Below are 56763 nucleotides of genomic sequence, written 5' to 3' on the forward strand. Positions count from 1 at the left end.
TAGCGTCTGCCGTTGAAATAGCATCACCATGATGGTGACGCGCTCCTCGGTACTCAGGTGACTGTATTGGGTAGACATGACAACACCTTACATCAGGTGTTGCACTTGCTCCTTGAGGCCGCCCATTCACACTAGAAGGACCAGTGCAGGTTATATACATATGAGTCCATGCTTCATTCCCTTCAACATTGGCATCACTTATATCACCATGATTTATTATTGGATTCCCCTGTATATCGCAAACCAACGCTGGCAATATTACAGGAGCGCATGGTCCCGTAGGCACTACAAAAGATATACCTCCCGGTTGAAATTTTGACTCGGCAAAAGTAATACAGAAACTTTTGGAGATCTTCCTATCTTTCGGAACAAATAGGCTCCCTTGAAGTGGAATTGAAAAACCGCCCATTGCTTCCAACTGCTTACGGACCTCTGCCATCGAAGCATTTGGCTTGAGATGCTGCCAGCTGTAATCAGAACTGTACACTACATCTTGCCAATTTCCCGAACCCTTATATTGCGCTCCCACTATACTAACGCCACATGTACTAAATGTTAAATCGTTACATATCTTATCACCACCCTCCCAAGCAGTAACCGTAAAAAAAAATCGCCTCCCCCCAACTTCGTATTGGCTCCCAGTCGACACAATCGAGATAGCACAAGTGATATTCGACATAAACCCGAGCACAATAAAAACTAGAACCTTATGGAAGAATTTATCTTTCAAAATATTAGACCTGCAAGGATGATCAGGAATGGTAGTCGCCCTGTCCGCACCAATATCTAGGATCTTTCCGAACGATCTGTAGGAATTTTCCCAGAGGCCACCAACGCGCCTTCCAAAGCGGTCCCAAGCGATAGCTCATCGCTCCATCGGGCTAAGTGACCTTGATACATCATTAACCATGGCATTGAGTTTCGAATAGATTCATGTAGGGTGCGCCCTAACTTGGTGCGGTAGGCTCCAACCAATTATCTGCAATGCCTTCAACAAGATTGATGGCTGTTAAGCAGAGGGCATGATCACACTGCTTGCAAAAAGAGGCCCGACAGAGTCCAAGCACGATAACCGGCTGTTGAAAGGCGTTTATAGGAAACTTCTTACGAGCCTTAGGAGATTTCCTAGGGTGATTTGCTGCACTCGCCCATACACTAGTTCTAACTTACCCACAGCCAGGTGGCAATGAGCCCTTACTCAAGGTAAAAGCACACTATGCAAAACGTTCTGATAGCTGACGATCATCCGGTCACTCGACTAGCTCTCAGGGTATTGCTGGAAAAGCACGGAACTTAGTCTGCGACGCTGTTCGGTTTGTGTGCGAACTGAATCCCCATGTGTTCATCATAGATGGTCAGCATCACCTTCAGCGGTAACGAAAGCAGCGGTCCATCGGAGCTTCTGGTGCTCTAAAGCGCCACAGTACAGCGCATGTTTGTAGCCCTGAAAACAACGAGCGGCACCGCCCTACCTTTAAACAAAAGCCCGCCGCATGAGCGTTCTGAATAGCGGTGACAACCTGCTCAGCTTCAATGCTTACCTGCAAGTGCAGCCGGAAACTATTGCTAAGCACGCGATGGAATTAGCTGATTTTGACGCGCCTCACACCTTCGCTTTAAGTTACGAGTACTCACAATGAACAATTCTTTCGTATCTGCGCTAGGCACCATCGTAGCATCGCTGCTGTTGGTTGGAGCAGCGCCCCTAGCACAGGCCTACAGTATCACCACAACAAATAGCAAATATGAATCAGGCGGGGTACGTTATTATTTCGAAGTAAGAAATTGGACAACTGGCGACACTGGCTATAGCCCTTGCGTATCGAGCGATCTACAATTGACTACTTGCCACATTTTCTTAGGTTTGAGGCTACCTGGATCGATTCTTTCTGTAGGAAAGGATTACGAATGGCGTTTCCCCATCCGCCGAGGCTCGTCTAATTTGGGCCAACTTCTTTCAGACCTCCAAGGTCAAGGTTTCAGTATACCCTTTAGCGGATCTATTCTAGTTCCTAGTGAATCCGCCAGCAATGACCTTTGCGTCGGATTTGGTTCTGCCCGTACCGGCGTCAACATCGCAGGCGGCATTAGCTATTTCGGCCCATGCATTTCAGTTGCCACCGCGACGGTTGACTGCAAGATTACAGGAAATACTACCATCGACCATAAAAGTCTAGCAGACAACGCATTGGACGGAGCGAAGGCGTCAACCCAACTCTATTTGCATTGTCAGGGTGTGACAACCGTGACCGTTTCAACATCAAGATCGAATTATAATGGCGTGATGCTAAGAAAGGACGGAAGTTTATATTCGAAGTTAACCATAAACGGCAAAGATGCGTTTACGGGAATAAATGTGCAAGTTTCGGGCGGCCAGTTCAGCCCACTTTCTATCACTTCAACATTGAAAAGTAACGGAACTGTCGCGCCTGGAGGTTTCTCAGCTTCCTCCGTGATCACCGTATCCCCCCTCTGACTTAGGCGTAGACAAAAACGCATGAGGCCTTCTGCGCTGAATCGTCACGGAGCACGGAACGTCAGCTTTAGAACCGCCACGTGGCACCGGCGCCGAGAATGTGCAGGGTGCGATAAGTGCCAGACAACGTGGTACCTGAGCGCGCCTTGGTTTGCTCCACGTCCATGTCGCCAAGCCAGACCCGTGTGTACTCGGCGTGCACGTCAAGGCCCTGGTCAACTTGATAGTTGACCCCGGTAGCCAACCGCCAGGCTTCGCCCATGGGGTTGTCGACCGTGCGGTGTTTGTCGTCCACCGCAGAACTGTCGTAACCCAGGCCTAAGTTCAAGCGCAGGCGCGGATTGATCTGGTGCTGCGTACCGACAGAGGCATGCCCGGTGTCTTTATATTCGCGATCGGCAGTACGACTGACGCCTAGGGCATCGGCATCCACTCCAACGCCGATGTTGCCGAACTCACTCCAGTCCTGCCAGCCGAGACTGCCCAATAGCTTCCATTGCGCATTGAGTTCGTGGGCAATACTGAACAGCGGTTTGTGGCACCGCCATCCCCAGCTCCAGCGACTCTGTACCCAAGCGGCTCAGTGCGCCATTGATGATAAGGTTGTCGACCCTGTCCACATCAGGCTTGTCCTTAAACTTCAGGTCGATCTTGCTGACTCATCTCAGAAGTAGACGAGGTGGGATGTGGCCTCTTTTTCAAAAGAGCCGCATTCACTCGCGGCGGATGGCCGTGCTATCACTTTCCACTCGTCACTCTGGTCCACAATCGGGTATTCAAGCGCATACCGGCCGGCGACAAAGTCTTTATCGGGAATAGCGAATCAAGGATTGATTCCGGCGGGTAGATCGCTGGATTGTCCCGCAACTCAGGCTTGATGTATTCCAGCGACGCCGCGTTTCCATTCGGGTAATTCACTGCATTGCTGATATTAGCGATCACCTGAGGCTCCAACAGGTAGTTCAAGTATGCATACCCATTCTGCCGATGCGGAGCCCCCTTCGGCATCACTACCATGTCCACCGCCACGGTCGAACCTTCATGGGGAATGCTGTAGCCCACATCCACTCCGTTCCCGGCCTGTTTGGCACTGCCCATGGCCTGCAACACGTCGCCACTGAAACCGATGGCCACGCAGATATTGCCGTTGGCCAGGTCGCTCACGTACTTAGATTGGTGGAAGTAACTGATGTAAGGCCGCACCGCCAGCAACGTCGCCTCAGCCTTCTTCAGGTCTTCAGGGTTCTCGCTATGCGGATCCAGGCCCAATGCCTTAAGGGTGATGGAAACGATCTGCGTTGGGTTGTCGAGGAACGCCACGCCACACCGGCTGAGCTTCTGGATGTTTTCTGGCTTGAGCAGCAGGTCCCAAGATTGGGTCACCTCGGTGCTGCCGAAGATCGCCTTGATCTTCTCCACGTTGTAGCCAATGCCGGTGGTCACCCACATGTACGGAATCGCGTATCGGTTGCCCGGGTCGCTGGCCTCCAGGATCTTCATCAGCTTCGGATCAAGGTTATGCCAGTTGGGCAGTTGGCTACGGTCCAGCTCCTCAATGGCCCCCGCCTTGATCAGGCGCGGCAGGAAGTGGTTCGAGGGGCTCACCAGGTCGTAACCGCTGTTGCCGGTCATCAGCTTGGCTTCTGTGGTCTCGTTGCTGTCGATCAGGTCGTAGGTGGTCTGGATGCCAGTGCGCCGGCTGAACTCGGCCAGGGTGTCATCGGCAATATAGCCGCTCCAGTTGGCGATATTGACCCGTTCTTCGGCGTGCGTTGCTGTAGCCAGCAGCGCTGAGGACAACAGGGCCGCGCAAGTGTGCTTGATCATGGATTCGCTCTCTTGTTCTTGTTTGTAACGTAATTGGAAAATCAGCGTTCGCCCTGGGCGCGGCGCACTTCCCAGGCCATGCGTACGCTGGCACCTAGGTCGAAAAAAGGCCGTGGCGGCAGGTAGCCCGGGCGAGCCTGGCCCAGCACATCACCCAGTAGGGGCGAGTCAGCTCCAATGGCCATATCCACCAGCAAGCGCCCCCACAAGGTGCCGCGGGCGACACCGGAGCCATTGCACCCCGCCACGGCATGCAGCCCGTCCTCGACCCGAGCGAAATACGGCTCGCCGGAACGGGTGCCGCTGAGGTGTCCAGTCCAGGTGTATTCGAGGTCTTGCTCCGTGATGCCCGGGAAGCGCTTCTGCAGGCCCAGTAGGTGTTCGCGCTGGCGCACGGCCAGGCCGGCGGCATCGATGTCGCGGTGGCGATATTCCACGGTGTTGCGGATCAACAGCCGGCGCTCCGGCAGCAGGCGCAAGGTGCAGCCACCAGGCAAGGTGGACAGCACGCCCCAACCCTGCGCGTCGAACAACTGCTGCCAATGCCCTTCGGTAAGCGGACGGGTGATGCTGGCGCTCAGTTCTAGTGGGAAGGTGCCGCTGCGCTTGAGGCCAACCCTTCGCAGGAATGCGCCCACACACAGCAGCACCTGCCGGGCCTGCACTTCGCCAGTTTCGGTTTTCGCGGTCCAGCCTTTGTCGGGGCGACGGCGCAGGTCGGTGACGGCGCTGTGCTCGAAGATTTCCACCTGTTCCGGCAGGCTGTCGGCCAAACCTTTGACGTAGCGGGCCGGCTGCATCAGCCCGTTGCCACCCGCGCAGTGGATGGCGCGGGCATAAAACGACGTGCCCAGGCGCTGCTGCAGAGGCGCGCCTTCGAAGAACTGCACCTGGGCGCCCACAGACGCCAGGGTTTCCAGCGCCTTCTCGACTTGCTGCAGGTGCGCCGGTTCGTGCACCGCGAAGTGGTAGCCGTTGTCACTGAGTTCGCAGTCCAGCTTCAGCTCGGCGATGCGTCGACGCACTTCCTCCCCAGCCGCGACGCCAATGCGCGACGCAACCTGATATCCGGCGAAGCCGGCCGTGCCGATCAGTTCGCCAGCGCCAGGCAGCTCGTGGCTGACCACAAACCCGGAATTGCGCGCCGACGCGCCTTGGGCGACGCGCTGGCGGTCCAGCAGCACCACCCGTTGCGACGGAAATCGCCGCGCCAGGGTATGGGCCGCCGAGAGGCCGGTGATGCCACCGCCGATGATCAGCCAGTCGACCTGTTGCGTGCCTTCAAGGCGCGGCTTTACCGGCGACTCTCCAGCCAGAGCGATCCAGCCACAGTGGTTGTTCATTGTCAGTCACTCCTTCACAATCGATGCGCAGGCGTGATTGACAAGGTACTCGGTAGCCCGCTGCATTCCTCTAATCTACGGGCATAATGCCGAGCTTTCTAACGCTAATAAATCATCCATCTATTCGGAATTTGCATGGATAGAAACCTTCGCACGCCCTCGCTGCAAGCGCTGCAGGCGCTGGTCCAGGTGGCGGTCACCCGCAACTTCACTGAAGCCGCCCGCCAACTGCACTTGACTCAGAGCGCGATCAGCCGCCAGATACAGCAGTTGGAGGAGCACTACCAGACAGTGCTGTTCGACCGCACCAGCCGCAAGGTAGCGCTGACCGAGCACGGTCGCGAGGTATACGAGGTGGCGCGGGACCTGCTCAAGTCCCTGCGCATGCTGGAACAGCGCCTGGCCCCAGCCCCCTTGGACCGTCCTTTTCGCATCCGGATATTTGTATCCCTTGCGGTACGCTGGCTATTGCCACGGCTGAGTTCGTTCTATGCGGTGAACCCCGGACTGACCCTGTCCATCGAGACCGTCAGCGGGGAACTGGTGGATGAAGGCGGCGATTGCGATGCCTATGTCTTGTACTTGCCTGGCGGCCTAGACGATCGTCGACTGACGCCCCTGTTCGACGAATACTTAATCCCGGTGTGCGCTGCGCAGCTAAACGACGGACGCGCCCCACCCTGCTCGGCCGAGGCACTGGGCGGGCACTCACTGATCCATGGTTCCACTTCACGCGGCGAATGGAACCTGTGGCTCAAGGCGCAGAAGAACTTGCCGGCGCACAGCTACCAGCACCTGCTTTTCAACCTCGACGATCTGGCGCTGGACGCCGCTGCCCGTGGCCTGGGCATCGCCATGACCGACCGCATGTTGGCCCACGACGCTCTCGTGCGCGGTGATCTAGTGGTGCCCTTCGGCGAAGCACTGAAGACCGGCGGTGTGTATGCCCTGTGGCTACGGGACAGCGGTGTTGCTCATCCCGCGTGCCAAGCAGTGTTGAATTGGTTTGAGGAGCAGGTGGAGCAGACCGTGCAGCCGCGAAAGGGTCTACGGTAATTGTTCAGACCAACGCAGAGTTGGCGCATTAGCGCCCGCCTCACCCCATGGTTTGGAGTAAGCAATTGACTATCCGCTATAGGTCGTAGCAGGACGCTTTTATCGAGCTACTTTCGACCCATCTCGACCCTGCTCCTAGACGCTCGCAACCTTCCCCAACCCGCTTGAAAAAATCTCAAGGCTTATTTCAGAACACCCCCTAGTGCATCGGGGGTCCAGTTCAGAATCACCAACTCACCAGTGAGCTCTGCCTTGCCTTGCCGCTGGTTGGTCGTTGTGTATCCAACGCTTCGGTCAAGGTCGTGCTTTCCGCCTCGCGCATATCGACGAATCTTGCCCGCGACATATCACCCTCGATCTCGGCCGCCTATCGCTGGGCCTCTGCCTTGGTGTCGAAGGTACCGGAAAGTTGAGGGTATTCTTTGCGGCGGATCTTTGCCCGCCATGCGCCGCCTGGACGCTGTTCATAAATGGCCATGCTGCGGAATTTGCCGGGGACATGTGGGACACGCAATTTCCTTTGGTGTCCCAAATTTGTCCCAAACCCAGATGGCTGTGACAATCCGCAGGCATGAAAAAAGCCCCGCAGACGTTAATCTGCGGGGCTTTCAATAATGGAGGCCGAGGTCGGAATCGAACCGGCGTAGACGGATTTGCAATCCGGAGCATAACCACTTTGCTACTCGGCCTCAAATGCCCGAAACCCTTGAACAAGCGATCTCAAACATATACAACTCTTTAAGGAAATAACTCATTACAACTGCTATCCCCTTGAAAACGCTGAGCTTTTCAGCTGCCTCGTTTTCGATGGACGCAATTATGTACTCATTCGTTTGAGCTGGCAAGCCCTTGAATTCAAAAAGTTTATTTTTTTCCTCAACACGGCACGACGAGCCTGGATACACGGCCCATGCCCCTGAAACCAAGGTCACGCACCACTGCAAAAGGGTCTTATCATAGTGCCTCCCCCGCTGCCTGCCTGATCAACTGTCGTCGACCATGCAAACCGAACTGGATCTTTTCGACCCCGAAAGCCCGCTGCCGCCCCAGTGGGTTGCCGCGCAGGCTGTTGTTTTGCCCGGGTTTGCCTTGCCCCAGGTTGAGGTGATGCTCCCTCTGTTGCGTCACGTGGTCGCTCAGGCTCCGTTTCGCCACATGCTGACACCAGGTGGCCTGAAAATGGCGGTTGGGCTAACGAACTGTGGCGCGTTGGGATGGGTCAGTGACCGCCAGGGCTACCGCTACAGCCCGGTCGATCCGCTGAGCAATCGTCCGTGGCCGGAATTGCCTGGTGTACTGCTAGAACTGGCCAGTCGTGCAGCGCTGGTGGCCGGGTTCACTGACTTCCAGCCTGATGCCTGTCTGGTCAACTGCTATCGCCCCGGCAATCGCTTGAGCCTGCATCAAGACCGCGACGAGCGCGACTTCACCCAACCCATCGTGTCGGTGTCGCTGGGGTTGCCCGCAGTGTTCCTCTTGGGTGGGCATAGCCGTAGTGAACCCACTCAGCGTATTGGTCTACGCCACGGCGATGTACTGGTCTGGGGTGGTGATGATCGGCTGCGCTTTCATGGGGTATTGCCGCTCAAAGCCGGCGCACATCCCCAGTTGGGCAGCCTGCGGATCAACCTGACCCTGCGCAAGGCTGGGTGACGGCAACCGTCTTGCACCTCTCTTCCTTTACCTCTACAGTCCTGTGCGCTCACACAATCAATAATGAGAATTGCTACTAGCACCTGACAGGAGTCGCGGTGGAGATGCAACGGATTAAGGAACTCGCAGTCGTGCTGGCTCTCTCGCTGCCTCTCACCGCTGCTGCATCAATGAAAGAAACAGCGATCCAGATTTCAGGCCCTCAAGGGCCGCTTGCGGGCAGCTTGCTCTCCAGCGAGCGCAATGCTGCGGTAGTGATCATTGTTGCGGGCTCCGGCCCCACCGATCGCAACGGCAACAGTCGTGAAACTGGCCTCACCCCCTGGACCTACAAGATGCTGGCTCAAGGCTTGGCTACACAGGGAATTGCCAGTTTGCGTTTCGACAAGCGCGCGGTGCGTGCCAGCGCCGGAGCGATTGTCGATATTGGTCAAATCATTATTGAAGATTACGCCAGCGACGTGCGAGCCTGGGCAGACCTGTTGCGCCAGCGCTTGCCTGGCACCCCGATCTGGATATTGGGCCATAGCCAAGGTGGCTTGATCGCCCTGCTGGCGGCACAGGACAACCCAACTATCCACGGCGTGGTCCTCGTCGCCACTGCGGGGCGCAGCCTCGATCAAGTAATTGTCGAGCAACTGCAAAGACACCCTGAATACACCGCGCTCGTCGCGCCTGCATCGACGATACTGCGCAGCCTGAAAGCCGGCGAGCCGGTGGAAGATCAACACATAGTGCCGGTGCTGCAACCAATCATGCGTCGGGAGGTACAAAGCCTCCTCATCAGTGAGCTGGCTCGCGACCCGGCACAGCTGATTGCCCAGACCACCCAACCGGTCCTGATTGTGCAGGGTGGCCAGGATTTGCAGATAACGCAAACCGACGCAAATTTGCTCAAGGCAGCGAAGCAAGATGCTCATCTGGTGATCCTTGAGCACGCTAACCATGTGCTCAAGGATGTGCCTGTTGATGATCGGCAGGCCAATTTTGCCGCCTATAGCAACCCGCAACTACCATTGGCCAAAGGCCTTATGCAGGCATTAAGCAGTTTCATTCTCGCCAAACAGCCTGCGCATGACCCGGAACCCCATCAACGATGAACGACGAAATCTCAAGCCAAGCCAACTACCACCTCGCCGCTCAAAAAATCCCTGTGTATGCCCACCTGAGGCAGGCTGTTGAACAGTGCCGCTGGGCCGCCGGAAGCACGGCAATTGACGTTGGTTGCGGTGCAGGTCGAGATAGCCGTTACCTGCTTGAGCAAGGCTTCGTTGTTCATGCCTTCGATCAGGATGCCAATGCACTGGCCCACCTGCAGGACCTCAATGCGCATCCTCGACTAAAGGTGCACCAAAGCAGCTTCGACGCCTTCGATTATCCGCAAGCCGATCTGATCACCGCGTGCTCCAGCCTGTTCTTCTGCCCTCCTCAGGTTTTCCCCGCGGTCTGGCAGAAGATAGTCCACGCCTTGCGGCCCAATGGCGTGTTCTGTGGACATTTCATGGGCCCCCAAGACAGCTGGGCACAACTACAGCGTAATGATTTGAGCATTCATGAATATGAGCAGATCGAGCAGCTAATGCGTGGCTTTGAGGTGCTCGATGTATACGAGCACAATCAACCAGGACAAACCCTGCTTGGTAAACGCAAACACTGGCATAGCTGGTCGGTTCTGGCGCGCAAGACCGACCGCTGTGGGTGAACATCTTTTGCAGAAACACTTGACTGTATATACATACAGATAAAGCTTGCCAGCCCTGTCAATCCTGCGCATTCTATGCCTCACTCCAGCCATAGAATGACTTCCCACCGGCATGCGTCTGTTTCTTTGCGAAAAGCCCTCCCAGGCCAAGGACATTGCCAAGGTTCTCGGCGCCAACCGCCGCGGCGATGGCTGCTGGGTTGGCACTGACGTCACCGTCACCTGGTGCATCGGTCACCTGCTGGAAACTGCGCCACCCGACAGCTATGACGCGCGCTACAAACGTTGGGTACTGGCTGACCTGCCCATCATTCCAAGCCAGTGGAAGATGCTGGTCAAACCCAGAACCGCCAGTCAGTTCAAGGCTGTCAAACGCCTGCTGGGAGAGGCCCGAGAACTGGTGATCGCTACCGATGCCGACCGCGAGGGAGAAATGATTGCCCGGGAGCTGGTTGAGCATTGCCGTTACCGTGGGCCGATTCGCCGCCTGTGGTTGTCGGCACTCGATGATGCATCGATCCGCAAGGCCTTGGCTGCGCTCAAGCCAGGTAACGAGACATTCAGCCTTTACCATTCGGCATTGGGCCGCTCACGCGCGGACTGGCTGATTGGTATGAACATGAGCCGCTTGTTCACTCTGCTCGGCCGTCAATCTGGCTACCAAGGTGTTCTGCCCGTAGGTCGGGTGCAAACGCCAACATTACGTCTGGTAGTAGACCGTGACCGCAGCATCGCCGACTTCGTGCCGGTAGCATTCTGGGCCATTGATGTGGTGCTCGACAGTGCCGGCACGCGCTTCACGGCACAATGGCGCGCCAGCGAAGACACCTGTGACGACCAGGGCCGCTGTCTGAACCACTCACTGGCGCAGCAGGCTGCCTCCGCGATCAGCAATGCCGACTGCGCACGGGTGGTCAACGTTGCTACCGAACGCGTGCGCGAAGCTGCCCCCCTGCCCTTCGACCTCGGCACCTTGCAGGAGCTGTGCTCAAAAAAGCTCGGGCTTGGCGCCCAGGAAACCCTCGACATTGCCCAGGCGCTTTACGAAACCCACAAGCTGATCACCTACCCGCGCAGTGACTGCGGCTATCTGCCATTGAGCCAACACGCCGAAGCCTCAAGCATCCTCGGTGCCTTGCTGCGCGCCGACTCAAGCCTGGCGCCGCTGCAACAGCACCTGCAGGCCCAACGCCGCTCAAGGGCCTGGAACGATGCCAAGGTCAGCGCCCACCACGGTATTATTCCTACCGCAGCAGCGAGCGATCCTTCGCGCTTGCCACCCAAGTACAAGGCGGTCTACACCTTGATTCGCGCCCGCTACCTGGCGCAGTTCCTGCCTAATCACGAGTACGACCGCACCCAGGCCGACTTTGATTGCGCAGGCCAGGCCTTGCGCGCAGTGGGCAAGCAGATTGTCGAGCCGGGCTGGCGCCGCGCCTTGCCTGAAGCCTTGACCCCGGCCAAGGGCCGCGAAGCGCCCGTTGCCCAGGTGTTGCCCGCCTTGCATCAAGGTCAGGACTGCGCCGTAGCCGAGGTCAACCTCAAGGACTTGTGGACCCAACCGCCGAAACCCTTCACCGAAGGCGACTTGATCAAGGCCATGAAAAACGTCGCCAAGCTAGTAGATGACCCACGCCTCAAGCAAAAGCTCAAGGACACCACCGGCATCGGTACCGAAGCCACCCGCGCAGGCATTATCCAGGGCCTGCTTGACCGTGGTTACCTGGTCAAACAGGGCAAGGCGCTGAGTGCTACACCCGCTGCGTTCAGTCTGATCGACGCGGTACCCCGGGCGATTGCCGACCCTGGTACCACGGCCATCTGGGAACAAGCGCTGGACATGGTCCAGAGCGGAGAGATGAGCCTGGAAGAGTTTGTCGCCAAACAGTCCGCCTGGATGAGCAAGCAAGTGGAGCGTTGCGCCGGATTGAGCCTGACCATCAGTGGCCCGGCGGTGCCGAAAACACCCTGGAAGAAAAAGCGTAAACGCAGCACCGCAACAGGTAAAACTGCGGCGAAAGCGCCACGCAAACCGCGGGTAAAAGCGCAGTAAAGCTGTGCGCTGATCAGCCCGCCTTTATCGCCTGCAGGGTATAGCTCAGGGGTAGACGCCAGGGGTCTTTATCCAGCGACCATTCTCCAGCCGAGTTCTTGCTCATCTGTCCCGGTAAGGCCTCCCAGGGAATACTGTCGTGTTCCACCAGCGCGGTGATCTGCATGCCTTGGCGCAACAATGCAGTAACCACTTCACCCAGGCCATGACTCCACTCATGGGTGACCGTTTCGCTAAGCGCTGTGTCGGTTTCGACATAGGTCTGGTCGCTGTTCCAGACCATCGGCGCTTGTCGCTCGAAATAGGGATACTCGATCACCAACCGATCCTGGTAGTCCTCATTGACTGTCAGCAGCATTGGATGACCTTCACGCAAGAACAAGCGCCCTCCCGGCTTGAGCAACGTCGCGACCGTTTGCGCCCAACGCTCGATGCTGGGTAACCAGATCAAGGCGCCGATGCCGGTGTAGACCAGGTCGAAAGCACCCGGGGTCAACACCGTATCGGCCGCGTAGACATCCGACTCGACGTATTCGATTGGCTGGTCGCAACGCTGGGCCAGGGCACGGGCCTGTGCCAGCGATTGCGTGGAAAAATCCAGCCCACTCATCTGCGCCCCCAAGCGCGCCAGCGACAAGGTATCCGTGCCGATATGACACTGCAGATGCACGGCACGCAAACCGCGGATATCGCCAAGGCGTGGCAGGTCGAAACGTACCACTTGCGACAAGTGCCGAGGGTCGGCAATGAACGTGTCGACTTCATACTCTTCAGAGGCTGCGTGCACAGACGCTCGTTCATCCCAACTGCGGCGATTCAGGTCGATCGAGTCGCTCATGGCCGGCCTTCCTTTGGCAAGATGTTCAAGCGCTCGACTATAGCCCCCTCAAAGCGCCAGGCTCAAGCTGACCATCAAATTGCGCGGTTCTCCAGGCAGGTTCCAGACAGCGTTGTATCCACGCTCGTAGTATTTGCGGTCGAACACATTATTCAAGTTCAGGCCCACGGTTGCGTTGTCGTTAAGCTTGTAATGCGCCAGCAGATCGAGCGTGCTGTAGCTGGGCAAGCGAAAGCTGCTACCTGCCTGACTGGAACGGTCTCCTACGTAATTGGCCGCAGCCCCCACATCGGAGCCCTGCAACAGGCCGTGCTGAAACGCGTACACCGCCATCAGGCTACCGCTGTGCCGAGGGATGCCCAGCAGGTCGCTACCCTTCGGCAGGTTGGCATCGCCTTTGGTGACTTCGGCATCGATATAGGCGTAAGCACCGATCAATCGCACGGCATCACTCAGCTGCCCACTGAACTGCACGTCTACGCCCTGGCTACGCGCCTTACCGGCTGCGATGCTGTCGCCAAAGGCGTCAGTGGTAATGACGTTTTCCTTATCGATCTGGAACAGTGCCAGGGTTGCGCCCAAGCGGCTGTCGAACAAGTCCAGTTTGAGCCCGGTTTCATAACCCAGTCCCTTCTCCGGTTTGTACACCTGCCCCTGGGTGCCAATGCTGTTGGGCTTGAACGAAGTCGAGGCATTGGCAAACACACCGACCTCAGGCGTGAGTTGATACAGCAACCCTACACGCGGCGTGGCGACGTCTTTTTCCTGGGTATTGCTCACACGGCTGCTACGGTTTTGCGCCGTCTGCTCAATGTGTTCCAGGCGCACCCCGATCAGGCCGCGCAAGCGATCGGTGAAGGTGATCTGATCTTGCAGGTTGAGCGCGTAGCTCTGCGTGCTCTCGAAAAAGTCATTGGCTCGGGTAAGAGGTGGCTTGGGTTTGCCATACACAGGGTTATAGATGTCCAGCCCATACGCCAGTGACGTGGCGCTCTGCGGATACTTCTGGCTGTTGCGGTAGTTTTCGTACTCCACCCCAATCAGGCTCTGGTGCTGCCACCCGGCAAAATCGAACTGGCCATGCAGTTCCGCCTGGGTGATGGAGTCATTCCATTCAAAATCACGCTCTCGATAAAAGCGGCTCAACGTAGTACCCACCAGCAGCTGGGGCTCGGAGCTGTTGCCCTTGAGTCGACCCTGCGTATAGTGATTGGCCAGACGCAACTTCCAGCTGTCGTTGAGGTAGTGCTCCAACGTCAGGTCCAATGTCTGGTTGTCGTTGCGGATGCGCCCGTCGTTGGGCTCGCCGAAAAAGGCCGAGCGACTGACAGCGCCAAGCGCGTTGTTGACTGCCGGAACACCACGGTCGAACACCGACTCGGTGCGCGAAAATTCGCTGTCGATCGACAGCAACGTGTCCGGACTCAACTGCCAGCTCAGCGACGGGCTGACGATGCGTCGCTCACTGCCAACGTAATCACGAAAACTGCCGTTGTCCTCCACCGCAAGATTAACCCGCGACAACACGCGGCCGTCGTCGCTCAATGGCGTATTCACATCCAGGCTGCTGCGGTAGCGGTCCCAGCTTCCGGCGCTGACCTTGAAGTGAGTGAACGCATCGAACTGAGGGCGCTTGGTGACAATGTTCACCAGGCCACCCGGATCGCCACGTCCGTACAAACTGGCCGCCGGCCCCTTGAGCACTTCAATGCGTTCGATATTGGAGGTGTCCGGGGCACTGTAGCTGCCACGGTTAACCGCAAAGCCGTTCTTGTACAGCTCGCTGGTGGTAAAGCCTCGCACGCTGTAGTTGAGGAAGGTCAGGCCGCCAAAGTTATTTTGTCGGCTCACGCCACCGGCAAAATCCAGCGCGCGATCAATGCGGGTAGTGTTGAGGTCTTCAAGCACCTGGCGCGGTACCACGGCAATACTTTGGGGGGTGTCGCGAATGTCGGTATCGGTCCTGGTTGCCGTGCTCGAGCGGTTGGCGCGATAGCCCTGTACGGGACCATTGGCGGACTCTTGAAATTGACGCTCACTCACCGTCAAGGTGTCGAGCAAAACAGGTTCGGCCGCAGCAGCTGGCAGCGCGAGCAACGAGGCAGACAGGCCGAGCGGCAGCCTTCCTGGGAAGTAGTTCATGGAAGCTCCTTATAAATTATGTAATAACATAACAATTAAGGCAGCCATTGGAAATCGAATAATCGAACCAAACGCGGGGTAAGCCCGCCCTTGAGGCGCCAAACCATCGCGCCCAAGGTGAACTTGCCCCGCTATCAATCACACATCGCCTACCGCTCAGGCATGAACCCAGCGCCGGTGCAGGCCGCGGGCCAGGGCATCAAGCATGAACCCCAGCACCCCGATAAGCAGCACCATGGCCATCAACTCCGAGTACGCCAGGCGATCCCGGGTATCAAGAATGAAGTAGCCCAGGCCGGCACTCACCCCAAGCATTTCGCATGGCACCAGCACGATCCACAGAATACCGATCGCCAGGCGCACCCCGGTGAGCACATGGCCGATAACGCCCGGGATAATCACCTTGCACAACGTCTCCCAGCGGGTAGCACTGAGGCTACGGCTCAGTTGCAGCCAGCGCGGATCGAGTTGGCGCACACCGGCGGCAGTATTGAGTAGGATCGGCCATAACGCAGCAAAGGCCAGGAGGAAGTAGATCGGCTGATCGCCTACCCCCATCAACATCACCACCACAGGCATCCACGACAGCGGCGAGATCATGCGCAGGAACTGGAACGCGGGTGTAGTGGCCGACTCAAGGTGGCGATAACTGCCCACCAGCAAACCCAGCGGCACACCGATCAGCAACGCCAACGCCAAGCCCACCAGAATACGCTTGAGGCTGACCCACGCATGCTCGTAGACCTCGCCCTGCCCCAGCAGCTCCACCAGGCTGGCGAGTGTGGCCTGGGGCGAGAACCGCGCCGACAGGCCATCGACTTCGCCAAACAGGTGCACACCCAACCACCACAGCAGCAATAACCCGAGCAAACCGCCCGCACCCAGCGCACCATGCAATAGATGCTTACCCATCAGATTGCGAACTCCTCGTTACGCTCGAAGCTGTCCGGTAAACCGAAAGCCTTCAGTCCACCGACCGCCTCGATGCTGTTGCGCACGAAGCGGTCATCCACCAGGTCGCGGGCAGTCTGCTGCGGATCAAGACCGGCGAGAAAGCCCTTGTCACCTTCAATCAAAGTGTTTTGCAAGCGTCGCACCAATTCCTCGGTATAACTGGGGAAGGGATAGGGCTGGAAGTCGATGCGTTTTTCGTCCCACTGCGCATGTTCAATTGCACCACTGGCGATATAGCGGGCCCGCGCTTCGGCAGACGGTGCCAACACCTGGCTGAGCACCTGCGGCGTGTGTGGGGTATAGCGGTTGGGACCCGCCTTGGACAACAGCGCCGCTGCTTCGGCGCGATGATCCCGCGTCCACAGCTGGGCTTTGACAATGGCGTTGACGACCTTCTGCGACCACTCCGGGCGGTTGTTGAGGTCATGCTCGTGCATGAACACAACGCAACAGGCGTGATTGCGCCAGATGTCACCGGTAAAGCGCTGCACCCGACCCACCTTGAGGTCTTCGGCCAGGGCGTTGAAGGGCTCGGCGACGATGTAGCCGGCAATACGCTTGCTGGCCAATGCCGGCGGCATATCCGACGGCGGCAGCACCACCAGGTTCACCTCGTTGGCCGCAAGCTCGGCGCTGGTCGGTTTCGACACCGGGGTCAGGCCGTGATCACGGAACAGCTGCTGCACCACAACGTTGTGAATCGAATACCAGAACGGAATCGCTACGGTTTGCCCGCCGAGTTGCTTGACCTCGGTAATATTCGGGGCCACGGTCAGACCCGAGCCACCGACATGGTTCCAGGCCACCACCTTGGCCGGCACCTTACTGCCATAGCGCGCCCATACGGTCATCGGCGACAGCAGGTGAATCACGTTGACCTGACCGGAAATGAATGCCTCGATCACCTGCGCCCAACTGCGCAACAGCACCGGCCGCTCGGCCTTGATGCCCTCGGCCTCGAACAGGCCGTTGTTGTGCGCCACCAGCAAAGGGGTGGCATCGGTGATGGGCAAGTAGCCAATACGCACTGGCGCATCCGGATCGCTGGCCGCCCGTGCCTGCAGGCTGCTCAGCAGCGGCATGGCACCGCCAGCAGTCAGCAAGGCGCTGAGTTTGATGAAGTCACGACGAGTGTGGGTGAAGTCGTCCAGGCACATGGGCAGTCTCCGACGGCAGCGGCAAAGGTTCAGGAGTAGGTTCAGGTGTGCGGCTGGCCCGCCGAAGGGTTTTGAGGATGTCGATACGCAACGCGCCCAGTTCCTCGACCCGCTGCGCGCGGGGTTGCGGCAGGTCGATGTGCCATTGGCCGAGAGTGCGCGCCGGGTGGTTGCCCAGTAGCAGCACGCGATCGGACAGCAGCAAGGCTTCGTCGATATCGTGGGTAATCAGGATCGCCGCGGTATTGTGCTGGGCGATCAGTTGCAGCAGCAGTTGTTGCATGTCGGCGCGCGTCACTTCATCGAGGGCACCGAAAGGTTCATCGAGCAGCAGTACTTGCGGTTGTCGCGCCAGGCAACGGGCCAGCGCGGTGCGCTGGGCCATGCCACCGGAAAGCTGCGCCGGATACTGTTCGCGGGCATGCTGCAAACCCACTGCTTCAATAGCGTGGTCGATCCGCGTGCGCCGCTCGCTGGCAGTAACCTTCGGTTGCCGGGCGAAATCCAGGCCGAAGGCGACATTCTTTTCCAGGCTCAGCCAAGGCAACAGGCTGGGGTCCTGAAAGGCTACGGCCAACCGTGGGTGCGGCCCGTGCAGCGGCTCACCCAACAGGCTGACACTGCCACTGCGCGCCTGCTGCAGCCCAGCCAGCACCCGCAGCAGGCTCGACTTACCAACACCACTGGGGCCGAGAAGGGTGATCACTTCACCCGGTGCCAGTTGCAGGTCGAAGTCCTCCAGCACACTTTGCCAGCCTTGCTCACGCGGGTAACCTAGACTGATTGCGCGGGCTTCGAGCAATACTTGGGTCATACCGCCGACGCCTGGCGCTGCAGTTCGGTACGCAGTTGCACAAGGCTTGGGGTAACGATCGGCACGAATGCCGACTCACGCCAACGCCGCGCGAAACCTGCACCATACGCACTCAAGTAAGCCTTGCCACCGCTGGCCTGCAACTCAAGCTGTACGGCATCGGCGGCTGTTTCAGCCAGGGTGATGCGCACCTTGAACAATGCCGCTGGCTGGCCCTGGAAGCGCCCATCGAGCAAGCCATTTTTCAACTCGACAACGGTGTTTTCCAGGCGCTCCTGCAGCACACTCAAGGTCTCGCCGAGAAGCGAACACGTGCCCTGCAGATGCGCCTCAACTTCACGTAACGACCGCCGTGCCAAGCCGACGGCCATGCCACATTGCAGGCCCAGGAACGAAGGGCGAACCGCCGGTAGAAACTGCCTGGCATTCTCATGCAACAGCCAGTCGCTGCTGATGGCTACCTGTTCGAAGTTCAAGGCCGCGGTATTGCTCGATTGCAGCCCCATCAATTGCAGGTCATCCGAGCGCGAAAGCCCAGCTGCGGTGTCGGGGATGGCCAATACGAAGGGGGAAGCGCCCTCTTGTTCAATCGCCGCAGCCACTACAAAGCCGCCCTTGCGCAGGTTGGTAACCCAATGCAAGCGGCCGTCCAGGGTCCAGCCCTGCTCACCGGCAAGCCCCCTGACCTGTAATGCTTCGATACCGGATAGATACTTCATGGCGTTGGACAGTCCGGTAGCGCCGGCCAGTTCGCCGCTGAGCAGGCCAGGCAGCAGACGCTCGCGCAAGGCACTGTTGGGGCTGTGCAACAGGTATTCGATGAAGGCACGCTGACCCCAGAACACAAAGGCTGCAGCCAATGAATGGCTAGCCACGTTGGCGACGGTTTCCACCGCGTCGGCCACCGAGCCACCGCTGCCGCCCTGGGCTGGATCAATGCCAACACGCAACACCTGTGCTGCCGCCAGTTGTCCCAGCACTTCCTGCGGATCGCAGTGCCCCAGATCGAGGGCTTCGGCCTGTGCATCCAGCCACGTGACCAATGCAGGATCGAGCATGTCGTTTACTCCTTTAAAAAAAGCGCCAGCCTGCGCCGGCGCCCAGGGATCGTTATGCCGAAGGCTGCCAGCGGTACTTGCTCAGCTCATCATTGAGCGGCGTCTGGGCAAACACATTAGCAAAGTTGCACAGGGTGGCGAGGCTCACGCCGAGAATCACCTCCAGAGCGTGGCCTTCACCATAACCAGCGTCGCGAAAAGCGCTGTACGCGGCATCACTCACATTGCCGCGGGTAGCGATAACTTCACGGGTGAACGCGGCCAGGGCTTCGAGTTTTTCCTGCGGCAGTTCTCCACGGGCGCGCAGAGCATCGACCACCTCTTGCGGCAGCTTGGCCTTGTTCAGGGCCACGGCCGTATGGCCGGCCACACAGAAGTCGCAACCGTGATTGGTGGCCGCCACCAGTTGCACCACTTCGCGCTCGGCCAGATTCAGTTCAGCCTTGCCGTTGAGGGCCGAAACGGTAACGTAGGTTTCCAGCGCGGCCGGGGCATTGGCCAACACGCCCAGCAGGTTGGGAATGAAGCCGGAATTTTTCTGGGCGTTTTCCAGAAAAGGGCGAGCAGCTTCAGGGGCGCTTTGCAGCGTGTGTAGAGTAATGCGCGACATGGTGTGGTCTCCTGCATACTAGGGTGTCGCACAAGTCTGTTGGTTATAAGAAATACCTTCCATATTCTAGAGTCGCTATTACTTGCTCCTGAGTCTTTCCATTAGATGATTTCATCCAGCCCTGTTGTCGATTGGTTATTAGAAAGCCTTGAGCTAGACGCCAGCCTGTTCCATGTCGGGCGCTACTGTGGTGGTTGGCACGCCAGCACCCACGGTTTGGCACGGGCCAGCTTTCACCTCGTGGTGCAAGGACATTGCTGGCTGCATATCGCCAGTCAGCCCCAGGCCTTGGCCCTTGAGGCCGGTGATGCCGTGTTCCTGCTGCGCGACCTTGAGTACCGGCTTTCTGGTACTGGCGACTGCGAACTGGCGCTGCAGCTACCGCGCATGGCCATGCTGCCGCTGGACAGCGGAGCCAACGACGGTGTGGGATTGGTGTGCGGGTTCTTTCACTTTCAGCCTGGGCTCTCGTCGCTGATCATCGACGGCCTTCCCGACTGGACTATCCTGCGTGCCGGTGACCCGGCGTTGAGCGCCGCAACCGCCCTGTTCGAGCTGATCCTCGCTGAATGCCAGCGTCAGCCCGCGCCCTCCTCGGCCTTGCTCGAACGCCTGAGTCATTTGCTGTTTCTCTATGTGCTGCGCCAGCAAGTCCAAGCTGATCTGCCAATGGCCGGCCTGGTAACCCTGGCGCGCCACCCGCAGTTCGCTGCGCTGGTAGAGCAACTGATCGCACACCCGGAGCAGCCCTGGCCGCTGGAAAGCATGGCCGCCTGCACCGGCCTGTCGCGCTCGGCCTTCTTCAAGCGTTTCAGCGAACTGGCCGGGCAATCGCCTGGACAAGTGTTGCTGGCGCTGCGCATGCGCCATGCCTGCCAATTGCTCAAGGCCCACAACACCGTCGAACAGGTATGCGCTAGCGTGGGCTATCAATCTATTGCGGCTTTTACCCGCGCCTTTGGCAAGGCCATGGGTGTACAGCCGGGCGCTTACCGGCGTCAGCATGAGGGGCGCTGAAACAATCACCGCTCTGTAGTCGAACTCAGGCCAATTTAGGCACCAGAGTCCGTACTGGAAGGTTCTGGTTGTTGTAAATGTTTACCCTCATTCTGCTGTTCCCCACCGTCAGTGCCTTGCACCGGCATTGCTACACATCCACCAAAATGTTGAAGCCACCAAAGATCATCCGCTGCCCATCAAACGGCATCGGGTTCTTGTCCGGCTGCAGGCGTGGGTCTTCCATCATTTTCTTCATCCCAGCATCACGCACCTGTCGAGACGGCCATAGAATCCAGGAAAACACCACGGTTTCATCTGGTTTGCATTTGACCGCCATCGGAAACGAAGTCAGTTTGCCGTCAGGTACATCATCCCCCCAGCACTCAATAACGCGCTGGGCGCCGCACTCCTTGAACACCACCGCCGCTTCCTCGGCATGCTGCTTAAATTGCTCCCGATTGGCAGTAGGTACGGCGATCACAAAACCATCGACATAAGACATAGCGTGTTCTCCTGTGCAGGGATTGAAGCGATCCGTTCGATCTATGCAGTAGTCGATTCACAGCGCACTGTTTCGACACAGCCAGACGGACACCGACAAGCGGTACGGCATTCTTTGCATTCCTAGTGAGAGAAGCGCCAGCACCTAGCCCTGACCGCACCGACCTTTGCACTCAATCACTACGCCCAGACAAAAAGTTGACTAACTGACGACCGTGACTGCTGAGCGACGCCCATCCCCGAATGCACAAGCGCAGTTCAAGGGTGGCCCACCCCTCTTCGAGTAACACCATGCGTACCGGCAGCTCCTGCTCCATGCGCAGCGCAATGGCCTGCGGCAGCATGGCAATACCAGCCCGTTGGGCAACCAGTTGGGCGATGGCTTCGAAGCTCGGCGCACGCACGCGAATATGCAGGGGCATGGCTTCTTTGATGGCCCGTTCTTCGACAAAGCGCTGCATGGCCCGCTCGGCCGGCATGCCAATGAAGGGATAGCCCAAGGCGTCGCGCAAGCGGGTCTGCTCGCGCTCTGCCAAAGGGTGCTCATGAGGCACCAGCATCACCAAGCGTTCATTGCAAAAGGGCAATGACATCACCCCATCGCTGATGACACTGCCATCAAACACACCTATCTCGCATTCACCAGAAAGCACCGCACGCATCACGTCCGCGCTTCTGAATTCGCTCAACTGCAAGTCAACCTCGGGATAGTCGGCAAGAAACTTTCCCAGCACCGCAGGTAACAGACTGCTGGTGGTCACGGTGGTTGCGGCCAGCCGCAAAGTGATACGGCGCTGTCCGGCAAGTTCCTTGAGTATGTCTTGCAGCTTTTGCGCTTCGGCCAGCACGCTGCCGGCCGCTTCCAGCACCAGGCGGCCGGCCGGGGTGAGCTGCATGCCGTCGGCCTTGCGGGTGAACAGGATGACGCCACAGCGCTCTTCCAGCAGGCGCAGTCGCGTGCTGGCGGCTGAGACGGCAACCGGGATGCTGGCGGCGGCCTTGCTCAAGCTGCCGGAAGTGGAAATGGCCGTGAGCAGGCGCAAATCAGCAAGATCAAAGTGCACAAGGTTTCTCTTTTGGCGAAGGCCACGTTCGTAGAAATGCGATTCTGCGCCAACGGCGTTCACTTTAGAATAACCCCAATGAACCTTTCTTTATCAGGCCGCCAATGAATCGTTTGCGTGGATTGTTCCAGCGTTGTGTCCAGAACGGCAGCCTGTTTGCGGTGTTGTCGGCATTGGGTTTCAGCCTCAAGGCTATTTTCGTCAAGCTGTCCTACGCCGACAGCCAGGTGGATGCAATCACCCTGTTGGCCATGCGCATGGGGCTGTCTCTGCCACTGTTTGCCTGGCTGGTATGGGCCAGCCGCGGCCCAAGCAATGCACCGCTGGGTCTTGGTGATGGTGTGCGGGTAATGCTCTTGGGGCTGTTCGGCTATTACTTGGCGAGCTTGTTCGACTTCTATGGTTTGCAGTACATCAGCGCCGGCCTTGAGCGGCTTATTCTGTTCATCTACCCGACCCTGGTATTGATCTTTCAAGCCATTGCCCTGCGAGAGCGCCCTACCCCGCGCACGCTGGCGGCGATGGGTTTGTGCTATTTGGGCCTGGGCATCGCCTTCGTGCATGACGTCAGCGTTGCCGGCCTGGGTGGTCAGGTGATACTAGGCGCGGCGTGGGTGTTTGCGAGTGCGGTGACCTATGCGCTGTATTACTCGGGCACCGGCATCATGCTCAAGCGCATGAGTTCCATGCGCCTGGCCGGGTTGGCTGGCGGCGCTTCGGCGGTGATGGTTCTGGTGCATTACCTATTGGTTGCCGATTTCAGCGTGCTCTGGCAATTGCCGGGTTCGGTGTGGGTGTATGCCGCCTTGATGGCGCTGGTCTCCACCGTGCTGCCGATCTATTGGGTGGCACTGGCGATCCAGCGCATGGGCGCTACGCATACTGCTGCCGTCGGAAACCTGGGTCCGGTGTTGACGGTGTTTGCGTCCTGGGCAGTACTGAGCGAAGAAGTTTCGATCTATCAGATTATCGGCCTGGCCCTGGTGCTGTTTGGCGTCTCCCGTTTGAAGCCGCGCCAGGCAACAACCAAGGCGCGGACAACTGAGCCATCCGCCACGGTTGCGCAAAAAACATAATGGATCAGGTCAACTAAACTTCAGGGTTCTGGCGCCGAAAATAGCGCCAGTTTGCCAACAGTAGTTACATCCACTGAGTTGACCTGAGTACACACCATCATGTGTAAATCATGTGCTTCAACTTCCTCTTCAAACTCAACTGATCGGCGTCGTTTTCTTCGTATTGCCGGACTTGGAGCAGGCGCCCTGCTGCTCGCCGGCACCCTGCCAGGCAAACTTGCCACGGCAGCCGAGAAAACCTCTACGCCTCCAAAACCTCAAAACGCAATCGGCCCCGAGCAGGCGTTGCAGCGATTGATAGCGGGCAATGAGCGGTATGTGAGCGGGAATTCGCAAACCCATGACTTCAAGGATGAGCGCGAAGCGTTGGTATCTGGCCAGAACCCGTTTGTCGCGGTGCTTAGTTGCTCCGACTCACGGATCGCTCCCGAGTATGCGTTCGACACCGCACGCGGCGATCTTTTCGCAATACGTGTAGCAGGCAACTTCGTCACCGCAGAAGGACTGGCCAGCCTTGAATATGCCGTCGCCGTACTCGGCGCCCCGCTGATCCTGGTGCTGGGTCACGAAAGCTGTGGCGCCATCGAGGCGGGGATCAAAGCGATTAAAGATCAAACCGTGTTCCCTGGGCACATTCCGAAACTGACTGAGGCGCTCAAACCCTCAATCGAAAAGGTGCTCAAGCAACCCGGCAATCTGATGGAAAATGCCATCGCACAAAACGTCAAAGACTCGGTCCAGAGTCTCAACAATGCCACGCCACTGCTTACTGAGGCACTTGGAAAAGGAACGTTGAAGATAGTCGGTGGCGTCTATCGTTTGAGCACCGGCAAAGTCGAATTGATTGCTTGATCGCAAACCGGGCAAGGAAGTCCGGCCGACGCATGGGGCTACACTGATTGTCCCAGTCCCGGTTTCGGAGACCTACGATGACCCGTAAAAATACAATATGCCTGTGGTTCGACGGCACGGCGTTGGACGCTGCGCAATTCTACGCCCAGACCTTCCCCGACAGCGCTGTGGTCGCAGTGAACCACGCCCCAGGCGATTACCCTTCGGGCAAGACCGGCGATGTTTTGACCGTGGAATTCACGGTGATGGGCATTCCCTGCCTGGGCCTCAATGGAGGCCCCACATTCAAGCACTGCGAAGCGTTCTCCTTTCAAGTAGCGACCGACGACCAGGCCGAAACCGATCGCTTCTGGAGTGCGATTGTCAGCAACGGCGGCGAGGAAAGTGTCTGTGGTTGGTGCAGGGACAAGTGGGGTATTTCATGGCAGATCACACCGCGAATTCTGACCCAGGCAATCACCCATACCGATCGGGCAGCGGCCAAGCGCGCCTTCGAGGCGATGATGGAAATGGGCAAGATAGATATTGCGGGGATTGAAGCCGCACTCAAAGGCTGAAGCAGCATTGCACTCGACGGTGAGCAAGGTGAGTCCTTTCACGCTCGCCGTTTTTCTTCTGCGATTATCAGGTGCTGGGGGTTACAGGTTTAGCGACTTAGAATTTGTACTTGGCAGTCAGCATGTAGTTACGCGGATTACCGTAGGTATCGGTGGAGCCCCACTTCACGTCGGAACCAATCGCTGAGTAGTAGACGCGATCGAAGACGTTGTTGGCGTTGAGTTGCAGGTCGAGATGCTTGTTCACCTCGTAGCCGGCCATCAGGTCGGTAATTGCATAGCTGCCTTGTTCGACCCGATAGCTGCCACCGGTGACATCCACATCGTTATACATGCGACTCTGCCAGTAGACGTTGCCGCCGACACGCAGCTTTTCCAATGGGCCTTTGAAGCGGTAGAGGGTCGATACTTTGAACAGGTGTTCCGGCTGTTCAGGAAGAACAGCCTGGTTCTCTTTGGACGGGTCCTGGTCCTTGATGTAATGGGCACGGGTATAGGTGTAACCGGCACCCACCTGCCATTGCTCGGTCAACGCACCTTGCAGCTCCAGATCAAACCCTTGGCTGCGCACCTTGCCAGCGGCCTGGTAGCAGTCGAGCTTCGGGCAACCCACCGGGTTATCCACTTGTACCGCGCGGTTCAACTGGTCGACCTGGAACACCGCCAGGCTGGCGTTGAGGGCGCCCTCGAAGTACTCACCCTTGATGCCGATTTCATAGTTTTCACCGACGATAGGCTTGAGCACACTGCGCGACAGGTCTTTCTCGGTTTGCGGCGTGAAAATATCGGTGTAGCTGGCATACACCGAGTAGGTGTCGTTGATGTCGTAGATCAGACCGCCATAACGCGTAACGTTACGGGTGACTTTGTAGTCGCCATCGCCGGCTTGCGGGTCAACTACCTCTGGCCTGTTGTCATAGTCATACCAGTCCAGGCGACCACCGAGAATCAAGGTGAGCGGGTCGGCCAGGCTCAGTCGGGTGGTCAGGTAAACCCCCTTCTGCGTGGTGACTTCATGATCGTCGTTGGTGCGCACAAAGTTCGGCTTCGGCGCACCGATTGGCAGGCTGAACACATAGGGGCTGTAGTTATGCGTGGTCACGTCAGACTGACGGCTGCTGGTGCCGACGACCACTTCATGGCTGCGGCCGAATGCTTCAACCGGGCCACTGGCAAATACGTCATAGGCCGTTTTGACTTCATCGTAGCGCGCTTGCCAGGCAGTGGTTGCCAGCGGGCCGCTGTAGCGTGACAGATAGGTGCCGGAGAACAGTGCTTTCTGCGTCGCTTGAGACGCCGCCAGGTGCAGTTCCCAATCGTTGGCAAAGCGATGTTTGACTTCGCCAAACACGGTATTGATGTCTTGGGTCTTGTCTTCCCAATCGGTGCCTGGATACGTGGAGCGTGGCAGATCCAAATGATGACCGTTGGTGCCGATTGGCAGGCCGCCCCAGAAGAAGTTGGTCCGGTCATGCTGACGGGAGAAGCCCAGGGTTGCGGTGGTGTCTTCACTCAGGTCTGCCTCGCCCACGGCATAGAACACGCCGTGATCACTGTTCTCCTTGTCGCGGAAGGTGTCGGCATCGCGGTACGAGCCTACAACTCGACCGCGCAGGGTGCCGCTTTCGTTCAGCGGGCTGGAGGCATCGATTTCCCCTCGGTTGTCATCCCAACTGCCGGTAGCCCCGGTCAAGGTCACTTGCTGGTCGACAGTCGGGCGCTTGCGCACCATGTTGATCGCCGCCGAAGGGTTACCGCTACCGGTGATCAAGCCGGTTGCCCCACGAATAATCTCGACCCGATCAAACATCGCCAGGTTCGGCTGTACACCTACCCCCCACCCCGAATACGACGTCGGCAGGGCGTCGTACATGATGTTATCGATGTCGAAACCGCGAGCGCTATAGGTTTGCCGCCCCGGACCGCTGGACTGGCTGAGGAACAGGCCGGGGGTCGCCTTGACCACGTCATTGACACTGGTCATGGCCTGGTCATCCATGCGCTGGCGGGTAATCACCGTCACCGCCTGCGGGGTTTCACGCATGGTCAGGGGCAGCTTGGTAGCGGTCTGCATGGCGCCGGTGGTATACGAGCCTGTACCTTCGGTGGTCTGACCCAAGCCAGTGGAGTTGATGCTCAAGGCATCAAGGATCATCGTTTCGCCATCACCGGCCTGGGCGGCAGGCTTGTCGTCAGCCGAAGCAACCGCGACCGGTTCCTGGGCAACAGCGAAGGGGGCGGCGCTTGCCAGTGAGACAGCAACAGCGAGGGCGCGGGGCCAAAAAGGGTGCACGCAGACTTCTCCTTACATTTGCAGGTGTGTAATTCAGCGATTGGGGTGCGCGGGTGTCTCAGAGGCAGGCGTAACGGGTAGGTCAGACTGCGGATCGAAACGGCTGTTGCCCGGCTCGGAAACAGCAAATACGATTACTTTTGATAATCGTTATCATTAGCTTGTCAGAATGTGTCGCAAATAAAAAGACTTGGCGGCCTGTTTTTTGACGAATTTTTCACATCCCCTGCGCACTACCCTGCCCGTCTCTCGAAAAATGGGGAGGTTGCGCGTTTCGCCGATGGCTGCGCTGTCAAAGAAAAAGGGGCCGTAAATGGCCCCTTTCAGACAACGACTGCTCGTACGCGTCAGTTGGTGTAGATCGTCTGTCCACGGAATACGGTCTGCACAACTTTGGTATCGGCGATTTGTTCGGGTTTGCCCTGCTCGACCAAACTGAACAGGTTGCGATCTAGCACAATGAAATCGGCTGACTTACCCGGTTCAATCGAGCCGATAATTTTGTCTTGGCGAACCGCTCGAGCGCCGTTGATGGTGTAAGCGTCCAGCATCTGCTCCAACGTGGCCGACTGCTCCGCGTTGTAGGCGGGCTCACCAGGAATGGCGCGGGTGATACCGGCAGCGATATTCATGAATGGACGCGGGTCGCGCGAGTCGACTGGCGCATCACTGCCCGCAACCAGAACCGCCCCGGCCTTGTAGGAGCTTTGCACCGGGTAGGTGGCATTCCAGGTGTAGTTGTTTTTGTTGTAGAGCAGGTCGTTGATGTCCTGGCCCTTTTTACTCTTCTCCAGAAATGGGGTGATCAGCACGTCATACTCTGGCTGCTGATTGATCCAAGCGTAGGTATAGGTCAAAAAGACGCCCAGTTCGCCGAGGCGGCGTTGATCGTCCGGATGGATCACCTGCAAGTGGGCAAGGGTATGCGGGATATGGCTGTTGCCATTGCGTTGCCGCGCAGCCTCAAGCGCATCAAGAGCCACCCGCGTGGCACGGTCGCCAATGCTATGTACATGGATGGCGAAACCATCGGCATCGAGTGCACTGGCGTAGTTCTTGAAGTCCTCATCGCGGTAATTGACGATACCGTTATTCTTGGAATCTTCGCTGTCGGCGCTGACAGTGATCGCGCCAGTGTCCTCATTGAGTTTTAGATGGGGGGTTTGATAGGTATGCAACATCCCGGCGTTGGGTGAAAACGGCGGATTACTGAACGAGTCGCCTTCAAGCACACCATCGGCAAATATCTTCACCGCATCGGCCTTGATCAGCGGGTTGTCAGCGAACGCGGCGCGTACTTCCTGGGCTTTTTTCAAGTGACCGGCAATATCGACCTTGCCCTTATAGTCATCGTCAATGAAACAGGTGGCAGCCGTGACCCGCATGTTCAGCAGGTTCTGCGTTTGCATCTTCACCAACTGTTCACGGATGAAATCGTTGCTACACGCATCCTGGATACTGGTGATACCACTTTGCGCCATGACCTTGGCGACGTCCGGAAGGATATCGCCATAGATTTTTTCACCGCGCGGATCGCCCGGTTTTTGCGCGAACATGTCGAAGTTGCCCACCGGGATCTTTTCTTTCGCCGCATCACGTACCACCCCGGTGTCGAGGCTGACATACGGCGCCAGCTCGGCGAATACCCCGCCCTTGCCCAGCGTCTTGGGGTTGAAACCGATGCTGTTGCCCTGCTCGTCTTCAGCCATGCTCAAGGCTTTGGAGTTATAGGCACTGGCATGGCCGTCGACCCCGGACAAGATGATCGGATGACCATCGGCAGCTGCATCGAGGGCTGCAAGAATGGTCTTGTATTGGGCCGTCGGTTCGTTGCCTTCATAGGGAACCCACTGGTCGATCTTAAGCCAGGCACCCGGCTCACTCGCGTAACGAGGGAGGCACTCCTTCACCTTGCTGGCCAATTGATCGAGATTCACCGCCTTGCCTTGCAGATCGCAGACATCCAGCGCGACCGTACCCAGCACATGGATATGGTTGTCATGCAGCCCCGGCAGCACCATTTTCCCGCCCAGGTCGACGACCTGAAAACCTTGCTTGATGAAGCTTTCTGCCCCCTCTCGGTTACCGGCGTAAACAAATTTGTCATCGGCCACGGCGATGGCTTCGACTTTTTGGTGCTGGCGATTCTGGGTGTAGATCTCGCCATTGAGGTACACCGTGTTCTTACCGCTGTCGACGGTTGCAGCCAACGCTTGTCCGCAGCCAACAACCCCTGCGATCAGGGCGATGGAGGAAAGCGATAGGTGTTGTTTTTGTTTTGAGCGCATACCTTCTCCGATAAATTACAGTAAATACTGTAATCTGATCTTCTACCAGCGTTGCGCAACAGCGTCAATTGTCGAGATTTGACTCCATCGACCGAGTCAATGTGAAATGCGGGCCAATGAACGATAAGGCTGGGTGCTGGATGACTTCGCAAGACTTGAGAATGCGCCGCGAGCCGCGGCAACAGCGGACCTTGGCGATCATCGAAAAGGTCGAACAAGCAACGTTGGCGCTGCTCAAGGAGGGCGGCATCACCCAGCTCAACACCAATGCCATTGCCGAGCGCTCCGGCATCGACATCAAATCGCTCTATCGGTTTTTCCCCAACAAGGAAGCAATCGTCTATCGCTTGGCCGAGCAATGGCTGACGGAAATCCGCAGTCGAGAAAAGGCACTGTATGAAAGCGAACTCAGCCTGGTACAAATCTGGGACGCGCTGGATGACATGATCGATGGCATCGAGCAGCAGTACTCGGGTTACAGCGCACTCTGGCAGGCAATGGATGTGATACCCGCATTGCATGGCCTGGAGCAGGAACATGAAGCGATCCACATCGCCAACATGGTGGAACTGCTGAAAAAGCATGGCTGCTGCTGGCCGCAGAAGGAAATCACCGAACTTGCCCGGTATCTGTATCGAACCTGGGATGTGGTCAAGCAAGGCAGCATCGAACAAGGCGAAGCACGTGGCCTGATGTGGCGCGCACATAAAAAATGGCAACACCGGCTGCTCTTGTCGGCAGTTGAATGCCAGGACTGCGCTGCGTTTGAACGGGATCTTCTGGTTTAGACCGCGCGTTATGCAAGGCCTGCTCTTACCACACCTTCATCCTAGCGCAGGCAGGCTGTAGCGCTCGGCAAAGTAGTGTCGGAAGAACTCCACCGCCACGCGCACCTTTGCCGAGCTTGCCAGCGGCGAGGTATAGACCGCCCAGATATCCGCCGGTTGGTGATAGTCGCCCAGCACCTGGACCAGTCGCCCATCCTCCAGGCTGTCATGTACATCCCACCACGAGCGCAGCAATATCCCCCGTCCATCCAGGCACCACTGATGAGCTACCTCGCCATGGTTGCTCGACAAGCCGCCAGTGACCCGTACGCTCTCCTCACCTTGGGGTCCTTCTAGCTGCCAGATGCCAAAGGGGTGGTCGCGTTCCTTGATCACCAGGCAGTCATGGCTGCCCAGCTCGGCCAGCACTTTGGGCGTGCCACGGCGCGCCAGGTAGGCGGGTGAGGCACACAGCACCCGGCGGTTCCGGGCCAGGGGTTTGGCGATCAGGTTAGGGGCAATGATGTTGCCAACCCGGATATCCAGGTCCACGCCCTCCTCGATCAAATCCACCAAGCGGTCGTGAACATCCAGCCTTATGTCCAGGCGCGGATACCGCTCGGCCAATTCCGACAAGGCCGGGGCCACGAGGCGCCGCCCCAGACCCAGGCTGCTGGCAATGCGCAATTGTCCTGCCGGCTCGCGGTGCTGGGCGCTGATGTCGTCCCCCATGCGCTGCACCGCATCGAAAATCTGTTGCGCCCATTGGTAAACCCGCTCGCCCTCCTCGCTAATGGTCACCCGGCGAGTGGTGCGATGCAGCAAGCGTACTTCAAGGGTTTGCTCGAGCACGCGAATGCGCTTGCTGACAAAGGCCGCCGACATGCCCAGCTCATCAGCCACCGCGGCGAAGCTGGCGCGCTTGGCCACCTGAAGAAAGATATTGAGATCGTCGAGGCTAGGAAGATTATTCACGTTTCGTGTTCTAAGAATCAATGAATGGCGAGATTATCTCTGAATCAAGCCCTTATAGCATGGTCGGCACCTGTTCCCTAGACAACGAGTGCGCCCCATGAGCAAGACTTTCAAAATCGCCGCAATTCCTGGTGACGGCATCGGCCTCGAAGTTCTCCCCGAAGGTATTCGCGTAGTCGAGGCTGCTGCGCGCAAGCACGGCCTGGACATCAGCTTTGAATTCTTCGAGTGGGCCAGCTGCGATTACTACTTGGCTCACGGCAAGATGATGCCGGACGATTGGTTCGAGCAGCTCAAGGGTTTCGACGCCTTGTACTTCGGCGCCGTGGGTTGGCCAGACAAGGTGCCGGACCACATCTCCCTGTGGGGCTCGCTGCTCAAGTTCCGTCGCGACTTCGACCAGTACGTAAACATTCGCCCAGTGCGCCTGTTCCCGGGCGTACCTTGCCCCCTGGCCGGCCGCGAGCCAGGTAATATCGACTTCGTGGTTATCCGCGAAAACACCGAAGGCGAATACTCGTCCCTGGGCGGGCGCATGTTCGAAGGCACCGAAAACGAATTTGTCCTGCAAGAATCGGTGTTCACTCGCCGCGGCGTTGATCGCATCCTCAAGTACGCCTTCGATGTGGCCCAGACCCGCGAACGCAAGCATGTCACTTCGGCGACCAAGTCCAACGGCATGGCCGTGAGCATGCCGTACTGGGATGAGCGCACCGCCGCCATGGCTGCCAATTATCCGGAAATCAGCTGGGACAAGCAGCACATTGATATCCTCTGCGCCCGTTTCGTGTTGCAACCGGATCGCTTCGACGTCGTTGTAGCCTCGAACCTGTTCGGCGACATCCTTTCCGACCTCGGTCCAGCCTGCGCTGGCACCATCGGAATCGCGCCATCGGCCAACCTCAACCCAGAGCGCAAATTCCCATCCCTGTTCGAACCCGTACACGGCTCGGCGCCGGACATTTTCGGCCAGAACATCGCCAACCCGATCGCGATGATCTGGTCCGGTGCGCTGATGCTCGAGTTCCTCGGTAACGACGGTGCCGACGCACGCTATCGCGCAGCCCACGATGACATTCTCAAGGCCATCGAACAGGTCATTGCTGCCGGTGACACCACGCGAGACATGGGTGGGCAGAAATCGACCCAGGAAGTCGGCCAGGCCATCACCGCACTGATCGAAGCCTGAGAAAGCAGGGCCAACCATCAGAATTGTCTGACAAACCATCCTTCACCCTCTTGCTAGCGGCGTGGATTAAATGCAAAATCTGTTAACCAAAAGATTCATGTAAACTTTTGGTTAACAGCCAAGGAAGGAGTAATACCGCAACACCCCGGAAATGCCTGCCGGGTATAGATAAGTACGCCAACGTCCAGGAGACGATGATGTCGCACAAGAATAAAAAGATTGATGTGTTCCTGATTACCGTGAGTCTGATAGCCGTGCTGCTCACTGTAATAGGCCTTGCAGCTTTCCCTAGCGAAGCTGAAAGCGCTGCCAACCAGTTGTTCGAACTGTCTACCCGCACCTTTGGTACCAGCGTCCAGGTACTGGTGTTCGGTAGCTCATTGGCCGTGTTGTACCTGGCTTTCAGCAAATACGGCAATATCCGTCTGGGCAGTGGCAAACCCGAGTATGCAACCGCTACTTGGGTGTTCATGTTTATCTGCGCCGGTATGGGTTCGTCGACCCTCTACTGGGGTGTGATGGAATGGGCCTACTACTATCAAACCCCTGGCCTGAACATCGCCGCTGCCAGCCCGAAAGCGCTCGAGTACAGCATCAGCTACTCGTTCTTCCACTGGGGTGTCAGCGCCTGGTCGATCTACGCCCTGGCGTCGCTGGCCATGGCCTACCACTTCCATGTGCGCAAAAAGAGCGGCCTGAACCTGGCCTCCATCGTTGAGGCAGTCACCGGCTTCAAGGCTACCGGCCCTGTTGGCCGCAGTGTCGATCTGATCTTCCTGCTGACCATGATGGGCGCATTGACGGTGTCGCTGGCGTTGACCGCCTCGACCTTGACTCGTGGCTTGCATGACCTCACCGGCACCCCGGATACCTTCACTGTACAGCTGATGGTGATCGGCGCCGTCGCGGTCATGTTCTCGCTCAGCTCCTACATCGGTATCGATGGTGGCCTGCAGCGCTTGAGCAAGATCGTCTGCATCGGCGCACTGGTTTTTGCCGCCGTCGTGCTGCTGGTCGGCCCTACCCAGTTCACCATCAACAACACCGCCAACTCGATTGGCTTGATGATCCAGAACTACGTGCACATGAGCCTGTTCACTGACCCGGCCGGCGATGGTGCCTTCACCCGTAACTGGACGGTGTTCTACTGGCTCTGGTGGGTGTCCTACGCCCCAGGCGTGGCAATGTTCGTAACCCGCGTTTCGCGTGGCCGGCAGATCAAGGAAGTGGTACTGGCCTTGCTGCTGGGCGGTAGCTTCGGATGCTGGTTCTTCTTCGGCGCCCTGGAAAGCTACAGCATGCACCAGTTCATTACCGGTGCCGTGGACGTGCCGAAAATGCTCAGTGAACAAGGCGGTGAATCAGCGGTAACGCACCTGCTGCTTGCCTTGCCGTGGGGTCAGGTGTTCCTCGGCGTGTACTTGTTCATCATGGCGATTTTCTGCGCCTCGCACATGGACGCCGCCGCCTACGCGGTCGCTGCTACCAGTACCCGCAACCTGCGTGAAGGCGACGACCCGACGCCCACCCATCGTTTGTTCTGGTGTGTAGTGCTGACCCTGGTGCCGTTGGCCATGCTGTTTGCCAAGGCATCGCTGTCAACCATGAAAACCGCCGTGGTGCTGACCGCGATCCCGTTCATGGTGATCCTGCTGGTGAAGATCTACGGCTTCTTCAAGTGGATGATCGAAGACTACGGTCAGGTTCCGGCCTACCGCATCGAGGAAGAAGCGGCGCGCCTGGCCGGTGAAGAATCGCAACACCAGGCCCCGCGCAGCACTGCAGCCGTGCACTAAGCGCCCCCTGCAGGAGCGGGCTTGCCCCGTTCCTGCAGGCAGTAGCCAAATTTTTTTGCCTTACTTGTTAACTTATAGATACGTGTTAACCAATAACTAAAAAACCGAGCTTGTGAGAGACCCCACAATGAATGACTTCAAACGCCTGCCCGCCGATTTCTGCGCCAACGCCGAAGAGGCTTTCACTATTCCCGCCAGCTTCTACACCCAGCCTGGGGTGTTCGAACACGAGAAGGAAAGCATCTTCGCCCGCAGCTGGATCTGCATTGGCCATCGCAGTGAAGTGGCCGAGAATAACGCCTATATCACCCGTGAAGTGATCGGCGAAAGCATCATTGTCGTGCGTGGTCGCGACAGCGTGCTGCGTGCCTTCTACAACGTCTGCCCACATCGCGGCCACCAACTGCTCAGCGGTAGCGGCAAAGCCAAGAACGTTATCACCTGCCCGTACCACGCCTGGACCTTCAAGCTCGACGGCGAGCTCGCCCACGCCCGCAACTGCGACAACGTGGTGAACTTCGATAAAGAAAACTCCACCCTGGTGCAACTGCGCGTCGAAGAATACGCAGGCTTCATCTTCATCAATATGGACATGCAAGCAGGCTCGGTCGAAGAGCAACTGCCAGGCCTGCAAAAGCGCATGCGTGAAGCGTGCGCCGTGATCGATGATCTGCACCTGGCGGCGCGCTTTGTCAGCGACACGCCGGCCAACTGGAAGTCGATCGTCGACAACTACCTCGAGTGCTACCACTGCGCCCCTGCCCACCCAGGCTTCGCCGACTCGGTGGACGTCGGTCAGTACAGCCACAACCTGCATGGCAACTGGACCCTGCAGTACGGTCTGGCAAAACCGTCGGAGCAATCATTCAAGTTCGATGAAAGCGTCAAAGACCCATCTTTCGCAGGCTTCTGGGCCTGGCCGTGCACCATGTTCAACGTGCCGCCAGGAGCGAACTTCATGACCGTGATCTACGAGTTCCCGGTCGATGCAGAAACCACCCTGCAGCACTACGACATTTACTTCCTAAACAAAGACATCACCGAAGAGCAACAGAAGCTGATCGACTGGTACCGCGAAGTGTTCCGTCCAGAAGACCTGCGTCTGGTGGAAAGCGTGCAAAAGGGCCTGAAGTCCCGCGGCTATCGTGGCCAAGGCCGAATCATGGCTGACCGCGAGCGCAGCGGCATGAGCGAACACGGCATTGCCCACTTCCACAACCTGATCGCCGTCGCCCACCTCAACGACTGATAACAACCGCCGCAGGCGCTACAGCCTGCGGCGGCCTTCGGAGTGCCTTGCGTGAAACTCAATGACAATAAGCTGTTCCGCCAGCAGGCCTACATCGCCGGACGCTGGTGCGACGCCGATGACGGGCGCAGCCTGCAGGTAACCGATCCGGCCAATGGCGAGCTGCTTGGCAGCGTACCGCTGATGGGCGGTGCCGAAGCCGTACGCGCCATCGAAGCCGCCGAAGCAGCGCTGGGCGATTGGCGTGCACGTACCGCCAAAGAGCGCGCGCAAATTCTGCGCCGCTGGTTCGAGCTGCTGCTTGAACACGAGCAAGACCTGGCTCGCCTGATGACCTTCGAACAGGGCAAGCCCCTGCATGAAGCCCTCGGTGAGATCCGCTATGCCGCCTCCTTCGTCGAGTGGTTCGCTGAAGAGGGCAAGCGCGTTTACGGTGATGTGATTCCCAGCCCTGCCAACGACAAGCGCCTGCTGGTGATCAAGCAAGGCATTGGCGTGTGCACTGCAATCACACCGTGGAATTTCCCCGCCGCAATGATTACCCGCAAGGTCGCCCCGGCCCTGGCCGCTGGCTGCACCATGGTCGTCAAGCCGGCCAACGAAACCCCGTTCTGCGCGCTCGCCCTGGTCGAGTTGGCCGAACGTGCCGGTGTGCCGGCTGGCGTTTTCAGCGTGGTGACCGGTGATGCGCCGGCCATTGGCGCGCAGTTCACCGGCCATCCATCAGTGCGTAAACTGAGCTTCACCGGCTCTACCCCCGTGGGCCGTCTGCTCATGGGCCAGTGCGCTGAAACCATCAAGAAAGTCAGCCTGGAACTGGGCGGCAACGCGCCGTTCATTGTCTTCGCCGATGCCGATATCGACGCCGCCGTTGAAGGTGCGCTGATTGCCAAATACCGCAACGCCGGGCAAACGTGCGTCTGCGTCAACCGCTTCTATATCCACGACAGCGTCTATGCACAGTTCAGCCAACGCTTCATCGCGCGCGTGCGTGAACTGGGTGTGGGTCATGGCAGCGCCGAGGGTACGCAGATTGGCCCGCTGATCAATGAAAAGGCCGTCGTTAAAGTCCGTAGCTTGATCGACGACGCCGTCGCCAAGGGTGCCGAACTGGTACTTGGCGGCCAGGCTCATGCCCTGGGCGGCAACTTCTTCGAGCCTACCGTGCTGGCCAATGTCGGCCCAGGCATGGAACTGCTCGACGAGGAGATCTTCGGCCCTGTGGCAGCACTGGTGCGTTTCAACACTGACGAAGAAGTTGTCGCCCTTGCCAACGCGACCCAGTACGGCCTCGCGGCCTACTTCTACAGCCGTGATATCGCCCGTGTCTTCAAGGTTGCCGAGCAGCTGGAGTACGGCATGGTCGGGGTCAACACCGGGCTGATCTCCAACGAGGTCGCGCCGTTTGGTGGCATCAAACAATCGGGCCTGGGCCGTGAAGGCTCCAAGTACGGCATCGAGGACTATCTGGAAATCAAATACCTGTGCCTCGCCGTCTGAGCGAGCGCCTGGTTCCGGGGTGCGGCAGGGCCTGCCGCACGCCCTTGCAGTCGAGGTGAAACATGGCCAACAAATACGAAATGTTCAGCGTGCAGGTAACCGAAGTAGAGCAGGCCACGCCGCTGATCAAGCGCTTCACCCTGGCCCGTGAAGATGGCGCGCCGATGCCGGCTTTCACCGGTGGCAGCCATGTCATCGTGCAGATGCAAGGTGCCGACGGCAACCAGTTCAGTAATGCCTACTCGCTGATGAGCGACCCGCGCGACACCCGCAGCTACCAGATCGGCGTGCGCCTTGAAGAGCAATCCAAGGGTGGTTCGGCGTTCATGCATCAGCAGGTGGAAGTCGGCAGTCGCCTGACCATCTCTTCGCCAAACAACCTCTTCGCCCTGGACCACAGCGCTGGCCGTCATGTACTGATTGCCGGCGGCATTGGCATCACGCCGTTCCTGGCACAGTTGCATGAACTCGAAGGCAGCGCCGCCAGCTACGAACTGCACTATGCCTTCCGCGCCCCGGAGCATGGCGCTTTCTACGAGCAACTGGCCACCGGCCCACACGCAGACAACACCCATTTCTACATCGACAGCCTCGATCGCAAGCTTGATCTGGCTGCTTTGTGCGCGGGCCTGGATGAGCAGGCGCACTTGTATGTGTGCGGCCCCAAACCGCTGATCGACGCGGTCATTGCTACCGCCGCCAACGCCGGCATAGCCGAGCAACGTGTGCATTGGGAACAGTTCGCCGCCGCCCCGGTGACCGGCGCCGCCTTTACTGTGGTGCTGGCCCAGTCGGGTATCGAACTACAGGTAGAAGAAGGCATGACCATTCTTCAAGCCATCGAAAAGTCCAAGGCTGCCAAAGTGGAATGCCTGTGCCGAGAAGGTGTGTGTGGTACCTGCGAGACAGCAATCCTGGAAGGCGAAGCCGAACACTTCGACCAGTACTTGAGCGACGAAGAAAAAGCAGCGCAGCAAAGCATGATGCTGTGTGTATCGCGCGCACGCTCGGCGCGCCTTGTGCTGGATCTCTGAAGCGGTAGGCTTCTAGCTGCTAGGAAGAGCTGGGCAGGTTCGCTATGTAGCTGGAAGCCAGGCCGTCAACCCAAAGTTGACGGTTTGCGTATACTGGCAGCCTCGTGGCTCCAGATCAGGACACCCTGCCCATGTTGGAAAACAGTTTCGCCTTCCGCCTCAAGGAACTGCTCGAGCATCACAAATTAACCCTGCAAGCCGTGGGCACGGCCCTGGGTATATCGCGCACCGCAGTGCACAAATGGACCCGCGGCGGTGAAGTCGACTACGACAATCTGCGCAAACTGGCCGACTTTCTCAAGGTCAACTGGATCTGGTTGCGCTACGGCGAAGAAGCCCTGCAGAACATCCAGCAACCGCAGGTTGTCGAGCTGCCGATGACCGACCTGCGCCGTCGCTACACCGCCGAGATCATGGAAAGTGAAACGCGCATGAAGCTGGCCCAGGAAGGCGCACGCATTGTCACCTGGGAGTGGAACCTGATCAGCGACGAGGTGACCTACTCGCCAAACGTTGAACAGGTCTATGGCTGGCCGGTCCATCGCAACGAAGACTTCTGGATACATCTACTCCCCGAAGATGTCACGCACATGCAAGCCATGTACGCCCAGGCAGTGGCCGAGGGCAGCGGTTGCGAGTGTGATTTCCGTATTACCCGTCCCGATGGCGAACTGCGCTGGATTTCCTCGCGCGCCACCGTGGTCCGCGACAGCGCCGGACGCTCAGTGAAGATGGTCGGCATCAGCATGGACAATACCGAACGCCAAGTTGCCGAACAGGCTTTGCGCAGAAGCGAAGAGCGCTTTCGAGCAATCTTCGAACTGGCCTGGGGCGCCCTCGCCTATATCGATCCGGATGGGCGTTGGCAGCGGGTCAACAACAGCCTGTGCGAGCTACTCGGCTACCGCGCCGAAGAGCTGTATGCCATGACCTTCCAGCAGATCACCCACCCCGACGACCTGGCGCTCAACCTGCAGTTGTTACAGGGCATGCTGGCCGGCGAAAGCGAACGCTATGAAGTGGAAAAACGCGTGCGTCACAAAAGCGGCGATTACATCTGGGTGCGCGCTCGCACCTCGCTGCAGCGCCGCGACGATGGTGAACCAGAACATTTGATCAGCGTGTTCGAAGACATCAGTGCCGAGCGCCTCGAGCGCGAACGGCTCCAGGCACATATTGCCGGGCTCGAGGCGCGATTGGCGCAGCGCGCCTGAATCTTCAGTCGTGAGTTACTCCACTTAGATTGGGAGCTTGATGGATGCTGCCAGGTTCTACTTACGCTTCGGCCCGGTCAGTGCGAGTGGCCAAGTTACGCGGCAAAGTCGGTTTGTATTTTGTCGCGGCGCTATCGGTCCTGGCCGGCATGACCGATGCAATCGGTTTCATGGCCACCGGTGATTTTGTCTCGTTCATGAGCGGCAACACCACGCGCCTGGCCGTCTCGTTGGGCGAAGGTGAAGTTGGGCTGGTGCTGCGCATCGGCGCGGTGCTGCTGGCCTTTGTCCTGGGCAATGCCCTGGGTGTGGTAATCGCCCGTATCAGTGGCCGCCGTCCGTTGCCGCTGTTGTTGATCATTGCTGCACTGTTAGCCGTGGCCGGCCTGATTCCACTGGACTGGCAACTGCCCGCGCTGATCGCAGCGGTGACCGCCATGGGCATGATCAATGCCGTGGTCGAGGAAGTGAACGGCCTGCCGATTGGCCTCACCTACGTGACGGGGGCGTTATCTCGGTTTGGCCGTGGCCTGGGACGGGCACTGATGGGGGAGCGCCGGCAAGGCTGGCGTGTGCAACTGATTCCCTGGAGCGGAATGTTCGTCGGCGCAATCATTGGTGTGCTGCTGGAACAGGCCTTCGATCTGAGTGCCCTGCTGTTCAGCGCCCTGCTCGCTGCCGTGCTCGGGTTCATTTCGTTGAAAATCCCCCGGCGCTGGCAGCTTGGCTATATGCCCCGCTGATCGTTACAGGCAGGTGGCCAATGCCGCCATCCGCCGCAGGGCAACGCTGTCGTTGTTTTTCGCGTAGTAGCTGACAGCGGTGCTCGCGCCTTGCGGCTGGATATCCGCGAACGACTCAGCCTCACGGGTGTACACCGTGAACCCGCCCTGTTTGCCCGGCTCCAGGTAGCCGCTGGCATCGACATCGAACACCGCTTCGTCCTGCCAGCCGAACTGGATGCACTCGGCAACGCGATCAGCAGGTTTACTCGACGTAAAGCTTTTGGTCGGCGCTTGGGTGCGCGCTGCTTCCATGGCCGATGAGGCACAACCGGCCAACAGTGCTGCAGCAACCATCACCATTACTACCCGCATGACACACCCTCGTCGGAAAAAAGACCGACTTTAGCATTGCCTGCGGATCAACGCTCGCGCGGCAGAAGCCGGCGGCGGATCAATGCTGTTTGCCGAGGGCGTTCAATACTCTCAGCACCAAGGCACATCCCTGGCGAGTATCCGGATCGCGCAGCATCGACAGCAAGCCATAGAGGCTGGGCGGTGTCGGTTGTTCGCGGGTTTGGGCTTTGGCCTGGCGAATGGCATTGCCAAGGTTCCAGGTCAGCGCCGTAGCTTCTTCGTATTGCACCGAGAGCTTTTCTACCAGCGGCGCATCGAGCAAATCGACAAGGTCGGACAGCAGCGACGCCAGGTCGACCAGATTGTCCATACGACCGCCATCGAGCAAGGGCTGCAGTTTGTTCAGCAACGCCTCAAGCCCTGGATTGTTGGCCGGCAAGGCGAGTGTTTCGGTTACTTCCATGGGTGTCAGCTCCTTGGTCACAGCATGCCCCGTGCCGCCGCCCAGTACAGGCCACGGTTGAATCCATTGCGCAGCAGGCCACCAAGTTTGGTCGGCGGCGTAGGCAACACATCATGGCGATAATCGTAGGTCAGGGGCATGCCCGCGTTCAGGCCCATCTGCGCGGCAGCCTGGACCTTGCCGTCATACACGGCCACGGTAGTACCCAGGCGAATCTCGCCCGCTATGTTGTTGGCAATCACCGGCGCCTGATTGTGACAGGCACCTCCTGCCTTGCTCACCGGCAAATCGACTGTGTCGCCAATTACATACACCCCGTGCAGGCCATAAACCTGCAAGGTCTCGTGGTTGGTCGGCAGCCAGCCTTCATTGTTTGCAGCCTGGGACACGCCACTTTCGAGCACCGCGTCCACCGCGCGGATCGGCGGCGTGGCCATGAGGATGTCGTACGGCTGCGCATCCCCCTCTTCGGAATAGGCGATGCGCTGATCCGGATCGACCTTGGCCAAGGTAAAGCTGCGCTGAAACTTGATGTTTTTCTGGGCAAAAATGCCGGGCAGGATCTCCCCGGTCGGGCGCTGCAAAAACAGGCAATTGCGCAGTAGCTGTGCGGTGGTTGGGTAGGTGTAGATGATCTCGACGTTGTCGCGTACACCCCGGCGACGCAAATAGTCATCGAGCATAAGCGTGGTTTCAATGGGCGCGATACCGCACTGATGCGGCACGTTGGGTGTTTGCGGAAAGGACACTGTCACGAAGATTCGTCCTTTCTCGATACTCGCCAGGCGCTTGGCAAGCTGACGCGCCGGTTGGTATTGATAGAAATGATCACCGCCCTGCGCAAGCCCTTCGATACGCTCAGGGGCCGGAATACAGCCAGTAGCAATCACCAGAAAATCATACCCAAAGCGTTTGCCGCTACGGGTGTGCACGGCCTGAGCGGCAAAATCGAAACGCGTGACGTCCTGCACCTGAAAGTCGATTTCCGGACGCAGCAACGACCGCTCCGGGCGTTTCAACTCTTCCTGGAAGAACAAATCGAAGGCCACGTACATGAAGGCCGGCTTATAGAAATGATCGGGACAATTGGACAGCAGGGTGATACGCACCTGATCGCGAAGGATCTCCGGATACAGTTTGCTGACCAACTGGTTGGCCAGCATGGTGCCGCCAACCCCGCCCCCTACGATAAGGATATGTTTTGCCATTTGTGCGCCTCCTTGCAGCCAAAGCTCGACATAACGCGGGCTATAGTTGAAGAAGCTCGGGCGATTGGCCAATAACCCTTCGCTATATAGGTGAATTCCCATGAGTTCGGCCCGCCCGTAAACGCTCGACTGTCATCAGCGCCATCAAGGCGGGGCAACGCACATGTGTGGAAGACTCAGCCAGTACCATGGCATCCACGACTTCGTCGACGCACTGAGCATCCCCGGTGCCTTGGCCAATGAAGTAGGCGAGCAGCCATTGGTCCGCTTCAACGTCGCGCCGAGCACCAATGTGGCCGTCATCACCCCCACGCAAGTCCGCTGGCTACGTTGGGGCTGGCGCCCACAGTGGGCCCATGATCGTGCCCCACCGATCAATGCGCGGGTCGAGAAAGTGGCACACTCCCCCTTCTTTCGGGCGATCTGGGGCCAGCGGCTGTTGGTCCCGGTCGATGGCTGGTTTGAATGGGTCGATGAAGGCGAGGCGAAAAAGCAGCCCTATTACATCCGCCGCCGTGATGGCCTACCGGCGTTCTGCGCCGGCATTGGCCAATGGCGCATGGCCGAGGATGATGGCTTTGTCATCGTGACCGCCGACAGTGTGGGCGGCATGGTCGATATCCATGACCGCCGCCCAGTGGTGTTCGCGCCAGAGTTGGCCAGAGATTGGTTGAACCCTGCGTGTGACAAAACGCAGGCAGAGCAGATGCTGCTCAACTTGGGCGAACCCGCCGAGGCTTTCGCCTGGTACCGAGTCGATAAAGCGGTGGGCAATGTACGCAACCAGGGTGCCGGGCTAATACAGCCTCAGCCATAGAGACCGCTCCTACGCAAATCAATGAACGGTCATGCACTTTCTGCCAGACTCTTGCCATTACGGATCAGGAAGATTGCATGAATCACGAATTGCTCTGGGTACTTGGCCTACTGTTTACCAGCGTGGTCTTGTTCATCGCCAATCGACCACGCATGGATGTGGTCGCCCTGCTGGTGATCGTGGCGCTACCACTGACCGGTATTCTCAGTGTTGAAGAAGCCCTGGCAGGGTTCAGTGACCCCAACGTGGTGTTGATTGCAGCGCTGTTCGTTATCGGTGAAGGCTTGGTGCGCACGGGCATTGCCTACCGGATTGGCGAGTGGATGGCCGATCGTGCCGGTAACAGCGAAGTGCGCCTGCTGGTGCTGTTGATGGTGTGTGTGGCGGGGCTGGGTTCGGTGATGAGTTCCACTGGCGTCGTGGCCATTTTCATTCCAGTGGTTTTGAGCATTGCCGCGCGGATGAAGGTATCGCCGAGCCGCCTGATGATGCCGTTGAGTTTTGCCGGTTTGATCAGTGGCATGCTCAGCCTCGTCGCCACCCCGCCCAACGTCGTGGTGCACAGTGAACTGGTACGCCATGGTGAGACTGGCTTCAGCTTTTTCAGTTTTACCCCATTTGGCCTGGTGATCCTCGTGCTGGGCATTGGCTATATGCTGCTGACCCGCCATTGGCTCAGCGGTGAAGTGCGCAAGGACGGCAGCCCACAAACCCGTCGTACCCTGCTCGACCTGATCATCGATTACAAGCTGGCTGGCCGCGAGCGACGCCTGCGGGTGCGTCCGGATTCGCCCCTGATCGGCCACAGCTTGAGCGAATTGAAATTGCGCACCGTGCATGGCGCCAACGTTGTCGGCATCGAGCGCCAGCACAAATTCACCACCCGCGTGATCAGTCCCGATTCCAGCACCACCGTGCATGAGGGCGATGTGTTGTTGCTCGACCTGTTCGCCCCGCGTGACGATCTGCGCAGCCTGTGCCAGACCATGAAACTGGAACCGCTGCACTTCAAGGCGGCCTACTTCATCGATCAATCCCACGCGGTGGGCATGGCCGAAGTGGCTGTGGTGCCCGGCTCGCAACTGATTGGCAAAAGCGTGCTGGAGCTGAATTTTCGTAGCCGCTGGGACCTCAACGTGGTGGGTCTGCGGCGCGGCCAGACAGCGATTGAAGAACAACTGGTGGAAGAAAAGCTCAAGCTTGGCGACACCCTGTTGGTGATCGGCCCTTGGAAGTCTGTACGCCAACTGCAGGCACAACCTCGGGACTTCCTGGTATTGAGCTTGCCCGCCGAAGTCGACAACGTAGCCCCGGCATTGAACCAGGCACCTTATGCGCTGATTAGTCTGGCGGTGATGGTCGGTCTGATGATCAGCGGTGTGGTGCCCAACGTTATCGCCGCTCTGATCGCTTGCCTGCTGATGGGCGCCGGCCGCTGTATCGACATGAACAGCGCTTACCGCGCGATCCACTGGCAGAGCCTGATATTGATCGTTGGTATGCTGCCCTTTGCTTTGGCATTGCAGAAAACCGGCGGTATTGCCATTGCAGTGGAGGTGTTGGTGCGCGTGCTGGGTGAAGCTGGGCCCTACATGATTCTTGCCTGCCTGTTCGCCATTACCGCAATCATCGGTTTGTTCATTTCAAATACGGCAACAGCAGTACTGATGGCCCCGGTGGCTATCAGTACTGCTGAGCAGTTGGGCGCCTCGCCCTACCCCTTCGCGATGATCGTAGCCCTGGCGGCATCAGCTGCATTCATGACGCCAGTCTCGTCACCGGTAAACACGTTGGTCCTGGGCCCCGGACAGTATCGATTCGCCGACTTCGTTAAAGTCGGCGTACCCTTCACCTTGCTGGTGATGGTGGTCAGCGTATTTATGGTGCCGTGGATTTTTGCCCTGTGAAGGCAGCGGCGTTTTGCTGTTTCAAGGTAACAGCAGCATTGCGCCAATCCTGGGCCCAGCCATCAAGCACCTGTTTGAGGTTTTCGGCGGTCATGACCTGATCGTCGTTTTCCAGCGGCAAGCCGGTGCCCTTGCGCACCACCTCGGCGACCACAGCACGGCTGCCGCCATCGAGGAAGGCCGCTTCGGTGGCGATTACGCTGTCCAGGTCGCGAACGCCAATGGCGCTGCTGACCCCCGCTGCGACCAGGGTGACAGGCAGGTACTCATAGAAGTGCAATGACTGGGTATGCGCGCCCACCGAGGTAATGGCCGGCCGCACAATCAGGGTGTTGGGTCCTGGCAGTTCGACCAGGTTAAGCACCTTGCCCAGCTCACGCTTGAGCGCCGCATCGTAATAGGTGGTTATCGCTTTCAAGGTCGAATCGGGTATCCGCTCGCTGGCCTTGGGTTGTGGGTAGAACTGGCTTGGCGCGATATAGACCTCGGTGTAGCGTTCCATCTGCAATCTCGGGCTTACCCAACGCAGCACCGAATCGCCGGATGCCGTCTTCTGTTCGCTCAACTGGTCGTAATTGCGCAGAAAGCCGGAATACTCCTTGGGCGACACACGGGTCTGGCTACACCCGACCACCAGCATCGACAGGCACAACACCGGTGCAAACAGATGATTACGCATGGCGAGGGCTCCCGGCCTGATGACGAACGGCCTTGGGCGCCGTGCCCGAGCGGTCGACGTGCAGTTGACCGTTGGCCATGATCCAGTGCACCAATTCGGTTAGAGACACCTTGTAGCTGTACTCCATCCACTGGCTGTTGGCTGGGCTGTAACGCTCGAAGTAGTGGCTCAGAATCATGTGCGTACCGTCACTGCCAAGGCCAAGGCGCGAGTCCTGGTAGCTGAGCAAGGCATTGCGCCACAGGTCCTGGGTGCGCAGGTCGAGGGTCAGGGATTGGCTGCAGTCGAGGCCGTCGATTGGAGGTTGTGCCGGCATGGAAATTACCCTTGTTTTAGACTGCCGTCAGAATCGCCCAGGGCCTTTGCTGGCTGATGTCCGCTTTGTGTCGCGGCCGCAGCTTTATTGCATGTTTGAAATATATGACCAACACCGCAGAATGGTTTTAGATAGGCACTTTTTACGCCCCACTGGACCTTACCGTGAGCAGACTGCTGATCGTCGATGACGATGTGGAAATTTGTGCCCTGCTGAAGAAGTTTTTTGTCATGCATGGCTACGAAGTCGACCTGGCCGCAAATGGCACGGCGATGTGGTCGGCGATCGAAAAGCAGCGTCCGGATACCATCATTCTCGATCTGATGCTGCCTGGCGAAAGCGGCCTGAACCTGTGCCAGAAGTTGCGTACCAGCACCGGCATTCCCATCATCATGCTCACCGCCATGGATGAGTTGAGCGATCGTATTGTCGGCCTGGAACTGGGCGCCGATGACTATGTGGGCAAGCCGTTCGACGCCCGCGAGCTATTGGCCCGATTGCGCGCGGTGCAACGTCGAGCCGGCGAACAGTTGCGCGCCCAGAGCGAAGAAACCCGCCCGCTGATCCGCTTCGACGACTGGCAATTGGATGTCACCCGCCGGGAACTGCGCACCCCGCAAGGGGTAATGGTGCCGCTGTCGGCCGGAGAGTTCGATTTGCTTCTGGTCTTTCTTGAACACCCGCAGCGCATTCTCACCCGCGAGCAGTTGATCGACCTGGCCCGCGGCCAAGGCCATGAAGCCTACGACCGCAGCATCGACGTGCAGGTCAGCCGTTTGCGCCGCAAGATTGAACCCGACAGCAAACGCCCGGCATTGATTCGCACGGTACGTAATGGCGGCTATCTGTTCGATGCCAAGGTCAGCCGCTCATGATCCGCCTGGGCCTGCACCACGATGGCATCAGCCGCCGCATCGCCTTGACCATCATTGCCGCGATGTTGATCTCGGTGGCGCTGAACATTCTGTTCGTGCAACTGGCCGGGGTTTGGGCGCGACCGCCATTGAGCCAGACCGGGCTGATCGAACAGATTGCCGTGACCAGTCGTGTGCTCGACGCCGCACCCGCCGAGCAACGCGAACAGCTGGCCAGCACCGCCAGCAATCCGCTGCTGCAGGTGCAGTGGAGCCGACAGCGTGAGGCCCTGGCGCTGCCGGGTAACGGTGAGCTGATCGACCTGGCAACCGTGCCGGAACTGCAAAAATTACTGGCCAACCCTCCCCGCCGGGTTGAAGGTTTTCAACCCGGCGACTGGCCCGATAACGATCCCGACGCCCACTACAAGCTGGTGATGCAATTGGCCGACGGCAGTTGGCTGGCATTTACCCCACCCCACCGTAGCTGGGGCCTCAGTTCAGGCATGCGCTTTACCATCATCGGTATCCTCGCGCTGATCGCAGCGTTAATGGTGGCCTGGGTTGCCACCCGTCAGCTGGCCGGTCCCCTGCAGCGTTTCGCCCGCGCCGCGCAGCGTTTTGGCAGTGACCTGCGGGCACCACCGATCCGCCTCGAAGGCCCGCATGAATTGCGCCAGGCAATCACTGCCTTCAACACCATGCAGGCACAGATCCAGCACTTCATTGCCGAGCGCACGCAAATGCTCGCCGCCATTTCCCATGACCTGCGCGCCCCGCTGACACGCATGCGCCTGCGTGGCGAGTTCATCGAAGACGCCGAGCAGCAACGCAAGCTGTTCCGGGATGTGGATGAAATGCAAAGCATGATCAATGCAGCGTTGGGCTTTTTTCGCGACGAAACCCACCTGGAAACCACCACGCCTTTCGACTTGGCCGAACTGCTGCAAACGCTGGTAGACGACTACCGCGACCAACAGATTGGCATCGACTTCCAGGGCCCGACCAACTTGGTTTATGTTGGCCGGCCGCTGGGCTTGAAACGTGCGGTGACAAACCTCCTGGAAAACGCGATCAAGTATGCGCAGCCACCTTCCATCCGCTTGAGCAGCAGCGCACATAGCCTGTTCATCGATATCAATGACCATGGTCCGGGAATTCCCCAGGAAGCGCTGGAATTGGTGTTCGTACCGTTCTTTCGTCTTGAAAGCTCCCGCAACCGCAACACAGGCGGCGTCGGGCTGGGACTGCCCTCGGCACGCACGGCGGTCCGCGAACAAGGTGGCGAACTGACCCTGAGCAATCAAACGGGTGGCGGCCTGATGGCACGTATCGAATTGCCGCGAATCAACGACTAACCGCCATCGGTATCGATGTCGGCATCACGATTGGGCTTGTCTTCGGGCTCCGACTTGAAGTTGGGGCTGTAATCGTTATCACGCGCCTCGGGATCATGCTTGGGTTTGTGCGGCGCTTTTGCCGGGCCTGTCGGATCGACTTGCGGGTCTGCAAGATCCGGCGAATCAGGATCAAAGCCCAGGTCAGGCGGGTTGGTCGCATGCTCGGAGGAGTGAGGGCCGGTGCGGGTGTTGTTACTCATGTAATGCCTCCTTCGTGGCCGCTCCGTTGTTGGAAGGCCTATTGCTGTGAGGGCAGCATTTGCTGAGGGTTCCGGTTTACTGATCGGTGGAGGCGTTAACCCTGGCTTAATTGCGTGGCCTTATCTTCAAGGCTCTTCCCTTCAGAACGACGTTTGGCTCACCTTGTGTGAGCCTTTTTTTTGCGCGCAAACTAAAAACCGAAATGATGGTCTGAGCCTGTACCCTCTTTACCGCTGTGCGGATCAAGGAACCACAGTGCTGAAATTTTTCACCCGATTTGCCGTCATTACTACCGTACTGGCCAGCTCTGGCTGCTACTACCATGATTACGACCGCGACGATCATCGCCGGGACCGCGACCACCGCTATTCTCGCGACTGGGATGGCGACCGCGATGACCGCGACCATCGCAAGTACAACAAGCGCTATCGCGACGACGACCGTTATCGATACTACGACAACGACCGCCGCCGCGACCGGGATGACGACGACGATGACGATTAACGCAGTCAGATTTCCCAGATCACGTTGACTGCTGCATAACGCCCTGGCTGGGTCAAACGGCCAAGACTGGTAGAGTCTTGGTCGCGACCCTGAACGTCACCCCAGTTCCAGTATTGCTTGTCGGTTACGTTGAACAGGCCGCCGTTGATCGACACCTGTTCAGTCACTTGCCACCAGGCATTGAGGTCGAGTACGCCGTAACCTGGGGTTTCGAACTGGCGATCTATCAGCAGTTCAGCATCGCCAGTGTGGTCCACGCGGTCCTTGGACTTGACCAGGGTCCAGGTCAACTGGCCACCGTAGATACCGCTCGGGGCATCGTAGCCCAGGCCAATAACAGCCTTGAGCGGATCGACACTGTTGAGCGCCTGACCGCTTTCCTCATCCTTGCCGCGAGCATAGGCAATCGAACCCAGGGCACGCGTACCCGCGGGCATGAATGCATCGAGCTTGATATCCCCTTTGGCTTCGGCACCGCGAATGGTGACCTTGCCCAGGTTGCGTGGCTGGAAGGTCAACAGACCGGTGCCATTGGGATCCGGTACGGTGTCGGTGGCGATAAAGTCTTTGTACTTGTTGTAGAACAGCGCCACACCGAAGCTGCCCAGGTCATAGCGCCCGCGCAGGCCAAATTCATAGCTGTCGCTGGTTTCCGGCTTGAGGTCCGGGTTGCCGATTTGCTGATAACCGAACTGCGGGTTGCTGAACTCACCGTACATGTTCACCGGGCTTGGCGCACGAAAGCCGGCGGCGTACTGACCATAGACGCTTTCATGCTCGGTCAGCTGATAGGTAACCGCGAACTTTGGCGAGATATGGTCATCGGTAATACGCGATGGATCGGTTTCGGCCGGCAGCCCGTTGAGGAACTCATCGGTGACGTGCGGGGTCTGGCGGTAGTAGTCGTAACGCAGGCCTGGCAGCAAGGTCCAGCGACCTATCTCGATGCTGTCCTGCACGAACAGACCCAGGGATTCACTGGTCGGATCCGGGAAGTCGCTGACCGGGAAGTTCTCGGTGGCCGGTACCGTAGCGCCGGTGTCGAGGCGCACTTCGCTGCCTTTGCGCAGGTTGCTGGCCTCGATACGTTTGAGCTCGGCCCCGTAAATCATGTGGTGACGGGTATCACCCATCGCGAACTGTTTGTCTGCCTGGGTGTTCAGGCTCCACAGGCGCTCATGGTAGTGCGAGTCACGCGAACGTACCCGATCAACCCCGGTAGCGGTCCGGCGTTGCTGCAGGGTTTTCTGCTGGTTGAAGCTTTCCTGGTAGTTGAGCTGCCATTTCAACTGGTCTGCCAGCAGGCTGTTCAGGCTCAGGGTGTGCTCAAGGCTGTAGCGGTCACGATCGATGCTGTCCTTCGATTGCGAACCGAGGATAGCCGGGCTGGTAAAGGTTGCCCGTGAGGTGATGTCGCTGAGCAGGTTGCTGTTGGCGTCGTCCTGATAACGCTCGTAGGTGAACTGCAGGCGATCGCCGTCAGCATAGTCCCAGCCCAGTTTTGCCAGCAGGTTTTCGGTGGTGTAATCAAGCGGGTTGGCTTCTTCTCGCGAGCTGCCAACACCGCCGTTGCCGCCCCAGGTGTCGGTGGACTGGCCGTCGCGGCGACCCAAGTGCAGCAAGCCGTCTACCGTGCCGGTACGCCCGGCGAAGGTGGCGCTGCGCTGCCAGCTGTCATCACTGCCGTCGTAGCCGGTCTTGAATCGGGCGTAGGAGTCATCACCCGCTTCCAGGTAGTCAGCAGCATCCTTGGTCAGGAAGCTGACCGCACCACCAATGGCATCGCTGCCGTACAGGGAAGACGCCGGACCACGAATGATTTCTACCTGTTTGATGGTGTCGAGATCGACGTAGTTACTGCGCACGTCCTGGAACGGGCTGAAGAAGTTGCTTTGCGGTACCCGAACACCATCGACCTGGGTGAGCACGCGGTTGCCATCGATACCGCGGATATTGGCCCCCGACAGACCGAAGCGACTACCGGTACCACTCACCGAAACGCCCGGCTCGTAGCGCACCAGATCCTTGAGGTTCTTGTCGTTGTGCTGATCGATTTCACGCTCGTCGTGCACCGACACCGTACTGGGCACCTGCAGCAATGTTTGCTCGGTGCGCGTGGCGGTCACGCTGACTGTATCGAATTGAGTAACCGGCTCGGCAGCCAGGGCCAGCGATGGCGATAGCAGCAGCAAGGCAAGCCAGGAACGCTGGGGAAATGGCGGACGGATCGACATCTGACTGGACTCCTGAACATCAGCCACGATCACGCGCTGGCGGCCTCAAGGCGCCCTGCACGAGCCGCTGCAGCTGACTGGCATATGTTTTGTTATGAGCCCGGCGATGACCACATTCTGTGCATGGCTACTCACCGAGTGGTTGTTTTGGCAGCGGCGGCGAAGATAACCAGCTTGACTTGTAAATGCAAATTATTACCATGTGCATTCAATCTTATAAGAACGATCGTGCATGAAGCGCCTTGCGAGCTACCTGATGTTGTCCATAGCGCTGCACGCGGGCGTAGGTTGGCTGCTGCATGCGTTTCGGGTTAAACCCCAGGCACTGGCCTGGCAAGTACCCATCACGATTCAACTGGTGAGCCTCGCTCAGGCGGCCCCGCCCCTGGCAACAGAGCCTGTACGCCCGGCATCGCAGCCAGTCGCAACCTCTGCGCTAGCGGAGCCCGCAGTGAAACCTGCGGCAAAAGCCACTCCGCCCAAGGCGGTGACGCCCCATTCACAGCCTGCAATTGTCAAATCGGTGCCACCAGCACGCTCCAAACCCCTTGGCGAGCCACGCCCGGCCCGTTCAGAGAGCGCACCTGCGCCGCCGCCATCGCGTCCAACTGCCATAGGCAAGAGTGCCCCTGCACCTGCCAGCACGGTGGCGAGCCCAGCGCCGCTGGCTCCGGTTGTCAGCCTGCGTCCCAGTTTTGTCAGCCCGCCACCGCCACCGCGCTACCCGTCGCAAGCCCGACGCCGCAACCAGCAAGGGATTGTGCGCGTCGAGGTGAGCCTCGATGAGCGCGGCAACCAGCTCAAGCTCACCCTGGTGCGTTCATCAGGCATTGAAAGCCTTGATCAGGCTGCACTTGAAGCCGTAACCAAATGGCGCTTCCGCCCAGAAGTTGTTGATGGCCGGACCGTGCCCAGCCGCGTCGAAATACCAATAGAATTCGCCCTGACGGCGAATCGATGACCCTGAGGAGTTAACCATGACCGCCCCTACTCTCGCCTTGGCTGCCGGCCCTGAGCTGTACCAGCAATGGCAACAGTTGCGCACTGAGCAAACGGGCCTGCGGGCCCGCGATGCCGCTAACAAGCTTGGCGTCAGCGAGGCTGAACTGACCGCCAGCCGCCTGGGCGTCGATACCGTGCGCCTGCGTCCGGAATGGAAAACCTTGCTGCCGGCTCTGGGCGAACTGGGTTACATCATGGCGCTGACCCGCAACGAACACTGCGTGCACGAGCGCAAGGGTGTTTATCAGGAAGTGAGCATCATGGGCAGCGGCCAGATGGGCATGGTGCTGTCGCCGGATATCGACCTGCGCCTGTTCCTCAGCGGCTGGGCCAGCGTGTTCGCCGTCGACGAAACCACCGCCCGTGGACCGCAACGCAGCATCCAGGTCTTCGACCGCCAGGGCACCGCCGTGCATAAGGTGTTTCTCACCGATACCAGTGAAGTGTCCGCCTGGGCACCGCTGGTGGAGCGATATCGCGCCGACGAGCAAAGCTCGGAGCTGGACCTCCAACCCCTGCCAGCCGCCAAGGCCGCACGCACGGATGCCGAGGTAGACGCCGAAACCCTGCGCAGCGAGTGGTCGCAACTTCAGGACACGCATGATTTCTTCGGCTTGCTCAAGCGCAATGACGTGGTACGTACCCAAGCTTTGCGCCTGGCCGGAGCTCAATGGGCCGAACCTCTGGCTACCGTCGAGCTGACCAATCTCATCGAAGAAGCGGGCAGACGCGAAGTGCCGATCATGGTCTTCGTCGGCAATAAGCACTGCATCCAGATTCACTCAGGCCCCGTCACTAACCTGCGCTGGATGGACACCTGGTTCAACGTTCTCGACCCTGCCTTCAACCTGCACCTGAAAACCACGGGGGTGACCGAACTGTGGCGTGTACGCAAGCCAAGCGTGGACGGCATCGTCACCAGCTATGAAGGCTTCGACGCCGATGGCGAGCTGGTTATCCAACTGTTTGGTGTACGTAAACCAGGTGTGCCTGAGCGTGACGACTGGCGTACTCTGGCAGAACTTGCGACCCCGATGACCGCCTGAGGAATGACTTTGATGCGTAAGAAAATCCTCCTGGCCTGCGCTGGCGTGCTCTTTAGCCAGCTTGCCAGTGCCAGTGAAGCCTTGCCCCAGCGCTGGGTCAGCGCCGGTGGGGCGTTTAGTGAATGGGTGGTTGCCCTGGGCGGCGAAAGCAAGCTGGTGGGGGTCGACAGCACCAGCCAATACCCGCGCTCGCTGCAGACACTGCCCGGCGTCGGCTATCAACGCCAGCTTGCGGCCGAAGGTATCCTGGCCCTGCGCCCGGACATTCTCGTGGGCAGTAACGAAATGGGGCCACCGCCGGTTCTGGAACAGCTCAAAGCGGCAGGTGTGCGCATTGAGCTGTTGTCCGCCAAAGCCGACCTGCCCGCCTTGCAACACAATTTGACGACGCTGGGTCAACTGCTCGGAGAGCAGCCTCAGGCGCAAAATTTGTTCAGTGACTACCAGCAACGCCTGCAGCAACAGGCTGCGATAGTCAAACACGCACAACAGCAAAACCCTGCCCCACGCGTGCTGATGCTGCTCAGCCATTCCGGCGGCAACCTGCAAGTGGCCGGCAAGGACACACTGGCAGCCTGGATGATCGAGCAGGCGGGAGGTAAAAGCCTGGGCGAACACATTGGCTACAAGCCGGTGTCCAGCGAAGCCATGCTGGCGCTCGACCCGCAGGTTATTATTCTGGCCGGCAGCCGCCTGCAAGGTGATGCCGCACGTGCCGCGTTGCTTGAGCAGAACCCGACACTGGCAACCACCCAGGCCGGTCGTGACGGTCGGGTACTGGTGCTTGACCCGACCTTGTTGGTCGGCGGCCTGGGCCCGCGCGTGCCGGATGCGCTGAAGACGTTGACCGCAGCTTTCTACCCCAATGACAAGGCGCTAAGTGCCGAGGCTAGCCTATGACGGCCATTGTCCGGCCGCGTCCGATGTTGTTTGCCCTGGGTTTGTCGTTGCTGGTAGTGATCTGGCTGTCGCTGGCCCTCGGGCCGGTCAGCCTGCCCCTGGGCGAAACACTCAAGGCCGGGCTGCGTCTGCTTGGCCTTACGCTGGAAGGCGATACCACGCAACAGGCGGATTTGATCCTCGGGCAGATCCGCATGCCGCGCACGTTGCTCGGCATTGCCGTAGGTGCGGTGCTGGCATTGTCCGGGGTGGCCATGCAGGGGTTGTTTCGCAACCCCTTGGCCGACCCCGGACTGGTTGGGGTGTCGGGCGGTGCGGCGCTGGGAGCGGCCATTGCGATTGTCGGTGGCAGCATGGTCGGCGGACTGCCGGCGGCCATCGAGCCTTACATCCTCTCGGTGTGCGCCTTCGTCGGCGGCCTGATCGTTACCTTCGTGGTGTATCGCTTCGGTCGCAGCAACGGCCAGACCAACGTTGCCACCATGTTGCTGGCAGGTGTGGCAATGACGGCCATGGCCGGCGCCGGTGTCGGGCTGTTCACCTACCTTGCCGATGACGCCACCCTGCGCACCCTGACCTTCTGGAACCTGGGCAGTCTCAACGGTGCCAGCTATCAGCGCTTGTGGCCGTTGCTGATTGTCGCGGTGGGTGTGGCCCTCTGGCTGCCGCGCCGAGCGGCAGCACTCAATGCGCTGCTGCTGGGCGAATCTGAAGCCCGTCACCTGGGCTTCGATGTCGAGCGGATCAAACTGGAACTGGTGCTATGTACTGCCCTGGGTGTTGGCGCGGCTGTGGCCGCGGCGGGCTTGATCGGTTTTATCGGCCTGGTGGTTCCGCACCTGATGCGCCTGCTGGTGGGTCCGGATCATCGGGTGCTGCTGCCGGCCTCGCTATTGGCAGGCGCCGGCCTGTTGCTATTGGCCGACCTGATCGCCCGCCTGCTGCTGGCACCCGCTGAACTGCCGATTGGCATTGTTACCGCGCTGATTGGCGCGCCGTTCTTCCTCTTCCTACTCGTACGAGGGCGTACCTGATGCTTGAAGCAGACAACCTGCTGGTACGCCGCGGGCATCGCACGGTGTTGGCCAACATTGCGGTGCAATTGCATCCCGGTGAAGTGCTGGGGGTCCTTGGACCCAACGGCGCCGGCAAGAGCACCTTGCTCTCAGCCCTGTGCGGCGAATTGCCGATCAGCGAAGGCCACGTCAGCCTGGATCAACGCAAGCTTGCCGACTGGCCGGGCCAGGACCGAGCCAAACGCCTGGCCGTGCTACCGCAGAGTTCGAGCCTGAACTTCGCCTTTACCGTCAACGAGGTGGTCGGTATGGGCCGTTTGCCACATGCCAGCGGCCGGGTGCGTGATGGCGAAATCGTCTCAGAAGCACTGCGTGCCGCCGACGCCCTGCACCTGGCCGAGCGCAGCTACCTTGCGCTCTCCGGTGGCGAGCGTCAGCGCGTTCATCTGGCGCGCGTACTGGCTCAGCTGTGGCCGGGTGGCGAAGGACAGACGCTGCTGCTTGACGAACCAACCTCGATGCTCGACCCGTTGCACCAGCACACCATTTTGCAAGCGGTACGCGATTTCGCCGAGCGTGGCGCCGCGGTGATGGTGATTCTTCACGATCTCAATCTGGCTGCCCGCTACTGCGATCAATTGCTGTTGCTGCAGGACGGCCAGCCCCACGCCTACGGCCCTCCGGCAGAGGTACTGACGGCAGATGCACTGGCGGCGGTCTATGGGTTGCAAGTCCTGATTCATCAGCACCCTGAACGCGGCCACCCTTTGATCATCGCGCGTTAAACCCTCATTACCTCGCAAGGAATCCCGATGCGCCTGCTATTGCTTTGCCTTGTCAGCCTGTTGGCGGCCTGCCAGTCCCAATACACAGCGCCACCTCCGGCACCTATTGCGCCACAGGGGCGTGATCACGCCGAACTGGGGGTTATCCGCGAGCTGGCCACGGGTCGCAGCCTGACCCCGCAACAACTGGTTGAGCGCCTGGCCGCGGCGCCACGGGTGCTGGTTGGAGAGCAACACGACAACCCTGATCACCATGCCCTGCAATTGTGGTTGCTGCGCGAACTGGCCAAGCAACGTCCACAAGGCAGCCTGTTGCTGGAAATGCTCAACCCCAACCAGCAGGACAAGGTCAATGCCGCGCAGGCCTCGACCCGTGCCGGTCAACCGCCGAGCGATGCGTTCCAGGCACTTGCCTGGCAGGCCAACTGGGACTGGAGCGTCTACGGCGCACTCGTCACCTACGCCCTGCGCCAACCCTACCCGCTGCTCTCGGCCAACCTGGACCGCGCCCAGATCATGCAGATCTACAAACAACGCCCAGTGCTGGCAGGCAGTGCTTCAACACGCGCGAATGTGCAAGCGACGTTGCTCGATGATATTCGTGAGTCGCATTGCGGCTTGCTGCCCGAAACACAGATGCCGGCGATGCTTGCTGTGCAACAACAGCGCGACCGGCGCATGGCCGAGAGCCTGCTGGCCGCACCCACCCCTGCGCTACTGCTGGCCGGTGCCTTCCACGTGCGCAAGGATCTTGGCGTACCTCTGCACCTGAGCGACCTGGGTGCCGGCGAAGGAAACCAGGTGGTGATCCTGGCCGAGGTCGGCAAGACGGTAACAGCCCAAAGCGCCGACTATGTGTGGTACACCGCAGCGCAGCCGGCGCAGGATCACTGCGCCAAGTTGCGGCGCTGATGGATAGGCCAATACCCCTGGGCAAGGGGTATTGGCCTGTGGGGTTGAACGATCAGCCCAGCAAGGTCCGTGGCCAGCCAAGAATCTGTTTTGGTCGCGGTGGTGCATAGGTGCGAACCTTGGAGGTACTCAATTTCAAACGCACCAGCGACTCGGCCAGAGCCACCGCAGCCGTAACGCCATCGACTACCGGCACCCCCGTGCGCGCCTGAATGCGCTCATCAAGGCCGACCATGCCGCCGCAACCCAGGCAGATCACTTCAGCCTTGTCGAACTGCACCGCCTCCTGCGCCTGCCCCACCACGGCCTCGATAGCCCCCTCGGGATCTTCCTCCAACTCCAGCACCGCAAGCCCACTGGCCCGAACCGAGGCGCAGCGACTGTCCAGCCCGGCCAGTTTCAA

The 56763-nt window shown here is 58.9% G+C and carries 53 protein-coding genes, 1 tRNA gene and 3 pseudogenes (1 of these 57 only partly in view); 30 read left to right on the top strand and 27 right to left on the bottom strand.

Translation table 11 applies throughout. The features are described from left to right. The coding region (locus H8F21_RS16260) for a hypothetical protein (RefSeq protein WP_203585042.1) at positions 1-730 on the bottom strand (730 nt) is incomplete at its 3' end. Positions 731-1493: 763 nt separating this feature from the next. On the opposite strand from H8F21_RS16260, the gene H8F21_RS16270 reads away from it, so the two are divergent. After that, a complete protein-coding gene (locus H8F21_RS16270; RefSeq protein ID WP_203481241.1) occupies positions 1494-1640 on the top strand; it encodes a hypothetical protein in 147 nt (48 codons plus the stop codon). Beyond that, complete coding sequence (locus tag H8F21_RS16275) at positions 1637-2476, top strand: MrpH family fimbial adhesin (protein WP_203481240.1); 840 nt, start codon at positions 1637-1639, stop codon at positions 2474-2476. The genes H8F21_RS16270 and H8F21_RS16275 overlap by 4 nt, the downstream gene beginning before the upstream one ends. Before the next feature lie 67 nt (positions 2477-2543). Here the strand turns inward: H8F21_RS16275 and H8F21_RS16280 are convergent. The 3 genes and pseudogenes from H8F21_RS16280 to H8F21_RS16290 all read right to left on the bottom strand — a co-directional run. Beyond that, a pseudogene (locus H8F21_RS16280) lies at positions 2544-3132 on the bottom strand (OmpP1/FadL family transporter); the annotation flags it as partial. 82 nt (positions 3133-3214) lie between these two features. Next, positions 3215-4303: a polyamine ABC transporter substrate-binding protein gene (locus H8F21_RS16285; RefSeq protein ID WP_203481239.1), complete on the bottom strand. Its 1089-nt coding sequence runs from the start codon at positions 4301-4303 to the stop codon at positions 3215-3217. A gap of 41 nt (positions 4304-4344) precedes the next feature. Continuing rightward, positions 4345-5646 carry an NAD(P)/FAD-dependent oxidoreductase gene (locus H8F21_RS16290; RefSeq protein ID WP_203481238.1) on the bottom strand — a complete coding sequence of 434 codons (1302 nt, stop codon included), beginning with the start codon at positions 5644-5646 and terminating at the stop codon, positions 4345-4347. A 135-nt stretch (positions 5647-5781) separates the two neighbouring features. Between H8F21_RS16290 and H8F21_RS16295 the strand changes: the two genes are divergently transcribed. Then, a complete protein-coding gene (locus H8F21_RS16295) occupies positions 5782-6702 on the top strand; it encodes a LysR family transcriptional regulator (protein ID WP_203481237.1) in 921 nt (306 codons plus the stop codon). 182 nt (positions 6703-6884) lie between these two features. Here the strand turns inward: H8F21_RS16295 and H8F21_RS29645 are convergent. The 3 genes and pseudogenes from H8F21_RS29645 to H8F21_RS16300 form a co-directional block, all read right to left on the bottom strand. Continuing rightward, a pseudogene (locus tag H8F21_RS29645) lies at positions 6885-6983 on the bottom strand (DNA adenine methylase); the annotation flags it as partial. After that, positions 6983-7180 (bottom strand): annotated as a pseudogene (locus H8F21_RS29845) (site-specific integrase); the annotation flags it as partial. The pseudogenes H8F21_RS29845 and H8F21_RS29645, both read right to left, overlap by 1 nt. Before the next feature lie 137 nt (positions 7181-7317). After that, positions 7318-7391 (bottom strand) — tRNA-Cys (locus H8F21_RS16300). 310 nt (positions 7392-7701) lie between these two features. On the opposite strand from H8F21_RS16300, the gene alkB reads away from it, so the two are divergent. The 4 genes from alkB (at position 7702) to H8F21_RS16320 (ending at position 12110) form a co-directional block, all read left to right on the top strand. Next, complete coding sequence (alkB, locus tag H8F21_RS16305) at positions 7702-8355, top strand: DNA oxidative demethylase AlkB (protein WP_203481236.1); 654 nt, start codon at positions 7702-7704, stop codon at positions 8353-8355. Between the two features lie 104 nt (positions 8356-8459). After that, positions 8460-9455, top strand: a complete 996-nt coding sequence (locus tag H8F21_RS16310) for an alpha/beta hydrolase (protein ID WP_203481235.1) — start codon at positions 8460-8462, stop codon at positions 9453-9455. Then, positions 9452-10057: a class I SAM-dependent methyltransferase gene (locus H8F21_RS16315; RefSeq protein WP_203481234.1), complete on the top strand. Its 606-nt coding sequence runs from the start codon at positions 9452-9454 to the stop codon at positions 10055-10057. Before H8F21_RS16310 ends, H8F21_RS16315 begins: the two co-directional genes overlap by 4 nt. A gap of 112 nt (positions 10058-10169) precedes the next feature. Then, positions 10170-12110 carry a DNA topoisomerase III gene (locus H8F21_RS16320; protein ID WP_203481232.1) on the top strand — a complete coding sequence of 647 codons (1941 nt, stop codon included), beginning with the start codon at positions 10170-10172 and terminating at the stop codon, positions 12108-12110. Between the two features lie 13 nt (positions 12111-12123). Here the strand turns inward: H8F21_RS16320 and H8F21_RS16325 are convergent, their stop codons facing one another. From H8F21_RS16325 to H8F21_RS16355, 7 genes are all read right to left on the bottom strand, one after another. Further along, positions 12124-12948: a class I SAM-dependent methyltransferase gene (locus H8F21_RS16325; protein ID WP_203481231.1), complete on the bottom strand. Its 825-nt coding sequence runs from the start codon at positions 12946-12948 to the stop codon at positions 12124-12126. Between the two features lie 48 nt (positions 12949-12996). Beyond that, positions 12997-15090, bottom strand: coding sequence for a TonB-dependent siderophore receptor (locus H8F21_RS16330; protein ID WP_203481229.1), 2094 nt, complete (start codon positions 15088-15090; stop codon positions 12997-12999). A gap of 156 nt (positions 15091-15246) precedes the next feature. Continuing rightward, positions 15247-16002, bottom strand: coding sequence for an ABC transporter permease (locus H8F21_RS16335; RefSeq protein WP_203481227.1), 756 nt, complete (start codon positions 16000-16002; stop codon positions 15247-15249). Continuing rightward, a complete protein-coding gene (locus H8F21_RS16340; protein ID WP_136477049.1) occupies positions 16002-17201 on the bottom strand; it encodes an ABC transporter substrate-binding protein in 1200 nt (399 codons plus the stop codon). Before H8F21_RS16340 ends, H8F21_RS16335 begins: the two co-directional genes overlap by 1 nt. Further along, positions 17167-18015: an ABC transporter ATP-binding protein gene (locus H8F21_RS16345; protein ID WP_203481225.1), complete on the bottom strand. Its 849-nt coding sequence runs from the start codon at positions 18013-18015 to the stop codon at positions 17167-17169. The genes H8F21_RS16340 and H8F21_RS16345 overlap by 35 nt, the downstream gene beginning before the upstream one ends. Further along, positions 18012-19073: an acyl-CoA dehydrogenase family protein gene (locus H8F21_RS16350; protein ID WP_203481223.1), complete on the bottom strand. Its 1062-nt coding sequence runs from the start codon at positions 19071-19073 to the stop codon at positions 18012-18014. Before H8F21_RS16350 ends, H8F21_RS16345 begins: the two co-directional genes overlap by 4 nt. A 52-nt stretch (positions 19074-19125) precedes the next feature. Continuing rightward, a complete protein-coding gene (locus H8F21_RS16355) occupies positions 19126-19683 on the bottom strand; it encodes a carboxymuconolactone decarboxylase family protein (RefSeq protein WP_203481221.1) in 558 nt (185 codons plus the stop codon). A 105-nt stretch (positions 19684-19788) separates the two neighbouring features. Here H8F21_RS16355 and H8F21_RS16360 point away from each other — a divergent pair, with 105 nt between their 5' ends. Beyond that, positions 19789-20700, top strand: a complete 912-nt coding sequence (locus tag H8F21_RS16360) for an AraC family transcriptional regulator (protein ID WP_203585043.1) — start codon at positions 19789-19791, stop codon at positions 20698-20700. Positions 20701-20830: 130 nt separating this feature from the next. On the opposite strand, the gene H8F21_RS16365 is transcribed toward H8F21_RS16360, so the two are convergent. Both H8F21_RS16365 and H8F21_RS16370 read right to left on the bottom strand, forming a co-directional pair. Next, positions 20831-21184 (bottom strand): DUF1428 domain-containing protein, encoded by a 354-nt coding sequence (locus H8F21_RS16365; protein WP_136477054.1) that lies wholly within the window; start codon positions 21182-21184, stop codon positions 20831-20833. 172 nt (positions 21185-21356) lie between these two features. Further along, complete coding sequence (locus tag H8F21_RS16370; protein WP_203481217.1) at positions 21357-22247, bottom strand: LysR substrate-binding domain-containing protein; 891 nt, start codon at positions 22245-22247, stop codon at positions 21357-21359. A 104-nt stretch (positions 22248-22351) separates the two neighbouring features. Between H8F21_RS16370 and H8F21_RS16375 the strand changes: the two genes are divergently transcribed. The 3 genes from H8F21_RS16375 (at position 22352) to H8F21_RS16385 (ending at position 24732) form a co-directional block, all read left to right on the top strand. Next, positions 22352-23323: a DMT family transporter gene (locus H8F21_RS16375; protein ID WP_203481215.1), complete on the top strand. Its 972-nt coding sequence runs from the start codon at positions 22352-22354 to the stop codon at positions 23321-23323. 99 nt (positions 23324-23422) lie between these two features. Then, positions 23423-24175, top strand: coding sequence for a carbonic anhydrase (locus H8F21_RS16380; RefSeq protein WP_203481213.1), 753 nt, complete (start codon positions 23423-23425; stop codon positions 24173-24175). Positions 24176-24252: 77 nt separating this feature from the next. Next, positions 24253-24732, top strand: a complete 480-nt coding sequence (locus H8F21_RS16385; protein ID WP_203481211.1) for a VOC family protein — start codon at positions 24253-24255, stop codon at positions 24730-24732. A gap of 97 nt (positions 24733-24829) precedes the next feature. On the opposite strand, the gene H8F21_RS16390 is transcribed toward H8F21_RS16385, so the two are convergent. Together H8F21_RS16390 and H8F21_RS16395 are read right to left on the bottom strand one after the other, a co-directional pair. Further along, positions 24830-27025: a TonB-dependent siderophore receptor gene (locus H8F21_RS16390; protein ID WP_413243044.1), complete on the bottom strand. Its 2196-nt coding sequence runs from the start codon at positions 27023-27025 to the stop codon at positions 24830-24832. Positions 27026-27372: 347 nt separating this feature from the next. Further along, positions 27373-29313 (bottom strand): amidohydrolase, encoded by a 1941-nt coding sequence (locus H8F21_RS16395; protein WP_203481209.1) that lies wholly within the window; start codon positions 29311-29313, stop codon positions 27373-27375. 140 nt (positions 29314-29453) lie between these two features. Between H8F21_RS16395 and H8F21_RS16400 the strand changes: the two genes are divergently transcribed. After that, positions 29454-30101, top strand: a complete 648-nt coding sequence (locus H8F21_RS16400; RefSeq protein WP_168198479.1) for a TetR/AcrR family transcriptional regulator — start codon at positions 29454-29456, stop codon at positions 30099-30101. Between the two features lie 36 nt (positions 30102-30137). Here the strand turns inward: H8F21_RS16400 and H8F21_RS16405 are convergent, their stop codons facing one another. Next, positions 30138-31055, bottom strand: a complete 918-nt coding sequence (locus H8F21_RS16405; RefSeq protein WP_203481207.1) for a LysR substrate-binding domain-containing protein — start codon at positions 31053-31055, stop codon at positions 30138-30140. 97 nt (positions 31056-31152) lie between these two features. On the opposite strand from H8F21_RS16405, the gene H8F21_RS16410 reads away from it, so the two are divergent. The 7 genes from H8F21_RS16410 to H8F21_RS16440 all read left to right on the top strand — a co-directional run bounded on the left by H8F21_RS16410 (position 31153) and on the right by H8F21_RS16440 (position 39780). Next, positions 31153-32244: a tartrate dehydrogenase gene (locus H8F21_RS16410; RefSeq protein WP_203481205.1), complete on the top strand. Its 1092-nt coding sequence runs from the start codon at positions 31153-31155 to the stop codon at positions 32242-32244. Positions 32245-32441: 197 nt separating this feature from the next. Continuing rightward, complete coding sequence (locus H8F21_RS16415; protein ID WP_203481203.1) at positions 32442-34040, top strand: BCCT family transporter; 1599 nt, start codon at positions 32442-32444, stop codon at positions 34038-34040. Positions 34041-34167: 127 nt separating this feature from the next. Then, positions 34168-35289, top strand: a complete 1122-nt coding sequence (locus H8F21_RS16420; RefSeq protein WP_203481201.1) for an aromatic ring-hydroxylating oxygenase subunit alpha — start codon at positions 34168-34170, stop codon at positions 35287-35289. A gap of 51 nt (positions 35290-35340) precedes the next feature. Further along, positions 35341-36789 (top strand): NAD-dependent succinate-semialdehyde dehydrogenase, encoded by a 1449-nt coding sequence (locus H8F21_RS16425; RefSeq protein ID WP_203481199.1) that lies wholly within the window; start codon positions 35341-35343, stop codon positions 36787-36789. Between the two features lie 62 nt (positions 36790-36851). Further along, positions 36852-37823 carry a PDR/VanB family oxidoreductase gene (locus tag H8F21_RS16430; protein ID WP_203481197.1) on the top strand — a complete coding sequence of 324 codons (972 nt, stop codon included), beginning with the start codon at positions 36852-36854 and terminating at the stop codon, positions 37821-37823. A 131-nt stretch (positions 37824-37954) separates the two neighbouring features. After that, the gene (locus tag H8F21_RS16435) at positions 37955-39037 is read left to right on the top strand and encodes a helix-turn-helix domain-containing protein (protein ID WP_203481195.1); all 1083 of its coding nucleotides are present in this window, start codon (positions 37955-37957) and stop codon (positions 39035-39037) included. 44 nt (positions 39038-39081) lie between these two features. Then, positions 39082-39780 (top strand): YoaK family protein, encoded by a 699-nt coding sequence (locus tag H8F21_RS16440; protein WP_136477067.1) that lies wholly within the window; start codon positions 39082-39084, stop codon positions 39778-39780. 3 nt (positions 39781-39783) lie between these two features. On the opposite strand, the gene H8F21_RS16445 is transcribed toward H8F21_RS16440, so the two are convergent. The 3 genes from H8F21_RS16445 to H8F21_RS16455 form a co-directional block, all read right to left on the bottom strand. Then, positions 39784-40134 (bottom strand): hypothetical protein, encoded by a 351-nt coding sequence (locus H8F21_RS16445; RefSeq protein ID WP_203481188.1) that lies wholly within the window; start codon positions 40132-40134, stop codon positions 39784-39786. Positions 40135-40213: 79 nt separating this feature from the next. Beyond that, on the bottom strand, positions 40214-40579 hold the full coding sequence (locus tag H8F21_RS16450; RefSeq protein ID WP_203481186.1) for a DUF1641 domain-containing protein: 366 nt from the start codon (positions 40577-40579) through the stop codon (positions 40214-40216). 17 nt (positions 40580-40596) lie between these two features. Further along, positions 40597-41787, bottom strand: coding sequence for an NAD(P)/FAD-dependent oxidoreductase (locus H8F21_RS16455; RefSeq protein WP_203481184.1), 1191 nt, complete (start codon positions 41785-41787; stop codon positions 40597-40599). A 163-nt stretch (positions 41788-41950) separates the two neighbouring features. Here H8F21_RS16455 and H8F21_RS16460 point away from each other — a divergent pair, with 163 nt between their 5' ends. Both H8F21_RS16460 and H8F21_RS16465 read left to right on the top strand, forming a co-directional pair. Next, positions 41951-42604: an SOS response-associated peptidase gene (locus H8F21_RS16460; protein ID WP_203481182.1), complete on the top strand. Its 654-nt coding sequence runs from the start codon at positions 41951-41953 to the stop codon at positions 42602-42604. 77 nt (positions 42605-42681) lie between these two features. Continuing rightward, on the top strand, positions 42682-44511 hold the full coding sequence (locus H8F21_RS16465) for an SLC13 family permease (protein WP_203481180.1): 1830 nt from the start codon (positions 42682-42684) through the stop codon (positions 44509-44511). Here H8F21_RS16465 and H8F21_RS16470 read toward each other — a convergent pair. Further along, positions 44483-45190 (bottom strand): DUF3313 domain-containing protein, encoded by a 708-nt coding sequence (locus H8F21_RS16470; protein WP_203585044.1) that lies wholly within the window; start codon positions 45188-45190, stop codon positions 44483-44485. The two genes, H8F21_RS16465 and H8F21_RS16470, sit on opposite strands and share 29 nt — an antisense overlap. Then, on the bottom strand, positions 45183-45506 hold the full coding sequence (locus tag H8F21_RS16475) for a hypothetical protein (protein ID WP_136477074.1): 324 nt from the start codon (positions 45504-45506) through the stop codon (positions 45183-45185). Before H8F21_RS16475 ends, H8F21_RS16470 begins: the two co-directional genes overlap by 8 nt. Before the next feature lie 164 nt (positions 45507-45670). Here H8F21_RS16475 and H8F21_RS16480 point away from each other — a divergent pair, with 164 nt between their 5' ends. Continuing rightward, positions 45671-46381 carry a response regulator gene (locus tag H8F21_RS16480; RefSeq protein ID WP_178084190.1) on the top strand — a complete coding sequence of 237 codons (711 nt, stop codon included), beginning with the start codon at positions 45671-45673 and terminating at the stop codon, positions 46379-46381. Then, a complete protein-coding gene (locus tag H8F21_RS16485) occupies positions 46378-47718 on the top strand; it encodes an ATP-binding protein (protein WP_203481174.1) in 1341 nt (446 codons plus the stop codon). Before H8F21_RS16480 ends, H8F21_RS16485 begins: the two co-directional genes overlap by 4 nt. On the opposite strand, the gene H8F21_RS16490 is transcribed toward H8F21_RS16485, so the two are convergent. Continuing rightward, a complete protein-coding gene (locus H8F21_RS16490; RefSeq protein ID WP_203481359.1) occupies positions 47715-47960 on the bottom strand; it encodes a DUF6021 family protein in 246 nt (81 codons plus the stop codon). The two genes, H8F21_RS16485 and H8F21_RS16490, sit on opposite strands and share 4 nt — an antisense overlap. A gap of 256 nt (positions 47961-48216) precedes the next feature. Here H8F21_RS16490 and H8F21_RS16495 point away from each other — a divergent pair, with 256 nt between their 5' ends. After that, positions 48217-48465, top strand: coding sequence for a hypothetical protein (locus H8F21_RS16495; protein ID WP_203481172.1), 249 nt, complete (start codon positions 48217-48219; stop codon positions 48463-48465). Positions 48466-48470: 5 nt separating this feature from the next. Here H8F21_RS16495 and H8F21_RS16500 read toward each other — a convergent pair whose 3' ends face one another. Beyond that, positions 48471-50699 (bottom strand): TonB-dependent hemoglobin/transferrin/lactoferrin family receptor, encoded by a 2229-nt coding sequence (locus H8F21_RS16500; RefSeq protein ID WP_203481171.1) that lies wholly within the window; start codon positions 50697-50699, stop codon positions 48471-48473. A gap of 232 nt (positions 50700-50931) precedes the next feature. On the opposite strand from H8F21_RS16500, the gene H8F21_RS16505 reads away from it, so the two are divergent. From H8F21_RS16505 to H8F21_RS16530, 6 genes are read left to right on the top strand one after another with little or no spacing between them, the layout of a single operon-like run. Then, a complete protein-coding gene (locus tag H8F21_RS16505) occupies positions 50932-51660 on the top strand; it encodes an energy transducer TonB (protein ID WP_203481170.1) in 729 nt (242 codons plus the stop codon). 16 nt (positions 51661-51676) lie between these two features. Beyond that, complete coding sequence (locus tag H8F21_RS16510; RefSeq protein ID WP_203481169.1) at positions 51677-52747, top strand: hemin-degrading factor; 1071 nt, start codon at positions 51677-51679, stop codon at positions 52745-52747. Positions 52748-52759: 12 nt separating this feature from the next. Then, positions 52760-53647: a heme/hemin ABC transporter substrate-binding protein gene (locus H8F21_RS16515; protein ID WP_203481168.1), complete on the top strand. Its 888-nt coding sequence runs from the start codon at positions 52760-52762 to the stop codon at positions 53645-53647. A 50-nt stretch (positions 53648-53697) separates the two neighbouring features. Continuing rightward, positions 53698-54681, top strand: a complete 984-nt coding sequence (locus tag H8F21_RS16520; protein ID WP_168198520.1) for a FecCD family ABC transporter permease — start codon at positions 53698-53700, stop codon at positions 54679-54681. Next, complete coding sequence (locus H8F21_RS16525; RefSeq protein WP_203481167.1) at positions 54681-55448, top strand: heme ABC transporter ATP-binding protein; 768 nt, start codon at positions 54681-54683, stop codon at positions 55446-55448. Before H8F21_RS16520 ends, H8F21_RS16525 begins: the two co-directional genes overlap by 1 nt. 27 nt (positions 55449-55475) lie before the next feature. Then, positions 55476-56360, top strand: a complete 885-nt coding sequence (locus tag H8F21_RS16530) for a ChaN family lipoprotein (RefSeq protein ID WP_203481166.1) — start codon at positions 55476-55478, stop codon at positions 56358-56360. A 52-nt stretch (positions 56361-56412) separates the two neighbouring features. Here H8F21_RS16530 and H8F21_RS16535 read toward each other — a convergent pair whose 3' ends face one another. Beyond that, positions 56413-56763 carry the 3' portion of an aspartate/glutamate racemase family protein gene (locus H8F21_RS16535; protein ID WP_203481158.1) on the bottom strand. The gene runs 378 nt beyond the window's last position, so the window shows 351 of its 729 coding nt (coding positions 379-729); its start codon lies off the right edge, out of view — the gene reads right to left on this strand; its stop codon occupies positions 56413-56415.

It is taken from the genome of Pseudomonas arcuscaelestis, assembly GCF_016881005.1.
Classification (GTDB): domain Bacteria; phylum Pseudomonadota; class Gammaproteobacteria; order Pseudomonadales; family Pseudomonadaceae; genus Aquipseudomonas; species Aquipseudomonas arcuscaelestis.

Coding starts and splice junctions, on each gene's coding strand:
- H8F21_RS16410 (WP_203481205.1), top strand. CDS start 31,153: ATGAGCAAGACTTTCAAAATCGCCGCAATTCCTGGTGACGGCATCGGC.
- H8F21_RS16525 (WP_203481167.1), top strand. CDS start 54,681: ATGCTTGAAGCAGACAACCTGCTGGTACGCCGCGGGCATCGCACGGTG.
- H8F21_RS16340 (WP_136477049.1), bottom strand. CDS start 17,201: ATGTGCCTGGACGACTTCACCCACACTCGTCGTGACTTCATCAAACTC.
- H8F21_RS16440 (WP_136477067.1), top strand. CDS start 39,082: ATGCTGCCAGGTTCTACTTACGCTTCGGCCCGGTCAGTGCGAGTGGCC.
- H8F21_RS16345 (WP_203481225.1), bottom strand. CDS start 18,015: ATGACCCAAGTATTGCTCGAAGCCCGCGCAATCAGTCTAGGTTACCCG.
- H8F21_RS16365 (WP_136477054.1), bottom strand. CDS start 21,184: ATGTCTTATGTCGATGGTTTTGTGATCGCCGTACCTACTGCCAATCGG.
- H8F21_RS16295 (WP_203481237.1), top strand. CDS start 5,782: ATGGATAGAAACCTTCGCACGCCCTCGCTGCAAGCGCTGCAGGCGCTG.
- H8F21_RS16385 (WP_203481211.1), top strand. CDS start 24,253: ATGACCCGTAAAAATACAATATGCCTGTGGTTCGACGGCACGGCGTTG.
- H8F21_RS16330 (WP_203481229.1), bottom strand. CDS start 15,090: ATGAACTACTTCCCAGGAAGGCTGCCGCTCGGCCTGTCTGCCTCGTTG.
- H8F21_RS16310 (WP_203481235.1), top strand. CDS start 8,460: ATGCAACGGATTAAGGAACTCGCAGTCGTGCTGGCTCTCTCGCTGCCT.
- H8F21_RS16505 (WP_203481170.1), top strand. CDS start 50,932: ATGAAGCGCCTTGCGAGCTACCTGATGTTGTCCATAGCGCTGCACGCG.
- H8F21_RS16510 (WP_203481169.1), top strand. CDS start 51,677: ATGACCGCCCCTACTCTCGCCTTGGCTGCCGGCCCTGAGCTGTACCAG.
- H8F21_RS16290 (WP_203481238.1), bottom strand. CDS start 5,646: ATGAACAACCACTGTGGCTGGATCGCTCTGGCTGGAGAGTCGCCGGTA.
- H8F21_RS16530 (WP_203481166.1), top strand. CDS start 55,476: ATGCGCCTGCTATTGCTTTGCCTTGTCAGCCTGTTGGCGGCCTGCCAG.
- H8F21_RS16335 (WP_203481227.1), bottom strand. CDS start 16,002: ATGGGTAAGCATCTATTGCATGGTGCGCTGGGTGCGGGCGGTTTGCTC.
- H8F21_RS16325 (WP_203481231.1), bottom strand. CDS start 12,948: ATGAGCGACTCGATCGACCTGAATCGCCGCAGTTGGGATGAACGAGCG.
- H8F21_RS16360 (WP_203585043.1), top strand. CDS start 19,789: ATGATTTCATCCAGCCCTGTTGTCGATTGGTTATTAGAAAGCCTTGAG.
- H8F21_RS16380 (WP_203481213.1), top strand. CDS start 23,423: ATGTGTAAATCATGTGCTTCAACTTCCTCTTCAAACTCAACTGATCGG.
- H8F21_RS16270 (WP_203481241.1), top strand. CDS start 1,494: ATGAGCGTTCTGAATAGCGGTGACAACCTGCTCAGCTTCAATGCTTAC.
- H8F21_RS16415 (WP_203481203.1), top strand. CDS start 32,442: ATGTCGCACAAGAATAAAAAGATTGATGTGTTCCTGATTACCGTGAGT.
- H8F21_RS16355 (WP_203481221.1), bottom strand. CDS start 19,683: ATGTCGCGCATTACTCTACACACGCTGCAAAGCGCCCCTGAAGCTGCT.
- H8F21_RS16470 (WP_203585044.1), bottom strand. CDS start 45,190: ATGCGTAATCATCTGTTTGCACCGGTGTTGTGCCTGTCGATGCTGGTG.
- H8F21_RS16485 (WP_203481174.1), top strand. CDS start 46,378: ATGATCCGCCTGGGCCTGCACCACGATGGCATCAGCCGCCGCATCGCC.
- alkB (WP_203481236.1), top strand. CDS start 7,702: ATGCAAACCGAACTGGATCTTTTCGACCCCGAAAGCCCGCTGCCGCCC.
- H8F21_RS16460 (WP_203481182.1), top strand. CDS start 41,951: ATGTGTGGAAGACTCAGCCAGTACCATGGCATCCACGACTTCGTCGAC.
- H8F21_RS16465 (WP_203481180.1), top strand. CDS start 42,682: ATGAATCACGAATTGCTCTGGGTACTTGGCCTACTGTTTACCAGCGTG.
- H8F21_RS16375 (WP_203481215.1), top strand. CDS start 22,352: ATGAATCGTTTGCGTGGATTGTTCCAGCGTTGTGTCCAGAACGGCAGC.
- H8F21_RS16285 (WP_203481239.1), bottom strand. CDS start 4,303: ATGATCAAGCACACTTGCGCGGCCCTGTTGTCCTCAGCGCTGCTGGCT.
- H8F21_RS16350 (WP_203481223.1), bottom strand. CDS start 19,073: ATGCTCGATCCTGCATTGGTCACGTGGCTGGATGCACAGGCCGAAGCC.
- H8F21_RS16475 (WP_136477074.1), bottom strand. CDS start 45,506: ATGCCGGCACAACCTCCAATCGACGGCCTCGACTGCAGCCAATCCCTG.
- H8F21_RS16395 (WP_203481209.1), bottom strand. CDS start 29,313: ATGCGCTCAAAACAAAAACAACACCTATCGCTTTCCTCCATCGCCCTG.
- H8F21_RS16430 (WP_203481197.1), top strand. CDS start 36,852: ATGGCCAACAAATACGAAATGTTCAGCGTGCAGGTAACCGAAGTAGAG.
- H8F21_RS16420 (WP_203481201.1), top strand. CDS start 34,168: ATGAATGACTTCAAACGCCTGCCCGCCGATTTCTGCGCCAACGCCGAA.
- H8F21_RS16445 (WP_203481188.1), bottom strand. CDS start 40,134: ATGCGGGTAGTAATGGTGATGGTTGCTGCAGCACTGTTGGCCGGTTGT.
- H8F21_RS16275 (WP_203481240.1), top strand. CDS start 1,637: ATGAACAATTCTTTCGTATCTGCGCTAGGCACCATCGTAGCATCGCTG.
- H8F21_RS16435 (WP_203481195.1), top strand. CDS start 37,955: ATGTTGGAAAACAGTTTCGCCTTCCGCCTCAAGGAACTGCTCGAGCAT.
- H8F21_RS16455 (WP_203481184.1), bottom strand. CDS start 41,787: ATGGCAAAACATATCCTTATCGTAGGGGGCGGGGTTGGCGGCACCATG.
- H8F21_RS16400 (WP_168198479.1), top strand. CDS start 29,454: ATGACTTCGCAAGACTTGAGAATGCGCCGCGAGCCGCGGCAACAGCGG.
- H8F21_RS16320 (WP_203481232.1), top strand. CDS start 10,170: ATGCGTCTGTTTCTTTGCGAAAAGCCCTCCCAGGCCAAGGACATTGCC.
- H8F21_RS16500 (WP_203481171.1), bottom strand. CDS start 50,699: ATGTCGATCCGTCCGCCATTTCCCCAGCGTTCCTGGCTTGCCTTGCTG.
- H8F21_RS16490 (WP_203481359.1), bottom strand. CDS start 47,960: ATGAGTAACAACACCCGCACCGGCCCTCACTCCTCCGAGCATGCGACC.
- H8F21_RS16450 (WP_203481186.1), bottom strand. CDS start 40,579: ATGGAAGTAACCGAAACACTCGCCTTGCCGGCCAACAATCCAGGGCTT.
- H8F21_RS16515 (WP_203481168.1), top strand. CDS start 52,760: ATGCGTAAGAAAATCCTCCTGGCCTGCGCTGGCGTGCTCTTTAGCCAG.
- H8F21_RS16315 (WP_203481234.1), top strand. CDS start 9,452: ATGAACGACGAAATCTCAAGCCAAGCCAACTACCACCTCGCCGCTCAA.